This is a genomic window from Enterobacter cloacae complex sp. SYL001 (genome assembly GCF_049237025.1).
GTDB lineage: Bacteria > Pseudomonadota > Gammaproteobacteria > Enterobacterales > Enterobacteriaceae > Enterobacter > Enterobacter intestinihominis.
On record NZ_JBMKJI010000027.1, the window covers coordinates 1 to 57,449 of the forward strand.

The 57,449-nt window shown below is 44.8% G+C and carries 59 protein-coding genes (1 of these 59 running past the window's edge); 31 read left to right on the forward strand and 28 right to left on the reverse strand.

The annotated features are described in order from the left end of the window. Together trhH and ACOTZP_RS19585 are read left to right on the forward strand one after the other, a co-directional pair. On the forward strand, positions 1 to 1,246 hold a 1,246-nt coding region (trhH, locus tag ACOTZP_RS19580), incomplete at its 5' end, for an IncHI-type conjugal transfer protein TrhH (protein ID WP_421633770.1). 8 nt (positions 1,247 to 1,254) lie between these two features. Next, a complete protein-coding gene (locus ACOTZP_RS19585) occupies positions 1,255 to 5,205 on the forward strand; it encodes a conjugal transfer protein TraG N-terminal domain-containing protein (RefSeq protein WP_000386160.1) in 3,951 nt (1,316 codons plus the stop codon). A 122-nt stretch (positions 5,206 to 5,327) separates the two neighbouring features. Here ACOTZP_RS19585 and ACOTZP_RS19590 read toward each other — a convergent pair whose 3' ends face one another. From ACOTZP_RS19590 to ACOTZP_RS19605, 4 genes are all read right to left on the reverse strand, one after another. Beyond that, positions 5,328 to 5,834 carry a YrhA family protein gene (locus tag ACOTZP_RS19590; RefSeq protein ID WP_000654195.1) on the reverse strand — a complete coding sequence of 169 codons (507 nt, stop codon included), beginning with the start codon at positions 5,832 to 5,834 and terminating at the stop codon, positions 5,328 to 5,330. Between the two features lie 9 nt (positions 5,835 to 5,843). After that, entirely contained in the window at positions 5,844 to 6,905 is a 1,062-nt protein-coding gene (locus ACOTZP_RS19595; RefSeq protein WP_000902297.1) for an HNH endonuclease signature motif containing protein, read from the reverse strand. Between the two features lie 123 nt (positions 6,906 to 7,028). After that, the gene (locus ACOTZP_RS19600) at positions 7,029 to 7,586 is read right to left on the reverse strand and encodes an HAD domain-containing protein (protein ID WP_001371950.1); all 558 of its coding nucleotides are present in this window, start codon (positions 7,584 to 7,586) and stop codon (positions 7,029 to 7,031) included. A gap of 82 nt (positions 7,587 to 7,668) precedes the next feature. Next, entirely contained in the window at positions 7,669 to 8,208 is a 540-nt protein-coding gene (locus ACOTZP_RS19605) for a lytic transglycosylase domain-containing protein (RefSeq protein WP_000494968.1), read from the reverse strand. 147 nt (positions 8,209 to 8,355) lie between these two features. On the opposite strand from ACOTZP_RS19605, the gene ACOTZP_RS19610 reads away from it, so the two are divergent. The 3 genes from ACOTZP_RS19610 (at position 8,356) to ACOTZP_RS19620 (ending at position 9,978) form a co-directional block, all read left to right on the forward strand. Beyond that, positions 8,356 to 9,105 carry a thioredoxin fold domain-containing protein gene (locus tag ACOTZP_RS19610; protein WP_000720274.1) on the forward strand — a complete coding sequence of 250 codons (750 nt, stop codon included), beginning with the start codon at positions 8,356 to 8,358 and terminating at the stop codon, positions 9,103 to 9,105. Positions 9,106 to 9,129: 24 nt separating this feature from the next. Continuing rightward, positions 9,130 to 9,522, forward strand: coding sequence for a hypothetical protein (locus ACOTZP_RS19615; protein WP_000843243.1), 393 nt, complete (start codon positions 9,130 to 9,132; stop codon positions 9,520 to 9,522). Positions 9,523 to 9,717: 195 nt separating this feature from the next. After that, complete coding sequence (locus ACOTZP_RS19620; RefSeq protein ID WP_001439466.1) at positions 9,718 to 9,978, forward strand: hypothetical protein; 261 nt, start codon at positions 9,718 to 9,720, stop codon at positions 9,976 to 9,978. A 59-nt stretch (positions 9,979 to 10,037) separates the two neighbouring features. Here ACOTZP_RS19620 and ACOTZP_RS19625 read toward each other — a convergent pair whose 3' ends face one another. After that, positions 10,038 to 10,385, reverse strand: a complete 348-nt coding sequence (locus ACOTZP_RS19625; protein WP_121343843.1) for a hypothetical protein — start codon at positions 10,383 to 10,385, stop codon at positions 10,038 to 10,040. Between the two features lie 370 nt (positions 10,386 to 10,755). Between ACOTZP_RS19625 and ACOTZP_RS19630 the strand changes: the two genes are divergently transcribed. Beyond that, complete coding sequence (locus ACOTZP_RS19630) at positions 10,756 to 11,565, forward strand: DsbA family protein (RefSeq protein ID WP_000031378.1); 810 nt, start codon at positions 10,756 to 10,758, stop codon at positions 11,563 to 11,565. Positions 11,566 to 11,610: 45 nt separating this feature from the next. Here the strand turns inward: ACOTZP_RS19630 and umuC are convergent, their stop codons facing one another. Together umuC and umuD are read right to left on the reverse strand one after the other, a co-directional pair. Beyond that, positions 11,611 to 12,864 carry a translesion error-prone DNA polymerase V subunit UmuC gene (gene umuC / locus ACOTZP_RS19635; protein WP_001371894.1) on the reverse strand — a complete coding sequence of 418 codons (1,254 nt, stop codon included), beginning with the start codon at positions 12,862 to 12,864 and terminating at the stop codon, positions 11,611 to 11,613. Beyond that, a complete protein-coding gene (gene umuD, locus ACOTZP_RS19640) occupies positions 12,854 to 13,288 on the reverse strand; it encodes a translesion error-prone DNA polymerase V autoproteolytic subunit (RefSeq protein ID WP_000111290.1) in 435 nt (144 codons plus the stop codon). The genes umuC and umuD overlap by 11 nt, the downstream gene beginning before the upstream one ends. A gap of 193 nt (positions 13,289 to 13,481) precedes the next feature. Here umuD and ACOTZP_RS19645 point away from each other — a divergent pair, with 193 nt between their 5' ends. The 8 genes from ACOTZP_RS19645 (at position 13,482) to ACOTZP_RS19680 (ending at position 21,705) form a co-directional block, all read left to right on the forward strand. Beyond that, positions 13,482 to 14,090: a hypothetical protein gene (locus ACOTZP_RS19645; protein ID WP_000926374.1), complete on the forward strand. Its 609-nt coding sequence runs from the start codon at positions 13,482 to 13,484 to the stop codon at positions 14,088 to 14,090. Positions 14,091 to 14,243: 153 nt separating this feature from the next. Then, positions 14,244 to 14,597, forward strand: a complete 354-nt coding sequence (locus tag ACOTZP_RS19650) for a hypothetical protein (RefSeq protein ID WP_000769182.1) — start codon at positions 14,244 to 14,246, stop codon at positions 14,595 to 14,597. 222 nt (positions 14,598 to 14,819) lie between these two features. Continuing rightward, positions 14,820 to 18,155, forward strand: coding sequence for a hypothetical protein (locus tag ACOTZP_RS19655; RefSeq protein ID WP_000502666.1), 3,336 nt, complete (start codon positions 14,820 to 14,822; stop codon positions 18,153 to 18,155). 564 nt (positions 18,156 to 18,719) lie between these two features. After that, positions 18,720 to 19,235, forward strand: a complete 516-nt coding sequence (locus ACOTZP_RS19660; RefSeq protein ID WP_000228894.1) for a hypothetical protein — start codon at positions 18,720 to 18,722, stop codon at positions 19,233 to 19,235. 84 nt (positions 19,236 to 19,319) lie between these two features. Further along, entirely contained in the window at positions 19,320 to 19,811 is a 492-nt protein-coding gene (locus ACOTZP_RS19665; RefSeq protein WP_000636790.1) for a hypothetical protein, read from the forward strand. A 496-nt stretch (positions 19,812 to 20,307) separates the two neighbouring features. Beyond that, a complete protein-coding gene (locus ACOTZP_RS19670) occupies positions 20,308 to 21,222 on the forward strand; it encodes an IS5 family transposase (RefSeq protein WP_100185530.1) in 915 nt (304 codons plus the stop codon). After that, positions 21,204 to 21,419, forward strand: a complete 216-nt coding sequence (locus ACOTZP_RS19675; protein ID WP_122966916.1) for a hypothetical protein — start codon at positions 21,204 to 21,206, stop codon at positions 21,417 to 21,419. Before ACOTZP_RS19670 ends, ACOTZP_RS19675 begins: the two co-directional genes overlap by 19 nt. Continuing rightward, a complete protein-coding gene (locus ACOTZP_RS19680; RefSeq protein ID WP_233144839.1) occupies positions 21,322 to 21,705 on the forward strand; it encodes a hypothetical protein in 384 nt (127 codons plus the stop codon). The genes ACOTZP_RS19675 and ACOTZP_RS19680 overlap by 98 nt, the downstream gene beginning before the upstream one ends. Positions 21,706 to 21,755: 50 nt before the next feature. Here the strand turns inward: ACOTZP_RS19680 and ACOTZP_RS19685 are convergent, their stop codons facing one another. The 4 genes from ACOTZP_RS19685 to ACOTZP_RS19700 form a co-directional block, all read right to left on the reverse strand. Continuing rightward, on the reverse strand, positions 21,756 to 22,163 hold the full coding sequence (locus ACOTZP_RS19685) for a hypothetical protein (protein ID WP_001371904.1): 408 nt from the start codon (positions 22,161 to 22,163) through the stop codon (positions 21,756 to 21,758). A 457-nt stretch (positions 22,164 to 22,620) separates the two neighbouring features. Next, positions 22,621 to 23,292, reverse strand: coding sequence for a S1 family peptidase (locus ACOTZP_RS19690; protein WP_000285959.1), 672 nt, complete (start codon positions 23,290 to 23,292; stop codon positions 22,621 to 22,623). Between the two features lie 44 nt (positions 23,293 to 23,336). Continuing rightward, positions 23,337 to 23,642, reverse strand: coding sequence for a hypothetical protein (locus tag ACOTZP_RS19695; protein WP_001100610.1), 306 nt, complete (start codon positions 23,640 to 23,642; stop codon positions 23,337 to 23,339). A gap of 22 nt (positions 23,643 to 23,664) precedes the next feature. Further along, positions 23,665 to 23,982, reverse strand: a complete 318-nt coding sequence (locus ACOTZP_RS19700; RefSeq protein WP_000785965.1) for a hypothetical protein — start codon at positions 23,980 to 23,982, stop codon at positions 23,665 to 23,667. A gap of 221 nt (positions 23,983 to 24,203) precedes the next feature. On the opposite strand from ACOTZP_RS19700, the gene ACOTZP_RS19705 reads away from it, so the two are divergent. The 6 genes from ACOTZP_RS19705 to ACOTZP_RS19730 all read left to right on the forward strand — a co-directional run bounded on the left by ACOTZP_RS19705 (position 24,204) and on the right by ACOTZP_RS19730 (position 30,902). After that, positions 24,204 to 25,550: an ISNCY-like element ISLad2 family transposase gene (locus ACOTZP_RS19705; RefSeq protein WP_076611902.1), complete on the forward strand. Its 1,347-nt coding sequence runs from the start codon at positions 24,204 to 24,206 to the stop codon at positions 25,548 to 25,550. A gap of 58 nt (positions 25,551 to 25,608) precedes the next feature. After that, the gene (locus ACOTZP_RS19710; RefSeq protein ID WP_000589340.1) at positions 25,609 to 26,412 is read left to right on the forward strand and encodes a hypothetical protein; all 804 of its coding nucleotides are present in this window, start codon (positions 25,609 to 25,611) and stop codon (positions 26,410 to 26,412) included. A 13-nt stretch (positions 26,413 to 26,425) separates the two neighbouring features. Then, complete coding sequence (locus ACOTZP_RS19715; protein WP_000482601.1) at positions 26,426 to 27,787, forward strand: FRG domain-containing protein; 1,362 nt, start codon at positions 26,426 to 26,428, stop codon at positions 27,785 to 27,787. Positions 27,788 to 27,939: 152 nt separating this feature from the next. Next, a complete protein-coding gene (locus tag ACOTZP_RS19720; RefSeq protein ID WP_016239970.1) occupies positions 27,940 to 28,380 on the forward strand; it encodes a hypothetical protein in 441 nt (146 codons plus the stop codon). A gap of 17 nt (positions 28,381 to 28,397) precedes the next feature. Further along, complete coding sequence (locus ACOTZP_RS19725; protein ID WP_016239971.1) at positions 28,398 to 29,204, forward strand: hypothetical protein; 807 nt, start codon at positions 28,398 to 28,400, stop codon at positions 29,202 to 29,204. A 294-nt stretch (positions 29,205 to 29,498) separates the two neighbouring features. Continuing rightward, a complete protein-coding gene (locus ACOTZP_RS19730) occupies positions 29,499 to 30,902 on the forward strand; it encodes an ISNCY family transposase (RefSeq protein WP_044704760.1) in 1,404 nt (467 codons plus the stop codon). Positions 30,903 to 30,934: 32 nt separating this feature from the next. Here the strand turns inward: ACOTZP_RS19730 and arsH are convergent, their stop codons facing one another. After that, positions 30,935 to 31,639, reverse strand: coding sequence for an arsenical resistance protein ArsH (gene arsH / locus ACOTZP_RS19735; RefSeq protein WP_000130816.1), 705 nt, complete (start codon positions 31,637 to 31,639; stop codon positions 30,935 to 30,937). An 86-nt stretch (positions 31,640 to 31,725) separates the two neighbouring features. Between arsH and ACOTZP_RS19740 the strand changes: the two genes are divergently transcribed. From ACOTZP_RS19740 to arsC, 3 genes are read left to right on the forward strand one after another with little or no spacing between them, the layout of a single operon-like run. Beyond that, complete coding sequence (locus ACOTZP_RS19740) at positions 31,726 to 32,046, forward strand: transcriptional regulator (protein WP_000941305.1); 321 nt, start codon at positions 31,726 to 31,728, stop codon at positions 32,044 to 32,046. A 45-nt stretch (positions 32,047 to 32,091) separates the two neighbouring features. Next, on the forward strand, positions 32,092 to 33,381 hold the full coding sequence (locus ACOTZP_RS19745; RefSeq protein ID WP_000922628.1) for an arsenic transporter: 1,290 nt from the start codon (positions 32,092 to 32,094) through the stop codon (positions 33,379 to 33,381). 12 nt (positions 33,382 to 33,393) lie between these two features. After that, positions 33,394 to 33,819, forward strand: coding sequence for a glutaredoxin-dependent arsenate reductase (gene arsC, locus ACOTZP_RS19750; protein ID WP_000065802.1), 426 nt, complete (start codon positions 33,394 to 33,396; stop codon positions 33,817 to 33,819). A 59-nt stretch (positions 33,820 to 33,878) separates the two neighbouring features. Here the strand turns inward: arsC and ACOTZP_RS19755 are convergent, their stop codons facing one another. The 9 genes from ACOTZP_RS19755 to ACOTZP_RS19795 all read right to left on the reverse strand — a co-directional run bounded on the left by ACOTZP_RS19755 (position 33,879) and on the right by ACOTZP_RS19795 (position 42,666). Next, the gene (locus tag ACOTZP_RS19755; RefSeq protein WP_001066652.1) at positions 33,879 to 34,706 is read right to left on the reverse strand and encodes a universal stress protein; all 828 of its coding nucleotides are present in this window, start codon (positions 34,704 to 34,706) and stop codon (positions 33,879 to 33,881) included. Positions 34,707 to 34,724: 18 nt separating this feature from the next. Continuing rightward, positions 34,725 to 36,203: a SulP family inorganic anion transporter gene (locus tag ACOTZP_RS19760; RefSeq protein ID WP_000927306.1), complete on the reverse strand. Its 1,479-nt coding sequence runs from the start codon at positions 36,201 to 36,203 to the stop codon at positions 34,725 to 34,727. Between the two features lie 491 nt (positions 36,204 to 36,694). Continuing rightward, entirely contained in the window at positions 36,695 to 36,970 is a 276-nt protein-coding gene (locus ACOTZP_RS19765) for a hypothetical protein (RefSeq protein ID WP_000864986.1), read from the reverse strand. 140 nt (positions 36,971 to 37,110) lie between these two features. Next, complete coding sequence (locus tag ACOTZP_RS19770; RefSeq protein WP_001371914.1) at positions 37,111 to 37,308, reverse strand: hypothetical protein; 198 nt, start codon at positions 37,306 to 37,308, stop codon at positions 37,111 to 37,113. A 986-nt stretch (positions 37,309 to 38,294) separates the two neighbouring features. Continuing rightward, positions 38,295 to 38,552 (reverse strand): hypothetical protein, encoded by a 258-nt coding sequence (locus ACOTZP_RS19775; RefSeq protein ID WP_000637193.1) that lies wholly within the window; start codon positions 38,550 to 38,552, stop codon positions 38,295 to 38,297. Between the two features lie 308 nt (positions 38,553 to 38,860). Then, a protein-coding gene (locus ACOTZP_RS19780; RefSeq protein ID WP_095033700.1) for an IS1-like element IS1B family transposase occupies positions 38,861 to 39,558 on the reverse strand; the annotation gives its coding sequence in 2 pieces (ribosomal slippage) (positions 38,861 to 39,309 and positions 39,309 to 39,558; 699 coding nt in all). A gap of 155 nt (positions 39,559 to 39,713) precedes the next feature. Further along, entirely contained in the window at positions 39,714 to 40,760 is a 1,047-nt protein-coding gene (locus ACOTZP_RS19785) for a thioredoxin family protein (RefSeq protein ID WP_000196727.1), read from the reverse strand. 591 nt (positions 40,761 to 41,351) lie between these two features. Beyond that, positions 41,352 to 41,864: a hypothetical protein gene (locus tag ACOTZP_RS19790; RefSeq protein WP_001140952.1), complete on the reverse strand. Its 513-nt coding sequence runs from the start codon at positions 41,862 to 41,864 to the stop codon at positions 41,352 to 41,354. Position 41,865: 1 nt separating this feature from the next. Next, positions 41,866 to 42,666, reverse strand: a complete 801-nt coding sequence (locus ACOTZP_RS19795; protein WP_000004208.1) for a hypothetical protein — start codon at positions 42,664 to 42,666, stop codon at positions 41,866 to 41,868. A 759-nt stretch (positions 42,667 to 43,425) separates the two neighbouring features. On the opposite strand from ACOTZP_RS19795, the gene mobI reads away from it, so the two are divergent. From mobI to ACOTZP_RS19835, 8 genes are read left to right on the forward strand one after another with little or no spacing between them, the layout of a single operon-like run. Further along, on the forward strand, positions 43,426 to 43,911 hold the full coding sequence (gene mobI / locus ACOTZP_RS19800; RefSeq protein WP_000071885.1) for a conjugative transfer protein MobI(A/C): 486 nt from the start codon (positions 43,426 to 43,428) through the stop codon (positions 43,909 to 43,911). Beyond that, a complete protein-coding gene (locus tag ACOTZP_RS19805) occupies positions 43,908 to 44,645 on the forward strand; it encodes a hypothetical protein (RefSeq protein WP_000995978.1) in 738 nt (245 codons plus the stop codon). Before mobI ends, ACOTZP_RS19805 begins: the two co-directional genes overlap by 4 nt. 9 nt (positions 44,646 to 44,654) lie before the next feature. Next, complete coding sequence (gene mobH, locus ACOTZP_RS19810; RefSeq protein WP_001011152.1) at positions 44,655 to 47,801, forward strand: MobH family relaxase; 3,147 nt, start codon at positions 44,655 to 44,657, stop codon at positions 47,799 to 47,801. Further along, entirely contained in the window at positions 47,801 to 49,885 is a 2,085-nt protein-coding gene (traD, locus tag ACOTZP_RS19815; RefSeq protein ID WP_001284073.1) for a conjugative transfer system coupling protein TraD, read from the forward strand. Before mobH ends, traD begins: the two co-directional genes overlap by 1 nt. After that, positions 49,885 to 50,994 carry a hypothetical protein gene (locus tag ACOTZP_RS19820; protein ID WP_000343600.1) on the forward strand — a complete coding sequence of 370 codons (1,110 nt, stop codon included), beginning with the start codon at positions 49,885 to 49,887 and terminating at the stop codon, positions 50,992 to 50,994. Before traD ends, ACOTZP_RS19820 begins: the two co-directional genes overlap by 1 nt. After that, a complete protein-coding gene (locus tag ACOTZP_RS19825; RefSeq protein WP_000718549.1) occupies positions 50,981 to 51,643 on the forward strand; it encodes a DUF4400 domain-containing protein in 663 nt (220 codons plus the stop codon). Before ACOTZP_RS19820 ends, ACOTZP_RS19825 begins: the two co-directional genes overlap by 14 nt. A gap of 10 nt (positions 51,644 to 51,653) precedes the next feature. Further along, the gene (locus tag ACOTZP_RS19830; RefSeq protein ID WP_000952985.1) at positions 51,654 to 52,835 is read left to right on the forward strand and encodes a S49 family peptidase; all 1,182 of its coding nucleotides are present in this window, start codon (positions 51,654 to 51,656) and stop codon (positions 52,833 to 52,835) included. Between the two features lies 1 nt (position 52,836). Then, a complete protein-coding gene (locus tag ACOTZP_RS19835; protein WP_000338612.1) occupies positions 52,837 to 53,568 on the forward strand; it encodes a nuclease-related domain-containing protein in 732 nt (243 codons plus the stop codon). A gap of 286 nt (positions 53,569 to 53,854) precedes the next feature. Here ACOTZP_RS19835 and ACOTZP_RS19840 read toward each other — a convergent pair whose 3' ends face one another. The 7 genes from ACOTZP_RS19840 to ACOTZP_RS19870 form a co-directional block, all read right to left on the reverse strand. Beyond that, complete coding sequence (locus tag ACOTZP_RS19840) at positions 53,855 to 54,208, reverse strand: hypothetical protein (protein WP_000210769.1); 354 nt, start codon at positions 54,206 to 54,208, stop codon at positions 53,855 to 53,857. 65 nt (positions 54,209 to 54,273) lie between these two features. Continuing rightward, positions 54,274 to 54,558, reverse strand: coding sequence for a hypothetical protein (locus tag ACOTZP_RS19845; protein WP_001091367.1), 285 nt, complete (start codon positions 54,556 to 54,558; stop codon positions 54,274 to 54,276). Between the two features lie 356 nt (positions 54,559 to 54,914). Then, on the reverse strand, positions 54,915 to 55,214 hold the full coding sequence (locus ACOTZP_RS19850; protein WP_000442693.1) for a hypothetical protein: 300 nt from the start codon (positions 55,212 to 55,214) through the stop codon (positions 54,915 to 54,917). Between the two features lie 432 nt (positions 55,215 to 55,646). Further along, entirely contained in the window at positions 55,647 to 56,015 is a 369-nt protein-coding gene (locus ACOTZP_RS19855) for a hypothetical protein (protein ID WP_000537761.1), read from the reverse strand. 225 nt (positions 56,016 to 56,240) lie between these two features. Beyond that, positions 56,241 to 56,777, reverse strand: coding sequence for a hypothetical protein (locus tag ACOTZP_RS19860; RefSeq protein WP_000800251.1), 537 nt, complete (start codon positions 56,775 to 56,777; stop codon positions 56,241 to 56,243). 67 nt (positions 56,778 to 56,844) lie between these two features. Further along, complete coding sequence (locus ACOTZP_RS19865; protein WP_000286108.1) at positions 56,845 to 57,282, reverse strand: hypothetical protein; 438 nt, start codon at positions 57,280 to 57,282, stop codon at positions 56,845 to 56,847. Between the two features lie 44 nt (positions 57,283 to 57,326). After that, on the reverse strand, positions 57,327 to 57,449 hold the 3' end of the coding sequence (locus tag ACOTZP_RS19870) for a hypothetical protein (protein ID WP_000856246.1). The gene runs 174 nt beyond the window's last position; 123 of the gene's 297 nt are visible here — the last part of the coding sequence; its start codon lies beyond the right edge, outside the window; the stop codon is at positions 57,327 to 57,329.

Genomic DNA, 57,449 nt, shown 5'->3' on the forward strand with positions numbered 1-57,449 from the left:
AGTTGGCGGGTCAATGTCTTACCGAACAACAAACGTTAATACCAACCTTGTTTCCATGTCGTTTCCAAAAGCTTCTGTCGGTTGTAACGGTATTGACGTTTTTCTTGGGTCCTTCAGCATGATCAACGGGGACCAGCTTGTGCAGGTGGCCCGTGGTATTGCCCAGGGTGCGGCTATCTATGCTTTTAACGTTGCTGTTTCAGCTATTTGTGCTGACTGTGCTGCAACGATTAATGACATCCAAAACAAACTGCAAGCGCTAAATAAATTTGCGAAAGATTCATGCAATGCAACTTACTCTTTCCTTTCTGAAAACGTGGGTACGCCAAGCCAGTTCGCTAACTCAGTTAGCTCTGGACCAGCCTCAATTCTGGGATCGATTAATGGTCTTATTCCTGATTTTGGCTCATCGATGACAAAGTCACCTGAAGCTGTCACTTCTCAGGTTAAAGCAAAGGATCCCGAAGAGTTCGCTGAAAAATTCAGTGGTAACCTCTTCTATATGTCGTTCATGGATATTGATAAGGGAACGATGAACATCGGAGGGGTAACGGAGTTATCCGGTTATAAACTGGCAGAACAACTTATGTCTCTCGTAGGTACTGTCATTATCAACTGGGATAGCAAAGGCGAAAAAGCGGGAATGGAAGTCCGCCCGTCTACCATGACTGTCACGGATTACATCATGGGGCCACCAGCTGGCGGATCAATTAAAATGCTCAAGTGTTCTCCGGCACCAGATCCATCATCCCCACGAAAGGCTCAGTGCCTTGTCATGTCAGAAGTTAATGACGGTGGTTTTAAGGGATTGAAGGATACCATTTCTGATCTTCTTTTAAACGTACAGAAAAAAATCATCAACGACGTTCGTGTTTCAGATGATGAATTACGCATTATCTCCTATATCGGCATCCCGACCATTATCGACTCTTTGCAAACATTCGAAGCACCGGAAGGGTACGCATACATTCAGGACATCAGCACTATTGCTGCGACGAGCCTCGTAATCAACATGTTGCGCCAGGTTGAGGCCAAAATTTCAACCATGAGCATACCGAGTGAGTCGCTGTCGGGTAAAAGGGATGATCTCAACCGATTAACAGACAATCTCTCAAAACAGGTTAAAGCCGCCTATGAGCTATCGCACAGCCAGGTCGGTACCAGCTCGGACGTCATTTCAACCTGGGATAACCGTCGCCTGCAACGGAAGGCTTTCACTGAAAGTATTCGTGGCACACGTAACTGAGGTCTGACATGGATTACAACATATATACCCTGGGTGATATTGATTTTGTCTGGTCGGCTTTTACCGGTATTGCCCTGATCTTTTCTCAATATACTGGTGTAAAAGAGTTCCTGACCACGGCCGCCGTTGTAGCAGGTGTGAGCCTATTCTATAAAACGTGGCTATGGCTTCAGGCTCCGACCAAAAATGAATTACCGTTTTTCTCCTGGTTTTTGGGGTTGATCCTTTTCATGATGGCAATGGTTCGAGTGGATGTAACTATTGAATCTGTAAAGTCGGGAGAGGTCAGAAACGTCGACGGAATTCCAATTTTTATTGCTGCGATGGCAACCGTCACCACTAACTTAAGCCAGGGTTTGCTGAAGGATTATAAAACAGCGTTTGATCCGCTTTCTCCGGTGGACCTGTCTGCAACAACTCTGGACGATGACATCACCCTCGGTCCGATGATCCGATTCGTGAAGTTTTTGCAATGGGGCGGCGATAGCCAGGGCTACTGTTCCGCATTTCCTGAACCGGCCAGCGGGCTAGGGCCAATGAACGTATGTGCTACCGTTCAGTCTCTTGCATACAACTGCCTGAAGGCTACCCAAAACTCAAGCGCAAATATTGCCGGTAAAGAAACTATTTTTAACGATATTTTCTCAGCTAATCTGGCAGATAGCATGGACCGGATTAATCAGGCGATGAAAGGCGCACTGAAGAATGCCTCTGCCAGTATTGTTGGCGCTAACGGTTCAAAATCTGGTACGTGTGATGAGGTCTGGTCAACTGTGAAACAGGTTACCAGTACAGCTGAAGCTCGCCAGACTATTTCCCTTATAGGACAGACAAACGGCATCCTTACTCCAGACGAAGCAAATGGTGCACCTACCGGCGCAAGCTTTACTGATGTTATGGCGTCAGCAAATGGTATGTACGGTAAGGCTATTGGTTCGTATGACGCCACCCTGAACCTGTTCATTATGAATGAGCTCAGAAATGGCGCAAGCAAATATAAGACCCCACTCGGTCTGGCTTCCGATATGCAGTTGTTTGAGGCTTCTCTGAAGCGAACCAACACAATGGCTTCACAGGGCCAGTTGTGGTTACAACTGTCGGGAGCAGCAATCGCATTCCTTGAAATGTTTGCTTATATGGTTGCTCCATTTGCTTTGCTTATGCTGCTGGCGTTAGGTGGTAATGGTGTTGCCGCTGCGGCGAAATATTTGCAACTTATCCTCTTCGTGAATATGTGGCCGCTTACGGCAGTAATGGTCAACGCGTATGTGAAGAAAGTCGCGACGGCCGACTTGGATACCTGGAGCACCCTCAACAGCCAGAATAATGCCGTCACGTGGATGGGACTCCCAGGGCTTGCGGAAACATACAGTTCATACCTGTCTGTTGCTTCCGCCCTCTATGCTCTGATTCCGGTACTCACATTATTCCTGATGACACAGTCGATTCACCCGATGATGAATGCGGTTAAGGGAGTGACCCCCGATGCGCCGGTGGATACTGGTCATGTAACGCCCAAAGTATGGGATGGCCCTAACAGCGGTAAATCTTCATTTGGTGACGTGACACGAACCGCCTTAACCAGTACCGGTCAGGGATACAGCGATGGCGGCGCAGTTGATTCAAGTAATTTCCGTCTTGGAATGTGGAATGCTGGTTCAAGTATCGCTAACAGCCAGGGACAAGGATCAGCTGTAACCTCATCAGTTATGAGTGCGGCAAGTAATTCATTCCAGGCTGGTTACAGTCAGATGAGCGAAATTGGAAGGTCAGGACAGTCGAGCCAGCAGTTCTCAACCAACCTGCAAACAATGAAGCAGATCTCGGATAAGATTGGTGCCTCTGTAGCAGAAGGTATTGCAACGAAACATGGGGTGAGTGCGTCTCAGATGGCCAGCATTGCTTCAAATGTTATTCTCAACGCTGGGCTTAATGGAGGTGTTGGAACTGGCAATGGAGCCGGGCTGAAAGCGGCTGTAGCAGGGCAATTGAGTAGCGGTGCATCTAAGACCAATACAGGCAGTGACTCGCTTTCAAATGACCTTTCAAAAGCAATCACGAATCAGCTTAGCCAGGATTCTGCGTTAACTGACCAGTTCAGTAAAGCGGCGTCTCAGGTAAGCAGCGATCAGATATCCAATACTAATGCGTTTAAAGAAGCATCGTCGAAAATGAACCAGGCGACACAGACGATGGCGCAAAATATTTCTACATCGGTTTCGACTAACGCAAGCTCCAATAGTGGAATGAGCCTTGATTCTAAACAAAGCATTAACCTGGACAGGTTCTCCGATTCTATTCGCAACAAAAACTTCAGTGATGATGATGTAAGGAATTTTGCTCGTAAGAATGGGCTGGATGAGAATGCGTTTATGGAGAAATTCAACTCCTATAACGATACCTTCAAGGCCAGTAATCAGCTTGGATCGCAGCTTCAACGTACTGACGCGCTTGTGGCTGCAACCCGAGATTTCAGTGAGCAAAAAATTGCGATTGATACCGCCCGGGGAGAGACGGCCGAAAGTAATAAACAGGATCTCCGTGAAACCTCCAGCCTGCTTAAAAGTCTGGTTTCCGACTTCGGTGGTAATGCACAGCAGCTGCTACCTATCACCAATCAGCTCGACAGAATTTCAGGTGACGGGTCAGGAATTAATACTATCACTCAGGCACAGGATAGAACTCCTGACAGCGTAAATACGTCTGGCGTGATGAGTGCGTCACGCGTAGGGGAACTGGGTGGAAGTGTAGATTCGCAGGCTAAACTCGGTCTTTCCTCCAACGCTCAGGACGCGACACAGCATGTCCCTGGAAAAAGTGAAGCTGGCTTTACTCCGTATAACCTTGATAACGCGGGCAAAGGCGATATTCAGGGAATACATAACAACAACGTGGGCCGCACTTATTCTGATGAAGAAAGGAATGTGCTTAATTCTCTCGAAAAGAATGGACCTGTACTGAATAATCAGGGTGTAGAGAAAGTCGTCAATTCGGGTCAGGATGTCAGAAATGCAGAAGGCACATTTAACGATCTGGAAAAGGTTGGAGGTCGGGTGGTTGGTGATGGAATGGATCAACGAGCCACTGCTTTGAACAGTATGTATCAGAGCGGGCAAGTTCGTGGCTTATCTAATAACACTGATAACTACTTTAGTCGTGTTGCCAACAACCCGAACTTAAGCCGGGACGATAAGCGAGCTGAATTGGCACAGCAAGCTGTCTTTACCTATGGTGCCAGCACCATGGCTACCGGTGCCGAAAGAGAGCAGCTCAAAGCGGATACCCAGAAGATCCTTAATGAACTGGGTAACTATAACGTTAACTGGAGTATGAATGACGTTAAGAGCATCCATAGCAGTTTCAACACTCATAACAGAGCTGATGGTTCACTTGAGTCAGTCGTACGGGCAAACCTGGGAGAAGGTGGGTCGGGCGGTGGTCTCGTTGGTAACCGCACTCAGACCGTCACAGATCGCTTGGTTGGGGAAAAGATAGAGGCCAACACTGAGCGGGGCGCGATTTCTGGTGCGCTACTCGGGGGCCAGCAATTTGTTTCGGATACGCTAACCAGCGTTGGGGCGAAACCGGTAAATGAGATGCTTACGGGAGCGGGCATCCTTCAAACCCAGACATCGATAGCAAATGATGCCTCTAACCCTGCAAATATGCCTGATTCTCTCCAGGGTAAAGTCCTTAATCACATGCAGATGTCTGATGGCGTCGCAGCTGTAAGTGACCGGTATCAGAGTATTAGCAGCGACGGCGTTTCGACTTATGCGAATGCAGCGCAGAACTCTGAAAGGGCTATCCGGCAGCAATTGACGGATGACCCACGCTTTGGGCCTCAGAAAGCAGATGAATTCATTCAGTACATGAAGTCAGAGCTGAGCAACACAAATGAGCCTTACCAGTCACGTGTCGATAAAGCGGATCAGTGGCTTAATGAAAATAAAAAATAAGGGAGGTTGAATATAACCTCCTGAAATGACTATCAATAGATTGTAAATTACTGCTAAACAATTAAGGCCGCAAAGTATGTGTTTGCGGCCTTTTTTTCAGAAGTACCGCTCTTGCGGAACATTCAACTGACGGTTTGAATCAGTGAAGACAAAAATCTATCAAACTCTGTATGAGATTCAATAACATAATCAGTAGATGCTTTGTCTCTTATCTGAAAGCAGTCGTCTGCAAAACTATAAGCGAAAAGTGACATGCCATCTTCTCCGATTAACACCTTATCAGTGAGATTTGGGTCAACGTAGATTTCATTGTCTCGTGCTTCAAAGTTGCGTATGTAAATATTTGACCACAATAGATTTTCGTTCTCTGCCTGAACAAGGTTATAAAACGTAAGTCCGTTGTACTCAAAACCATCCATAGCATTAAACACTTGGGCATAATCAAGCCTGGTTTTAATGAGTTTCTGTATATCTATATAGGCGCTCTTTTTGTGATCTGCCCACTCCACTGGAGGCGGATTGCAGATTAAGTCTTTCAAGACTTCCGGGGCTACCGGGCTGGCTAAAGGGTAGTGATCTGCAACCATCAACCTCTTTAAGCTGCTGAGTAGTTGAGTTAAATCTTTCATGAGCGCCTCTTACTTTCCTACCGGGTAGATAACACCGTTCGGCGATGGCCATAGAACTTTGGTGCTTGAATTATACGGTAGATCCTTCGTAATGATGGATTGTGCTTTCGACAGTGCTGAATGGTATGGTGAATTCTGAATAAGTACCAGGTTGTCTATAGCGTTTGTGCCACCATCATCAAGAGGGATCTTGTGGTGAACCTGCCACCCAGAGGGGACCTTGCCTGTTGCAAGTTTCATCAAATCGTTAGGTTCAAACGTAGCCAGGGCATCTGGGTGGTCTGAAAGTGATTTAAGGAAGTTAGGGCGTACAGTATTGTTGAATTGTCCACGGAGAGCTAAATATTCAGCTCTGTCTCGGCGCATGTAGTTCAATTCGCTAACATTCATATCATCGAGCAAAACGTGTGCTTTTTTGTACTTGCCGAGATAACTTGTCAATTCATCCGCAGACCTTGGATTTCGGATAACCAGAAGTGAAGCCGCTGCAACCAGCATACCTGAAGTTGTTTCGTTCAATACCTGGTCATAGCCTTCAACAGCTTCGCCGCCAAGTTGTTCAGCCGTATGTCGAAATCCCTCCACATTTCCATTATAAAGCCCGCCAGCTGCGAGAAGACGACCAGCCGCTTTGGAATTAATGGTTTTTGTTGATTGGGCGTGCTGTGCTGGTGTCGTTGATCGAACGTAATACCCCGGGCGTTTCAACTGACGAGAGATGATATCGCGCAGACGGGTAAAGAGGGACAGGGGCAGGTCATTGCGTAGGTTGCCATTTGATATAACCCCCGGCCCGGCATTGCCGGTTATGTCTTTTCTAAGCAGAACGATCTTACCGTATCTGATGTCGTCAAGCGTATCGCGGTAAGCGAGCCAGGGGCGTTGATGGTGGAACTGGTGATACCGGCTGACAAACTGTGTATATCCCTGCGGTAAATTCCATTCCTGAATAATCCGGTTTGGCAGGGCGGTATCTTCGAGGTCATGTACCGCCGTGGCCGGATGTATGATGTGGGGAATATCCTCAAGGTATATGTCATCCAGTGACTTAGCCTGACAGTGATGCAGCATAATGTCCCTTTCTTGTCGAATTCATATGAGACATTATTGCGTATGGTATAAAACAATCAATCCTAAAGTGGATGGGCGTACGAGATCAGCAGTGACAGGGTAAAAGGAAAGTTACTTTGTTCATCAGCGTCCCATGAGCTGATGGTACCTTGCGTTAAGAGCTGCAAGGTCAGATTCGGTGAGGCCCGTGTAATAATCGGTTTTGTGCAAATGCGGATAACCGGCCGGAAATAATGATTCGTCGTCATCAAGGCAGATAAATGCTTTAACTCGATGTGAAAAGACAAAGTCCTCACACTCGGCAGCCCGCACACCAGTCTGTCCGTGTTTTAAATATACCGAACCGGTTGCACCTATGATTTTGTCTCTATAAGGCACCCGGAACAGAGATTTCAGATAACTTGTATTAGCGCACTCACGCCATGAGCTGGAGATAACAATCACCATGGCAGGGCAGTTATCCAGCAATTTCTCTAACAGTGGCATTCGCTCAAAGGTTTCATTTTTACACCTGTGGCAAACCCCATCGAAATCTAAGAAAAGCACGACATGCGAATCAGGGAGAGGGGCCCATAAACCAGCTGTTGTTTCTTCATGAACACATACTTCTTCATGATGAGGGTTTTTCTGGATCAAGAAAGAAGAGAGAATCTTAAATAAATTTCTTGCAGAAGAAGACAATATATTACTCCTGAGTCAGTGTGAAATATTTGTGGTGGTTTACCCAAGCCACTCGATGATCTTCTGTAATATCGGGTTGTATTTATTTAACAACAGGAGTCGGGTTTTGCTCCGGGACATTTTTAGCTATATGGCCATTGTATCGAGGAGGTTGCTGGGTCCATTGATAAAGCTCACCCATCCCGTTACGCTGCTGGATCCGGCGATTGTACTTTACCATGAAGTTAAATATGTACTTTGCACGTACCTTTGGGGTTTTGCTGTTGTAATCTGCAATCCCTTCAAACACATTGCCCTTGCGATCAACAATTTTTCTATAGAGCCACCATGTTCCAACCCAGAAACTTGCGCAAGCATCGTAAGCCAGAACCCGCCACGTTACCGTCGGGAAATGCTTTTTTATTTCAGGTAGATTGGATGAGTTGATCTGCATTGGGCCAATATCATAAGTGCCGTTAGTATTCCTGCTGAAAGTACCAACCTTACCGCCTTCATTGTCAAACAACGTAAAAACCAGTTCAGCATCAATTCCGAAGTAGCGGGCGGCATCCGTAATGCACTGAGTGTAAATCTCATCAGGAACGGGAATAGGTTTCACATCATCTGCTGGTGGTGTAAACACAACGATTTCTCCACTGAATCTACGTTTTATCTATTCTCCCATATATCTATCGACTTTCTTTCGGCTTTACCCGTTGATTTAAGCGTTTAAGCAAAATTCTGGAATTTTGGGGCGTGATAATATTAGTGCTCGATTTAAGGAGCGGAAATGAAAAAAATTATTAAGGCATCGGTATTACTTCTTTCATTAAGTACCGCCTTCACGATGAATGCCGAGCCGGTTAATACAATGGTACTGCCAGATGCAGCCCGGGATAAGCTCAAAGCCATTGGGCTTTCAATCGAGCACGTCGAACCCTCGCCAGTAAAAGATATTTTTACGGTGATTTCCAGGGAGGGGGTAAGTTACGTGAGCAAAGACGGAGATTACATTTTTACCGGAAGCTTATTCCACGTGAAAGGTAAAGATGTGGTAAACACCACTGAGCAGGCCATTTTAATGGGCGTCCGGGAATTCGCATCCAAAACAAAATCCATCGACTACAAATCACCAAACGAAAAATACCGGCTTGCTATCTTTACCGATATAACCTGTGGATACTGCCAAAAACTGCATCATGATCTGAAGTCTTATCTTGATGCCGGTATTTCGATTAAGTTTCTTGCATTCCCACGTGCAGGACTGAACTCGGTAGTAGCCGGGAACATGGCCAAAATCTGGTGTTCAGCAAAGCCAAACGAAGCTCTGGATGCAGCGATGAATCCGGTTTCAACTATCCCGGAAGGACGTCCTGATGAGGCTTGCTTAAACATTATCAAATCGCATTTCCAGGTGGCCTCAACAATCCCGCTGCAAGGTACTCCTACCATGGTGACACTAAGCGGCAAACCGCAGTTATTTACGGGGTGGCTGAGCCCGGAAAACCTGGTGACCCAAATGGGCGCTGCGCAAAAGTAACTTTTCCGACTGTAAGAGGTGTGTATGAAATCTACTTTACTGAGTACGTTAATGCTGGTTGCTGTAGGTGTACAGCCCGTTTTCGCTGCACAATGTCAGTACGGAGCCTGTGGAACGGAAAACGATCCCGGAATCGGATTTCTGATGTCATCGGTACAAATGGATAAAGGTGAACATCTAAAGGAACTCTCTGGTGTTGCGACCACAGGTGACACCATCTCTAAAAAGATGGAAAGCTACCTGGGAAATAAAAAGCTCAAGGTAAACACCGACAGTACCCGCAAGGGGCCGGGTAATACCACCATCAGGCCTACAGATGAGCTCGCCCCAACGAGGCAACTAAAAGTTATCCGGCCCGAACTGGTAAAAAATCCCGATTCGCAGCTCGTGGTAGCTTTCAATGAGCGCCTGGCCTGATTTATTGACTGAGAGCGTCCAGAAGGAAAAAAGATGTCGATACTCAGTAGCTTCGTCATCAGAGCAACGGGGATACCTGACAAAAAGTATCTCCGGGATCCCGTAATAAAACGTTGTTATAAACGTCTGAGTCGTAGGGTGCCTGCTCTAATGACGGGGTGGCTTCTGTGCATTCTGGGTTCAGGGTATGTCAGTATGGCACTGGAACAGCCTGATAGCACTGTATTACTCAGTCTGCTGCTGTTGTATGTTATGTCAGGCATTTTACTGATGCAGTTCCAGTATATGTATTCAGAGCGAAGCATAGGCTACAAGTTCTACCTGGAAGTGCTTATGAATGCAGCTGCCAGTACTCAACATAAAGAACAGTTACAGTATCTGTTCATTAATAAGCCCAATTCCATCACGATGGGCGATCTTTACCGACTTTATGATTTTAATGGGGGAGGGCGATAGCCACGTTAATGTGCGTGTCCAAAAGTCACTTTTGAACATTCTCTTCCCGCCGTCTGCTTTCAGTTCCAGGGGATCACTGCAACATAATTTCCGGAACGCAGCGGCGCATCAAATTTATCAGTAAAGGCGTCGATCATTGCTGAATAAGCAATGCTGTCTGACGGCACAGGTGCATTGCTTTGCATACTCACTTTCAGAACCTGCTTTGCTCCTTTCGCTGACGGGTATACCTCGACATCCAGCTGTCGCATATAGTGCATCTGCGACATCGTCTCAGTGCCTATTACCCCATCGACTGGCTTGTAGTCATAGTCAGTATGCAATTCGCCATGCTTGTCAGTTCTCGTTGTCTTTTTATCTACAACGTAGCCTGTCACCCCAGTAAGAAGCTGCTCGCTATACTGCATGTTCTCCTGTGAGCTGCTGATTCGGAACCTGAGCACATAATCTGGCTGGTGAGTGGAAATAATGACTCCTTTTTTTGCTAATCCATCAGCAAAACGGCCTGAAAACATTCTGGACTGAATACTTTCGTCCGGAGGGACTATCTGAAACCTTTTATTTGTAACAGGACGAGGCATTAGATCGTACGCATCTACCTGGTTTGCGAAATGATATCCGCATCCACTCAAAAGCATTGCGGTTGTGAGTATAAAGCCCTGCCTAATCATCCTTTAATCTCCAAAAAGCATTGTTTCACGAATAATTCCGATTTACCGGGCCAGTATAATCCATCGCAGGTTAATAACTAACAGGCTGAAAAGCATAAAGGTAGCTATGTCTAAAGAATTTTATTTAAAACCGATGGCCACGATTTTAATTTCTGCGGTTATTGCTACCGCTGCCTCGGCGTTAATCACGGCAACTTATTTTAAACCGAAGGTGCTCAGTGAGGAAGAAATTGGCAAAATTGCCGCTACTTACCTGGTAAAAAATCCCCATTATTTAGTGGAAGCAGGTAAGGCGCTGGAAAATCAGAACGTGAGTGCCTCAGTGGAACGAATAATTCCATATGCGCCAGCTCTGCTGGATACCAAGGAGACGCCAAACATCGGCCCTGATGACGCCGACGTCGCGGTAATCGAGTTCTTCGACTATCAGTGTATTTACTGCATGCGGGTTACACCTGTTGTTGAATCGGTAATGAATCAGAGCAAAGATGTAAAATTCTTCTTTAAAGAATTCCCGATTTTTGCCGGTTCAAAACCTGTATCTGCCATGGGGGCCGCTACGGGTCTGCACGTCTATCAGAATTTCGGTGCTGAAGCCTATCGTAAGTACCACAACAACCTGATGGCTGTGGCTCATACCTTCATGACCTCTCAACGCAAATTCGAACTCACTGACTTTAATACTGTGGTGGAAAAGTCAGGGTTTAACAGCACGTTTTCTGACAGGGAAAAAAACCGGTATGAAAACGTGATCTCCGGCAATATGCAGCTGGGCGAAGCGCTCGGGATCACCGGCACACCCGGTTTCATCATTATGAATATGAAAAAGCCGAATGCGGCGACTACCACATTTATCCCCGGGGCTATGGACGCAGCAACTTTGCAGGGCGCAATCGAAAAAGCTCGCGGGGCCTAAAGTTACTTTCACATTTGATGAGTACGGCCATGCCGGTCATGGCCGCTACGCTTTTACAACGAGTAATTCATCCCAGCGGGTCGTATATCTCGGTGATAGCATGGCCTGCTTCATACGAAAATCCTGTTGAATGCCTTCCCCCAGTAAAAACAGAGCTCCGCGCTTTTCTTTATTGAACCGGTCCATAACTTTCATCAGTGCCTGACTGCCAGGCCTGGCCGGGCGAGTATCAAACAGGCTGAGTTGCTCTGTGCCGTCAGTCATAGCGGAGAGCATTACCCCTGCTTTCGCATACGCTATCCCGGGTCTGTAAATGCGGTTCAGGATGGTCATGGCTGCATCAACCAGATCGCGGGTGTCCTGTGTAGCGGTAAGCGGCTCGATACCACAATTGCTGTAGCGGTTTTCACCTTGCGCATAATTGCTACTCTGAATGAAGACTGTGATTTGACGGGTCCACGAGCCATCCTTGCGCAGCTGCTCTGCCGCCCGGGCGGTAAAAAATGAAACTGCCTCATGTAGCTTGCCTATCTCATTAAGGCGCTGACCAAAACTTCTGGAAACGATAATCTGTTGCCTGACAGGAGGAGACTCGTGCAGCCGGAAACATGGTTCGCCATGCAGTTCCCGCCAGGTACGCTCGATTTCAACGCCAAAGCTTTTACGTAAAAAGCGAACGTCGCTATTATAAAAATCACCGGCAGTGATGATCCCGAAAGCCGACAGGCGTTCACTAATCTTTCGACCAATACCCCATATTTCTCTGGTACTGATCAGGCTCAGGAGCTTCCTGATCCTGGCCTGATCAGTCAAAACTACAACCCCGCCTGTAGCTGCCCATCGTTTGCTCGCATAGGTGCATAATTTAGCGAGGGTTTTGGTGCTTGAACAACCCACACCACAGGTAAGGGACAGATTATGAAGAAGTGTACTTCTGATCAACCGGCCGTAATCTTCATAATCTATTATCTTGTTCATGTTTTTCAATAACATGAAATTTTCATCTATGCTATATCGACTCGATTGAGGCGCGAAGCTTTCCAGCGTTTCATGGAAGCGATTTGAGTAGTCTTCATACAAAGTAAAGTTAGAGCTCCGGACTTCGATCCGGTGTTGCTGAATCAAATCCCTGCACTTAAAAATTGGGGTCCCACGCTTAATACCAACGCTTTTAGCCAGTTTATTCATTGCAATGACGGACGAATCGTTATTGCTGGCTATGATGAGCGGCTTTTTTGACAGCTTGGGATCCATCGCACACTCAAATGCCGCATAGGCTCCGTTAATATCAACGTGCATGTACATGGCTGAACTGATTCAGTGCAAAGGTGACGACGCCCCATATCTCAAGGGATTCAGGATTTACACGTATCGGCTTATAGGCTGGATTAGAAGGCATCAAAAGCAGCTCAGGATACGTGTGTAAGATCTTTACCGTAAACTCTCCATCCACCAGCGCAACGACGATAGAGCCGTGTCGTGCTGTTAAAGACCGATCCACAACCAGTATTGCTCCATCATTGATACCGGCATTGATCATACTGAGGCCCGCCGCCCTGACAAAGAAGGTTGAGGGGCGGTTGCGGACTACATATTCATGCAAATTTAATTCATTATCTTCATGCCCGGCGCACGGACTCATCACTCCACAGCTTAGTAAATCACTGAAAAAAGGTGCCATTTCGTAAGGCTTGTTGCTAATGTGCTCAAGGATAACAGACATAGCTACACTCGAATTCTTGTACTGTATGTATAAACAGTATTGCGAGTTGAAGAGAAAAGATCAAATCTCTCCGGTAACGCTATCAAGCCTGACGAAAAATTAAGCTTTATCATAAACATCAAAAACCATCTTTTACCGATAATGGCGAGCTGGCCTACGAAGAAGGTATACAAGCTAGGATGAAAGGATTCTGATGCTCCTCCCACCAAATTTTTTATCTCCTGAAGACCAGGCTGAGTACGATGCTTATATGGCAAGGTTCAGCGAGGTAAATCACTATTATGAGCATTGCACTGTCCCCGTGATTGACTGGTTTTTTAAACAAGCAACCGAGGCGCTGCATCATGGTCTATGGTTACCGGCCTGTACGAGCTTTCTGAATGGGATCGAAACATCACTCAGGGTTACGCTGAAGTTGAAATCAACTGTTAACGTTCAGCAGTCAGTTCCTGTACTGGTGGACTTAGATGGTACGTCAGTAATGAGTAACGCTTTAATGCGAAAGGCTAAGCAGGAAGGGATGCCGATAGAATTACTGTCATTTCCAGCCGAGAAGAATATGTTGGCAAAGATAGACGCTGGTAAAAAACCTGAAGCAGATATCGTCAGGCTTAGAAATAGTCTATGCCATGGCAACATTCTGGAGTTCATTATGAGTGTTAAAGTCGGTTCTCCAGATCCCATACGAATTTTTACTCCTGGTAACTGCTGTGGTTTAGCGCTTTTACTTTCGGCCTTATCGAAGAAATGGACGGTAGGCTTGCATCAATACTGGATCGACAACAATCTGACGTCCTGCTGAAACCTCATAAATCATGCCTACTAAAGTCACGTGCAAAAAAACGTTGTAGCATGATATGTTTAAAGTCAAAACAGTGGGTTCTATGTTTTGACGGCAAACATGATATAACTAATACTTCATAAGTAGATATCAATAGTCATAATGGAGTGAACTATGAAATTAAAAAATATTCTGCTGTGTGCGATGATGTCAGTCGCTTTTGGCTCCTCTGCTAATACTACACATAAAGTTGAAAACGAACCTATCCCAAACATTATTCTTGATGGTAAGGTTGATGATATTTGTAAAGATGCAAGCATCCGAACTGAACTTAATCATGATAAAGCAAAGGAACTGGTAACCACCAACCTGAAGCAGGCATTACCATTAAATACGGTACCGGATAAGTTGGATGAAGTTGCAGAAGCCTTTGTAAACCGCGACAAAGGCGCTTCAGAAACAGCAGACCATTGCCTTGTTAATGTACGTAATAAATACTGGGAAATGTATCCCTCTGAAGATAAGTAGCATTTATTATTAAAGGCTTCACTTAAGAAGCCTTTTTTAACCCTTTGCGAAACCTGCTTTAAAAGCAATGCGCTATTCATATCTAAGAATCTATTTAATTAATGAATAATAGTGGACGGATTCATTTCTAGTGAATGCCGAAGTTGGTGTTTTTTGAGTTATTAGACGGTAAGTGCAATCTGGTATGATTCACCTAACATACGAATCTGGAAGGAAAGGTATATGGGTGACCTGGTCAGCAAAAATAACATTGACCGTTTAGAGCGATTTCATTCTTTGCTGGCGGGTCAGTACTGGACGTCCACTGACAGCATCCCTGAAGAGGGTATTGTGGCAGGGGATACGCTGCTCATTACGTCTTTGCGTTACGTTGAAGATAAGCTGCACACAGTGATTCTACGCGCCCATCCCCGCGTTTACGGTCAGACTGTAGCTATTGTCACTGAAGACAGCAGCGGCAACCGTAGGGAACGTGGCAAAGAAATGCGAGAGCATCGCTTCCTGGTTAAGGATTTTCTGTCCAGTTTTGTATTTGAACCCGACCATAAGGTAATCCGGGATGCTGAACTCAGACAAGCTCAGGAAGAAGTGAATAGCCTACAGGCATCGCTTACAGCCCTCGTGAGCGATGCTCAGGGGCTCCGTGACCTTGCGATTGAGCAATTAGGTACAGATGACCGTGAAAACCCTGTGACGGGCCTTAGCGTTGCGTTAGTGCCCCCACAAGAGCAGCAGGCGGTAACCTCACTGGCGATTGGATCAGTTCAAAATGCTCTGTCCTCTGGTATTTCAGATACCCGCATTGAACAAATCAGAGAAGCGGCCTTAAAAGAAGGGCAGATCAGCACAGCCATCAGCAAAATCATCACACAACGAACGCAGGCAATCGCTAATGCCAGCAAAAGAATGCTGCCCTATTTCGAGGAAGTTGCAGCGGCAAGTCTGGCCACTACAGAAGAAGCCATGGAATATGTGAAGAAAATCCACGATGGCGTTGGCAGTCTGGAACTGTATACCGGCAAAGACGTTGAGGTAGTGAATATCGTGAAGGGTGAATCCGCTCCATCACACCTCCCGCTCCAGGTCGTTCAGGCAAAGCTGATGGTGGATGAAGAGCTGGCCGTATGGTGCGATCTCGATAGCTGGTTCGACTTCTCTGATATGGAAAAATTTCATGAAACTTTACGAACCAGCCCCGGGCTGGTGGAGCAGATTTTTCCGTCCGAACGTTCCATCGTATGTATGGCCACAACACGACGTTATATCGATTACCGCGATCCCTGGGAAAATCATGTCCGCAATGACAGGAACCGGGTTGTATTCCTTCTGGTCCGGGACGGTCAAAATATTCATCAGGTTTACTCTTCGGTAGAAAGCCATCTTGGGGCTTCGCAGCTATTCCCTTCCGCCAGCGAACAGGAAGCACATTTCCAGGGGATTGATGGCAGCACCATAAAGTTTGAGGACGTCAGTTATACCGACCGACTGAAGCAGCATGATCTTATGGCACTTCACTACCGTCGTTTCCTGATCCTTATCTGCGGCCTCGATCACCGGCTCAAACTATTTGGTGATTTCTATGATACCAATACCCCTTACAGTTTTCTGAGCCTTGAGTTCCAGGAACGGTACTTCCAATTTCTGCACGACAAAGACGGTTCTGGCCTTTTGGGTATGGCTGAGACACGGCCGTCTCTGCAAAGTTATCTTGAACAGGCAAACTCATGCCTTCAGTCCGGATCCCGGGTAATGTGCAACTGGGATTCGTTGATGAACCCAGTGACAGCACCAGGAGCAGTTCAGGAAGACAACAGCTACTCTGGCTATAAATGGCTTGGGAGAACCCATAAAAACTATGAGCCGGTTATTGCATTCCGTCAGGGAGACGATATCTGTGTCAACGCAACAGTAAACAGATACTCAACGGATCGAGATTTCAATTGTAAGGTGAATTTGTCTTTATTTAAGGAGTCCAGCAGGAATGATGCTGAACTGGGTTTCCTGTGCATGGATACCATTAAAGCGGAGGAGCTCGAATGGTACATTCACAGACGTAAATTCAGGTCTAATCACCTGTTTTACATTCGCTTCTTCAAGATGGCTTTAAATTATATTCGTGCCGAGCGTGAGGCAGAAGAACCTTACCGGCAGATGCTGAGCCAGGCTCTGGCCGATGGAAATATTGGCCAGCCTAATCTGAGATCAGAGTTGATAGATCGATGCATTGTAGCCTGGCGAGCTGATAACAGGGGGGCGACGCTGGAAGCTGCCATGAGTACAGAGAAGGGCTCCAAAGAGCTCCTGAACCAGCTCTATATGCTCGCTGATGTGGGGCTCAAACATCTTCCCGGGGTTCGTAATTTTATTAGCAGCAAAGGCTATGAGCTGGTCAGGTTATCGGTAAATGCTTCAGGGAAACTTGTTGCATATGCCGCACCAGCAAATTTTGAATGCGACAACCGGATGGAAGGGCATGCCTGGGTTCATCGAATGGTACTTGCTACATCCCGAAATGTCTTAAACGTCACTCATCAACGTTTTGCGAAAATGAAACACTTCTTACCAGCTGAAAACACCCTGTTCGAAGATGAACAGCTGGTGGCCACATGGTCGGGCAAAAAGACTGCTTTCAAAAGCTTCGAAGAGAAGCAGCGTTATTTTGATACATGCTCCCGTGGCGCTCAGGCTCTTAAGCAGTTTTTAAAGCTGAACGATCCGGTGATTTACACCAATCTGCTTGGCCAGTGGATTGAGGCCTATGAAAGTATCAATGAAACCAGTGAGTACGTACAGCAAGTAAGCCTAATGGCTCCTGTTGCGGTCAAGAGCGAAAAAGGTAAAGCCAGCCTCATCTATATTGGCACTAAAGACCTGGCCGACTGGTTTTATCAGAAAGCGCCGACACCCGAGTTGCAGGCGCTGTTCCTTGAGGAATACCTGTCCAAATTTGAAAATAAAGAGGTCAATAAAGAAAAGCTACTTTCACGCAGAAATACCGCTCTGTCTCTCAGTTTTTACACCATGGACAACGGGGAAGTACCAGATGAAATCCTCGTCACCAAATCAGTTGATAATGCCAGACGGTGGTATTCAGGAATGTTCACAAGCATGCCAACGATGTTAAATGACCAGTGGTCCTGCCATGTTGCGCATTTTTCCCGTAACGGAAAACTCTATTTGACGCCTGATCTGGTCACTGATGAAGGGGAACCTGGTTTTGATGAAATACTCGGGTATCCGCGCCCGGAGGGGCTGGTACCGGTAACCGTGTGTGAGTTTGAAATTGACCACTTTAACCGACGTGGCATTGATGCGAATGGTGATAAGGTGAATATTACACAGTGGGTCGATATTTATCAGGGTGAGCGTGAGGTTACGGAACTGCTGGGGCCTATTTCTGAAGAAGGGGTGAACATCAAAACCTACAGGATGGACACTCTTGAGCAGGCGATGAAAAACATCTCCCGGGGCTCGACGCGCCTCAGACCGTCAACGGAGAATAGCGAGTGGCAACAGCCAGCAGAAGGTGTGAGCCGCTATGTACTTCGGTCATGGTAAAACGCGGGGGCAGGTGCCATCAAAACATCAAACAAAAAGCCATTACAGGCTCAAAGACCCCTTATCGCTCAAATTTGAAAGAGATAAGGCTTTATGATGGCAACGAGGATTATCACCCATCTCGCCGGAGTAACTGGCATAAAAATTGTTTAATCTTTATGCCAGCGCTTCGGCATTTGCTGGCAAGGAGACAGTGTTGAAAGACCATATCGTACCCCCACGAAAAACTAGCGCGAGTTTATCTTATCAACTCAAACGTATTGGGCGCATGCTCCTTCTTTTACTGAGCTTGGCTTTTATAGTTTACGGATTCGTACTGGCTTTCCATCCGCCGCTAACAACCTGGCTACTTCAACCCGGTGGACACTTTGCCCCAGATGACCGATTCATACTGGTTAGTGTTAAGGTTCAGTTTACAACCGGAATAATGGGGCTAATTGTTTGGCGCTTATGGTAAAAGTGGCAAGCAATGATGGGAGAAGGATAACGTTGCTCAGCTCAATCCGGTTTACTGATTGCTTAAATAGAAGGCAGTCATGCCTACATCAGAAAGGAGAAGCATAGATGGTAGAAGCACGTTATCAAGGCAAGCCTGTTAGCAGTCTTCCTGAAGAAGCTTTTGCTGAAGGGTTATCGCGATCCGGTTTAAGCCCCGTTCTGCTACTGGCATCCCCGACCACAGTACCCGTTACCACGGATGAGCGCTGGTGGCTCGCAAAGGAAAACGTGTCAGGACATTACGGCAGGATTTTTTATGCTGCGGTGCGGGAGTTGGTCATAAGGTCGGATATCATCTCAGTAGTGAGAAGTATTGCAGATGAGAATTTCACGTCCGAACATATGGGGTACTTCGAGCGACTTACCTCTGATGAAAAAGAAGTCGTGTTTAGTGATTACCTGCGCACTCTCGCTGAAGGCGGTCTTACCTGCACTGAGAAGAATCTCGTCAAACTGACGCAAGATTTATACCCGATTGATGCAACTCCTGACAACATTAGAAAGCTATCCACGGACAGGGATGCACTGAACGAACTACACATCGATGGTATGGTACTTTTTATTACCGGCCCTGCGCTTTGATTATGGAGATAATACATGCGGTGTTATCCCTGTTAAGGGTTAAGGTAACATTCTTCTAGAATTACAGAAAAATAGAGGTCTAACATGATAGTAAATAAAAACAGGTTTATGCATAAAAACGGGAAAAGGTTTAAGTCCATCGGAAGGTATTTAAGATTTTGGCAAGCAGTAGCGTCCTCTGGTTTACCCATGGACATGGTAATACGGGAAAAACCATATCAACTTATGGTCGCTTTGATTGCTTTATATACGGCCATCCCTGTTGTTACAATAGTAATTTTATCTGGTCAGCAATCGCATAAGTTGGAACTAATTGCTGTGCATTTCAGTACAATTATCACGATGGTGTTTGTTTTGCGTCGAAAGATGGGGAAACGTTGGCTGGATTTATTTGAAGAAAAATTAGCCATTTATAAACCTAATGATAAACTCGCGCTTAGCGAATTACACGAAAGCATACGTGAGAAAAATGGGCTAGACTTGCAGGATTTACAAGATTGGTACTGGAAAGAGAAGATGACATATGAGTATCACAAAGAACGTAAAACAACTATAAGCTATCAAAAATTCAAGTAGCGTTTTAAAATGACAGGGGAGGGCTATTGTGATTTATTAAGTCGGCAAGGTTATTAGGTAGGGGTGTTCAATATGATAAATTCTTCGAGTGAGGTTATTTCAAGAGTTGTTCTGGGCCTTTGAGATAGCTAATTATCATTACAGACTTTATCGAAAGGTATGAATTATGAACATTACCGACAAAGAACTTAGCTCAAATACAGTGAGACAGTATGGATGGAACTTAGGAGAGTTCAATCACTCAACGCCTTTTACATCTCATTTTATTTATATCACCGACTATCATAAAGATAATACATGGATGATTTCACTTTCGCAGGAGGATTTTAATACAACCAAAATTTTAACATCGTTAAGTCTAGGGAAGGTGCGAACAAGTTCCTGATATGAGATCATCATATTCATCCGGAGCGCATCCCAGAGGGACATCATGAGCCATTAACTCACCTTCGCCGATAGTGAATTCAGCACTAAGCGCCGTCAGACCCGAAAAGAGATTTTCCTCTCCCGCATGGAGCAGATTCTGCCATGGCAGAATATGACCGCTGTCATCGAGCCGTTTTATCCCAAGGCGGGCAATGGCCGACGGCCCTATCCGCTGGAGACCATGCTGCGTATTCACTGCATGCAGCATTGGTACAACCTGAGCGACGGTGCCATGGAAGATGCCCTGTACGAAATCGCCTCCATGCGCCTGTTTGCCCGATTATCCCTGGATAGCGCCCTGCCGGATCGCACCACCATCATGAATTTCCGCCACCTGCTCGAGCAGCATCAACTGGCCCGTCAATTGTTCAAGACCATCAATCGCTGGCTGGCCGAAGCAGGCGTCATGATGACCCAAGGCACTTTGGTGGATGCCACCATCATTGAGGCACCCAGCTCTAGCAAGAACAAAGAGCAGCAACGCGATCCGGAGATGCATCAGACCAAGAAAGGCAATCAGTGGCACTTTGGCATGAAGGCCCACATTGGTGTCGATGCCAAGAGTGGCCTGACCCACAGCCTAGTCACCACCGCGGCCAACGAGCATGACCTCAATCAGCTGGGTAATCTGCTTCATGGAGAGGAGCAATTTGTCTCAGCCGATGCCGGCTACCAAGGAGCGCCACAGCGCGAGGAGCTGGCCGAGGTGGATGTGGACTGGCTGATCGCCGAGCGTCCCGGCAAGGTAAAAACCTTGAAGCAGCATCCGCGCAAGAACAAAACGGCCATCAACATCGAATACATGAAAGCCAGCATCCGTGCCAAGGTGGAGCACCCGTTTCGCATCATCAAGCGGCAGTTCGGCTTCGTGAAAGCCAGATACAAGGGGCTGCTGAAAAACGATAACCAACTGGCGATGTTATTCACCCTGGCCAACCTGTTTCGGGTGGACCAAATGATACGTCAGTGGGAGAGATCTCAGTAAAAACCGGAAATAACGCCAGAAATGGTGGAAAAAATAGCCTAAATAGGCTGATTCGATGTGTTTGCGGGAAAAAAATCGGCCCAGATCCGCGAAATTTTAATCAGCGAGTCAGCTTGGGAAGAAATGACCTGCTTATTCGCACCTTCCCTAGATGCCTGTGTATCCATGCTCGGAAAGATACTAAAAAAAATGTCTAACAAAAACGGTATCTCACAAACGGAAGAATCTGAATTCGCATTTCTTTTAACAAACTATATTAAACAGACTTTGACTTTTAGAGAATGGCAACGCAATGCTGACGGAAATCAACGACTGCACTTTCTTATTAATATCTACGGTGCAAAAGAAGACGGTGGCGAAGTGGTTTTAAGACCATTTATTGTAAATCCTGATGAATTAATGCTTACTCCAGCGGATGTCGTTGAATTTAATTCGCAGGTTATCAACGTTGATCGGCAGCGTCATCCTGAGTGGTTCCGTTAACTGGTCACAAGGGTTAAGAGCCTGAAAGGCTGCGATAGTGTATACGCAGCCTATTCTGTATAGCCGTCGCGTAATAATTGTTCTAAATGACTATCGACCGTTTCCTGATCACCAGGAATATATCGTGGCCATCCTGTTATATCGTTGACGCGTTTCACTATGTATGGATGAAACCCAAACTGCTCGGAAGTGATGTCAATATAATATTGCACTTCTTCGAAGTTCAATTCACACCAATAATGGCCAAAGCCACCACTCTCTGTAAATATACCGCCATCATCTGCACCGTTACCCCCACGAACAACAGCATCTAGACCTTTAGTTTTTGCTAAATAACATACAAGATAGCTTGCAAAAAGGCATGTGCCTTTCGTCTTCTTTGTGCCGCACTCCGTCAAAACTGAAAGTAGCTTTTCATGCGCCACTCGTGCAATGCCTGATACCAATTCCGGGGACATGTCTGCTCCAATGAAATTATTAGATCGACTTAAACAGGTAATATGTAATTAGGCATTACGATAAGTCGTGCCCTATTGGTTGGTACATCGTAAGAAAAGTAACTTTTCTAATCCCAGCCTGCACTCCGGGAATGCTTCTAACCTGAATAAATCACGGGGGCAGTGCTGGATACTTGTCAACTGTATTTGGATTCACAGGCTAACTATTTTTATACAGTTTAAGTGAATAAAACTTACTTAAAGCAGCGAACCACGCCGAAAGTGTAATGAGGAATACCGCCAATTCATCAGAACCATTTTTGATAGCACTGAGTAGAGCGATTAGTCCAAGGAACACCGAAAGAAAGACTAGTATTGCGGGTAAAAGTTTATACATGATAGACGTTCCTTTTAAAGGTTCAGATAGGTAGACCAACGCAGATAACGTCGGAATTGCCTGTTGTAAGATTACGCTCATTTAATTATTTTTATAACCTATGAATCCGCGTATAATTTCATTTGTAGTAATCTTCGTAATATATATCTGATAGACATTGATCTTTTTAATGTCTTGTTGACTCACAACACCATATAAGCAACTCTTAGATTGGTTTAACACAGCGCTTCCACTAACTCCATTTTGATAAAAAGCAGTCAAACCATCAGAACCAACTATTCCTTTATAATAGTAGGTTGAGTCGGGGGAAGCATACGTATTTGAAAGCGTATTATACATTCCCGATAGAACCCAAACAGACTCACCTGGAGCTAGAACATTATCACATACTGGAAGCTTCCAATTAGGTGGGGCTTTGACAATAGTATTTTTTTCTACTTTTAAAAGAGCGAGGTCCCGGTTCTTAGGATCATCAATATTGATAACTGTTGCTGGTTGGCTCCCATTCCTTGTTATTATACTTAGACTATAATCCTTGCTTGCATCAAGCCATAAATGTGAAGCTGTAAGAATATGTTGTTCATCGATCCAAGTACCTGAGCCGGAGATTGTCTTATTTCCAGACTTGATTTGAATTTTTACAGCTGAGTCCGAAAGCTCAAAATCATTGTGGTGCATACTTTGTTTATGAGGATTATCGGTGGAACAAGCAGAAATCAGTAAGGCTGAAAGAGCTAAAACCTTTCTATACATAGTCAGTTTCCTTCGAATAAGGCGAGTTTGGTTTCTAGAATATTTTATCCAGCGAGGAATTCTTCTAACGTGCTATCTTGGTACTGGGGATATATCTGCTTCATCATGCCAAAAGCAGCAACCGCTACGCTTTCTAAGTCGGAATAGAATTTAGGCTCCGTATTAAGATCATCACCATTCTTCAGAACGCCCTCGAAGCAGCTATAATCATTTCCGAACTCTTGAACAATAATCCAGCGCCCATCACGGAAACCTACGAGCATAACCGCTGAATTAGGATAGTCGCCAGCAGGCGTTAGCCAATCAAAGTGATAGTGCTTTATCGTATCATATTTCAGATGTACATTCATTATTCCTCCGTTGGCGATTACATTATTTGAGTTTTTTCATGGACTCTAAAGAAGCGAGGTAGGAATTATAGCGATCACCAAATTTTTCTTTCGCACGCTTAACGCGCATTTTCTCCGCGAGCTCAGTCTTGTTTTCTGCCTGGTAGGTCCTATTATTTTGCGTCTTTACTTCGGCCCCTGGGCCTGCTGCGTACGTTTTGTTTTTCTCGCTAATACACGCTCGGCATTTACTCTTGAGGCCAAACTTGCCCTTGAGCTCTTTTCCAAACTGTTCAAAGGGTTTAACTTGCTGACATGATTTGCATTTTTTAAAGCCCGGGGGGAGGTAGGTGTCAGCCATGAGCTGCTCCAGTAGGTATTGATTATAGGTGATTTTAACTTAAAGACGACGTCACTTTCAAATAAATCGACTACTTAACGCTGATCTTACATAATCCTGATTATGCGCACTTAAGTTGTTAGAACCATTTAGTAATGTCACTTTTTATCCAGATAGAAACGTCACCTTAGAGTAAGCTAAACTGAATGCAATTCTAAGGGGCTCAACGCATGTTGGTGACCATGTCAGATAAAGAGATCCACCGCCTACCGGTGATACAGGCAGTTTGTGAAAAGCGTCTACGCCGTCGTGATGCAGCATCACAGCTTGGCATTTCAGAACGTCAGGCGCAACGACTTATCAATCGTTACCGAGTTTCTGGTGCTGAAGGACTTGTCAGCCGCAAACGCGGCCAGCCCAGCAACCGCCGGTTGACCGAATCTCTCAAACTACGAGTACTCACGCTGATACGTGAAAACTACAGTGACTTTGGGCCCACACTGGCCGCAGAAAAACTCAGAGAGCGCCATAATATCCGGCTTTCAATCGAGACCGTCCGCAACTGGATGACGTCTGACGGACTCTGGGTCCCGCATGCTCGCCGTAAGTCACGGGTTTATCAACCCCGACATCGGCGTGATTGTCTGGGTGAACTTATCCAGATCGACGGCTCCCACCATGACTGGTTTGAAGGCCGTGCGCCAAAATGCTGCCTGCTGGTCTTTATCGATGATGCCACCGGGCGTCTGATGCATTTGCGGTTCAGCGAGTCAGAAACAGCCTTTGACTACATGCTGGCAACCCGGGAATACATCGAGCAGCATGGGAAGCCGGTATCGCTGTACAGTGACAAACACGCAATATTTCGCGTCAGTGGTCCGGAGAAACGCAATACCACCGTTACCCAGTTCGGACGTGTGCTTTATGACCTGGCAATCGAGCTTATTTGTGCCAACAGCTCTGAAGCTAAAGGCCGCGTGGAACGTGCGAATCAGACACTTCAGGATCGGCTGATCAAAGAAATGCGTCTGGAAGGTATAACCGGCATTGAGGCCGCAAATGCCTGGCTTGCCACTTTCATCGCTGACTTTAACAGCCGGTTTTCACGACCGGCTAAGTTCCCCAAAGATTTGCATCGTCCGGTGCAGGAAAGCCCCGATGAATTAAGAGACATCTTTGCCTGGCATGATGTTCGTACCGTGTCGAAATCACTGACCTTCCAGTACGATAAGATCCTTTATCTCATGGACACCACAGAAGAAAATAGCCGTCTTGCCGGTGAAAAAATTAAAGTACTGGATTATCCCGATGGCACCCTCGCCTTCCTCTATGGGCACCGGAGCCTTAAGTGCCAGGCATTTGATAAGCTGGCCTGTGTCGACCAGGGGCAGATTGTTGATAACAAACGTCTCGGGACTGTACTCCGACTGGCTCAGGTAAAACAGGATGAGCGGGAAAGCGAAGGCAAACGGGAACGAAGCAAAAAATCGCCCAGCCGTAAGGCTCAGGTGCGCATCCAGGAACAGCTCCGGGCTATCAATCCCGTTCTGGCAGACCCGAGCTTGTTTGTGGCAAGTTCAAAGCGATAGAATCGACCATCAGTGCTGCAAAGTACCGGAACAGTGAGTCCCCAAAAGGATACTTGAGATGATTAAATTCCCGACTACAAAGCGCGTTGATTTGTATAAAACTGCTGTCAGCTCTGAGCAATTACATCTAGATCTGGTTGCGGCTCAGGAGTTCATGTTCGATGCCTGGGAAAATGATGACCTGGAAGTTGTGCTGAAACTCATCAGAAAAGCTATCAAGAAATCCCCGCTCTGTGCTGACGCATACTCATTCTACTGCGAGATATCTCAAGAACCTCCTGAGTCAAAAATCGGGAAGCTGGAGACTGCTTTGTACGCAGCCAGCATTGCACTTGGCGAGGATTTTCAGGAGTTCGCAGGACGTTTCTGGGGATTTGTCGAAACACGTCCATATATGAGAGCAAAAGCAGCTTTGGCTGAGGCCTTATGGGAGTCTGGTAATTTTTATCCGGCTATGGCTCATAGCCGCGAAATGCTGAAGCTCAACCCGAACGATAACCAGGGGATTCGTCATTTATTAGCGAACTATTACCTTGAGCTTGAAATGGTGGATGATCTGGCCTTGCTACTGGACGATTATCCTGGGGATATGCGTTCGTTTTTTCAGTATACACGCGCCCTACTCGCCTACCGACAGTCATCCCCGGATGCCGATGATATCGCTAAAGCTGCGATTGATTCTAATAGACACATCCCCGGCTTGTTATCGAAGTGCAGATTACAGATCAAGTCTAACAGTGGATATATCACGTTAGGTGGAATGGATGAAGCCATTTATTATGTGAATCATAATATAAAGCCTTGGATTCGCACCTCTGGCGCAATTGATTGGATTGTAAATAATTCATTAAGTAAAATATAAGGATTTAGTTTTAATGTTTAATCTAATTATGGGCGGAGAACCTGACTATTTTGAACATTGGCCCATGTATGAACGGGTTAGTGGGAGTTGTGATTTTCCTATATCACGTATGTTAGAAGGCACCTCTGATGACATCCGGTTGAAGTTAACGCCTTTGAATGATAAAGCATTATCTTATATTGAGAAATTACCTACGCTTTTTATGTCAGAACTTTATTCCCGAGACAATGTTGAATACATTACTTTGCGACTTGGTGTAATTTCAAATCTACGAACAGTTAACAAAAATGTTGAGTTTGATTTCAGAATCACTCACTCACAAGATGATGTCGTAGTGATAAACAAAGAGTTATATCAAACAGCTTTAGAATTAGGTGCATATGGGCTGAAACGGACTCACTGGGGAATAAAAGCACGTGATTTAAATCAAACATTAGCACTTCTAAATATAACGACAAGAAGTACACCACTTCCTCCTACTGAAGCACTTCCTGATGAAGTTGATAACTACCCAATAATAGATAATGTTCAAAGTTTCATGGCGCGTGTTTTAGAACAAGATCATGAAGAAGATGCAGAAATATTTTATCGTGGACATTCTGATGTATCTTACGAGTTGGCTCCATCAGTTTTCAGGAAAAACAAAAAAGGTAACTTCAAGCATTTGCACAGTGAATCAAATTTAGTCCGTGAAGCCCTAACAGCAAGGCCAACTGAGTTTGTTGATGATAAAACAATGCTAGACAAGTTAGTAAGGATGCAACACTACGGACTACCAACTCGTTTGTTGGATATAACATCAAATCCACTAATCGCTCTGTATTTCGCTTGTTGCGACATTAGTAATAATGAAAATACAAATGAGGTTGATGGACATGTTATTATTTTCAAAACAAAAAGGGATCGTATAAAATTCTTTGACTCTGATACAGTAAGTTGCATATCAAATATATCAATGCTAAGTCAAACACTGAAAGATCAGCTGGATTGTAAAATGGACAAGGAGGCTTTCAATAAAACTGAAGCTTGTCAAAAACTCATACATTACATTAAAGATGAAAAACCTTATTTTAAAGATGTAATTATACCATCAGATTTGGAAAGGTTAATTTTCGTTAAAGGAAGAAATAATAATGAAAGGATGTCATCACAGTCAGGTGCATTCTTATTATTTGGGAATAATGCTGTTTATCCCGATTTAGTTTCAAACCCTGATGATGCTATGCAAGAGTTTAAAGTAGAAAAAATAGTGATCAGAAACAAAGCTAGAATACTTAAGGAACTCGCAAGGTTAAACATTACAGATGCGACAGTTTATCAAGGCATGGAAAGGACAATGAAACTAATTGCGGCCAAATTTTCCGCAGGAGATTGATCTTCATGTGGTTTTTTGACACACTAGCCTGTCGCTACTGGCATTGGTCCCTTGTATGCTAAGCATATGAACTCTGGTGTGTGTTGGACAGGAGCAATTAACCAGTCGTATAGTAAAATTTGAATGTAAAAATATAAAACAAGGAGTTGAGAATGAACCCCATTACTTTGAGTGAAATGAGTGATGAAGATGAAGAGGTAAAAATCATTTCTTCATATGAACCTCAAGATGATGAGATTGCGATCGTTTTTGATAGTTCAAAAATTACTGGAGGTAATGCACTGGATTTTTTCCAGTTCACCAAGCAATCACATTCTAATGTTAAAGTGTACGGAGATTCTAATGGTGTTTCGTACCTGCAATTAAACAGTATAACGTTAGCGTTAGGCACTTTCTTTGCCACATCAGTAATGATACCTTTTTTAGTAAATCTTGTTTCAAATTATATTCAGAAAAAAATTGATAACTTTGGAACTAGAGATATAGACGTTAAAGTCTCTATAATTAAAAAAAATAAATCAGGAAAACATGTGAAATACACTGTTTCTGGAAAAGTAGACGATGTTTTAAAAGTAATTAACAAAATCAAATAAAAATCTATATAGATATTATGAATATTCACGAAAAGTTAAAGCGTTGGATGTGTATTACTCAAGAAGATAGTGCTATTCTTGATTATCTTAATGCTGAGTTAAAAAAAGCTCAATCCTTGAGCTTGAATAATGAATCAAACAGATTGTTTTTATACAAAACAATTTTACTAGCCCATTTAAAATATATTCAAGTCATTAATTTACTTACAAGAGGTGATTTTTATGAAGCATGGGTAGAACTTGAAAGGATAGAAATAGATTTAATACATATTAAAGAAAATAATGAGTTTCTGCCTGAGGTTAATTTCTATGGTGTTAACTTCTTAGCGAGAATGGTATGTAATTGGCAGGCGTTATTCCCATATAAAATCTTCGGTAGTTCTCGTGAAATAATAAAAGAAGTGAAATGTTCAGTATGTAATACAACCCGTAGTTTTATTAATGATTGTGGTCATGTTAAAAATAAACTTTATAATGGAGTTCTTTGCTTTGATGAAGTGATCGATTTTGAATTAATTACTTATGACATAGTTAGTAATCCCGTTAACAAATGTAGTGTTTTTTTCTCCAATGATGGTGATCATTATAACTATTCAACTTTAATTAGTGTTGTCAAATACATACAATCCCCACATCAAATTTTCAATATTACGACCTGGAGATTTAAGGCGAAAGAACATGATGGAGTATTATCGCCAGAAAATATTTGTCCATGTGGAGATTCTTTAAAAAAATATGCAGATTGTTGTTTGCCACGTAATGGTATTTATAAAAAACATATAGATATTTGGTTTCCCTTCCCGTTGAATGTAGAACCTATTTAGAACCAGATATTCAATAACTAAAGATCCCGTTGACACAGATATTTCCATATTAAGATGTTTTCGTTATATTTTTATTCCAGTCTTTCATATTTAACTTTTGCTTTATTAATTGGTTGAGTGGGATAACGCAGCAGTCACATTAATATGATTACATAGGCTGAAAGTGCCCTTTCTATCTTGCACAAAGAGGTGACATTTTAAACTTGCTTTGACATAAGTTGTAGTAGCAAAGTTGTAATGTCCGATAATGGCTAAGTTAAGATGTCCGGCGTGTATAATCAAGTAAGGATTACCATGACGGCTCTCGCAGCGGAGTTTTTCACATTGGATGAAGTTAACCGACTCAAAATCATTCAGGATGTCATCGACCGGCGTCTGACAACACAAATGGCAGCTCAGCGGCTTGGTATCTCCGACCGTCAGTGCCGTCGTCTGCTTGCGCGTTATCGTGAAGATGGTCCGATTGGCATGACCAGCCGCCGTCGTGGTAAATCCAGTAACAACCAGTTGCCTCAGGGACTGGCCGCATACGCGCTGAACATTATTCGCGAACGCTATAACGATTTCGGTCCGACGCTGGCCTGTGAAAAACTGTCTGAGGTGCACGGTGTTCATCTTTCCAAAGAAACCGTCCGTAAGCTGATGACTCAGGCCAGTCTGTGGGTCCCACGTAAGCAACGTGCGCCAAAAATTCAGCAACCTCGTTACCGCCGTGCCTGTGCCGGTGAACTCATACAAATCGACGGCTGCGACCACCACTGGTTTGAAAATCGGGGACCTAAGTGTACGGCACTGGTTTACGTTGATGACGCAACCAGTCGTTTAATGCAGCTTCTTTTCGTGAAATCTGAGTCTACTTTCACCTATTTTGAAGCGACCCGGGGCTATATTGAAAAACATGGCAAACCGCTTGCGCTGTACAGCGACAAAGCCAGCGTATTCAGGATCAACAATAAAAATGCAACCGGCGGCGACGGCGATACCCAGTTTGGCCGTGCGATGCATGAACTGAACATTCAGACCATTTGTGCAGAAACCAGTGCTGCCAAAGGCCGCGTTGAACGGGCGCACCTGACGCTTCAGGACCGACTGGTCAAGGAGCTCAGGCTCCAGGGCATCAGTTCCATGGAAGCTGCGAACGCATTTGCCGAAGAGTTCATGAACGATTACAACCGTCGTTTCGCAAAAGCGCCTCGCCAGGCGTTTGATGTTCATCGGGAACTGGATGTCGATGACGATCTTGATATGGTATTTAACTGGCATGAAGCTCGTAAAGTGTCGAAATCACTCACAGTGCAATACGACAAAGTCCTTTATCTGATTGAAGACAGCGAATTCAGTCGTCGGGCGATTGGTAAATACATCGATGTCTGGCATTACCCGGATGGACATAAAGAGCTCCGGCTTAATGGCGTATCACTTCCCTACTCCACCTATGACAAGCTTTCTGAAATCGATCAGGGGGCCATTGTGGATAACAAACGTCTGGGGCGGGCCCTGGAAATGGCGCAGCTGGTCCAGGCCGAGCGGGATAATAACCGGTCGCAATCCGTACCATCCGGAGACGGCCCTTCTCGCAGGCGTAAAGCTCCCACGACGAAGAAATCCCAGCGTTCCCTGGATCAGGACGATATGTTCAATGCCCTGGTGAAACTTCAGTCACGCTCTGAAGAGATATTTGGGAAGAAACCGATTTAAAGCCCGGTAATCCATCCGGGCATGCCTGGCTGTCAGATTTTGGCCTGATTGACCCGTGCCGCGAGCTCCTGATGACTCTCTTTCCTTTCGCTGTAGCGGTCGGACAGGTAGGCTGTGTGCCCTTTCAGGAGTAACGTCATTTTGAACAACTCTTCGGTAACGTCGACAATCCTGTCATACCAGGGTGAGGGTTTCATGCGCCCTTCATCATCAAATTCCTGCCATGCCTTTGGCACTGACGACTGATTGGGGATGGTGAACATCCGCATCCAGCGGCCAAGTATCCGCATCTGATTGACCGTGTTAAACGACTGTGAACCACCACAAACCTGCATGACGGCCAGCGTTTTACCCTGGGAAGGACGAACAGCACCTTCACTCAGGGGTATCCAGTCAATCTGGGCCTTCATCACCGAGCTCATGGCGCCATGTCTTTCCGGAGAACTCCAGACCATTCCGTCACACCACCTGACCAGCTCGCGGAGTTCAAGCACTTTGGGGTGACTTTCGGGCGCATCATCGGGTAACGGCAGACCGGATGGGTTAAATATTTTCACCTCAGCCCCCATCTTTGCCAGCAACCGCCCGGCCTCTTCCGCTGCAAAACGACTGTAGGACCGCTCTCGTACTGAACCGTACAGGATGAGAATTCGCGGCATGGTTTCGTTGTTGCCCGTAAGTTTGCTGGCAAGCGCATCATCAAAATAAGCCGGTTCGATTGCTGGTAAGTCGGTCATAAAAAATCTCCATTTCATAAGCTATGCTTTAAAAGTTATCACATATGAAATACCATATGTATTGTTATTTTTTTACGAGGTTAAGCATGCTACAGCCTGTTCAGCTTTTTAAACTGCTCGCCGACGAGACCCGTTCAACTATCGTGATGCTTCTCAGGGAGTCCGGTGAAATGTGCGTCTGTGACATCTGTGCGGCAACCGCAGAGTCTCAGCCAAAAATTTCTCGCCATATGGCCCTTTTACGTGAAGCCGAGCTGGTCATCGACCGTCGCGAAGGAAAATGGGTGCATTACCGACTGTCGCCACACATGCCAGCATGGGCTGCGGGTATTATTGATACAGCCTGGAACTGTGAACGAGAAAACATACGCAACAAGCTCAGTAGCGTGGCATCTGTCTCCTGCTGATGGCGATATATATATCCGAATAAACAAATGTGAATGGAGTTTCTGATGTTACTGGCTGGTGCTATCTTTTTATTCACGCTCGTCCTGGTTATCTGGCAACCCAGAGGGCTGGGGATTGGCTGGAGTGCCTCACTGGGCGCAATTCTGGCATTGCTGACTGGCGTCGTTCATCTGGGGGATATTCCGGTGGTCTGGCAGATAGTGTGGAATGCGACCGCCACCTTTATCGCCGTGATCATCATCAGTCTTCTGCTCGACGAATCCGGCTTCTTTGAATGGGCCGCGCTGCACGTTGCCCGTTGGGGGAATGGCCGGGGGCGGCTGCTCTTCACCTGGATCGTCCTGCTTGGTGCGATGGTTGCGGCACTGTTTGCCAACGACGGTGCGGCACTGATCCTGACACCTATCGTTATCGCGATGCTGCTGGCGCTGGGATTCAGCCGGGGAGCAACCTTAGCGTTTATCATGGCCGCAGGGTTTATCGCTGACACGGCAAGCCTGCCACTGATTGTCTCAAACCTGGTGAATATCGTCTCGGCGGATTTCTTTAAGCTTGGTTTCTCAGAATATGCCGCCGTGATGGTCCCGGTTAACCTGGCCGCGATTGCGGCTACGCTGGTGATGCTGCATCTGTTTTTCCGTAAGGACATTCCCGCCGTTTACGACGTTTCTCTGTTGAAAGAACCGAAAGACGCTATACGTGATGTGAATACCTTTAAAACCGGCTGGCTGGTTCTGGTGTTGCTTCTGGTGGGATTCTTCGGACTGGAGCCGCTGGGCGTACCGGTCAGTTTGGTCGCAGCCGCTGGTGCATTGCTTCTGTTTGCTGTTGCGAAAAAAGGGCATGCCATTAACACCGGTAAGGTGCTGCGTGGTGCGCCCTGGCAAATCGTTATCTTCTCGCTGGGGATGTACCTGGTGGTCTACGGCTTACGAAATGCCGGTCTGACCCACTATCTCTCTTCCTTGCTGAATCAGCTGGCAGAGCAGGGATTGTGGGCGGCAACGCTGGGTACGGGCTTCCTGACGGCCTTCCTGTCATCAGTGATGAACAATATGCCGACCGTGCTGGTCGGGGCGCTGTCGATTGATGGCAGCACAGCGACCGGTGTTATCAAAGAAGCGATGATTTACGCCAACGTCATCGGCAGCGACCTGGGGCCAAAAATTACCCCTATCGGCAGTCTGGCAACGTTACTGTGGCTGCACGTTCTGTCGCAGAAAAATATCAAAATTACCTGGGGATATTACTTCCGGGTGGGCATTGTCATGACAATCCCCGTGCTGTTTGTCACGCTTGCAGCACTGGCGCTTCGTCTGTCTTTCACTTTGTAATGAGATACTGATATGAGCAACATTACCATTTATCACAACCCGGCCTGCGGCACGTCACGCAATACCCTTGAAATGATCCGCAACAGCGGTACAGAGCCGACCGTTATTCATTATCTTGAAACCCCACCATCACGAGCTGAGCTGGTAAAACTCATTGCGGATATGGGGATCACGGTACGAGCGCTGCTGCGTAAGAATGTCGAACCTTTTGAAGCGTTAGGGCTGGCGGAAGACCGCTTTACTGACGAGCAGTTAATCGATTTTATGTTGCAGCACCCTGTTCTGATCAATCGCCCTATCGTGGTAACGCCGCTGGGTACCCGGCTATGCCGCCCTTCTGAAGTCGTGCTGGATATTCTTCCCGATGCGCAGAAAAGCGCGTTCACGAAAGAGGACGGTGAGAAGGTAGTTGATGAAAAAGGTAACCGGCTGAACTAAACGTGTTCTTGTGACGAAGGGCGAGAGAACTCGCCCTTTTTTATTTAAGATAATCAGTGCTAACGGAGGATAAGAAGCGGTTGTTGCGTCTTTTGCAGCATTTCGGAGGTATGACTACCGATAAAGAACTGCCGCAACCTGGAATGACCGTAGGCCCCCATCACTATCAGATCGACAGCATTTTCCTCGGCGTAACGAATAAGCGCGTCCCCGACTGATTGCCCGGTAAGATGTGTTGTGCTGTTTTCTATATCCGCGTCACGTAAAATTTGCTGTGCGGTCAGCAGCTCTTCCTTCTTACCGTTTACCATGACAAGGTGGCACTCCAGCCCCCTGAGTAAGGGACTCATCGTCAGACGTTCCAGGTTACTCCTGCTTTCTTCACTGCCATCATAAGCCAGCATGACTCTGGAAGGCACTGAGTAGTTCTCCGGAACAACCAGTAGGGGTTTCTTTTGCAGACGAATAACGCTTTCCAGATGAGAGCCTACCGGATGCTGGCTACCCCGACGCCCCAGCACCATGAGACGAAGGTCGCTCAGCTCTGCCAGAACTTCATCCGGTGTACCGTGTTTTTGCATCAAAAGCACATCCGGGCTTCCCTGTTTTTGAAGCAGTTCAGCACAACTTTCCAGTATTGCTTTCCCCTGGGCCATCAGCAGGCGATTACGTTGCCCTTCAATTTCTACCAGCTCATCGGTCAGCAATTGCTGACTGTCTATGCCGAGAGTGCCGGTCAGGTCTGACACTACCGGGGTGCTGTCTTTTTCGATAACGTGCAACAGTGCTAGCTGTGATTGCAAAGTGCGGGCTGCCCACGCCGCATATTCACACACTGACCGCGTTGAAAGTGAACCGTCCACACAGGCTGTAACAGTATTATTCATAGTTTTCCCTCCAGTCTGTTAATGACCGCCCATCAGTTTTTCGACTTCTTCAGGTTTATCGTGAACACCAAACCGGTCAACGATGGTGCGGGTGGCTTCATTCATCCCACGTATTTCAACCCCGGCGCCCTCTCTACGGAACTTAATGACCACCTTATCCAGGGCGCTGACGGACGTGATGTCCCAGAAATGGGCATGTGAAACGTCTATCACCACATTCTCAATCGCTTCACGGAAATCAAAGTGGCTCGTAAAGCGGTCTGCTGATGCAAAGAATACCTGGCCGGTGACGGTATACGTCCGGCTCGTCCCCTCCAGAACTGAGGTTACACGCATGAACCGGGATACTTTAGTGGCAAAATTGAGCGAAGCAATCAGTACACCGGTCAGCACACCGAAGGCCAGATTATGTGTTGCCACCACAACCGCGACGGTGGCAAGCATGACCACGCTGGTTGAAAGGGGGTGTGTCCGCAGGTTGGCAATGGAGCGCCAGGAGAATGTCCCGATGGAAACCATAATCATCACCGCGACCAGCGCTGCCATCGGAATTTGGGAGACCCAGTTGCGCAGGAACACAATCAGGCAAAGCAGCACCACGCCCGCCGTGAGGGTTGAAAGTCGTCCGCGTCCACCGGATTTTACGTTGATAACAGATTGCCCAATCATCGCGCAGCCTGCCATTCCTCCGATAAAGGATGTGCAGATGTTCGCGATGCCCTGAGCTTTGCACTCCCTGTTTTTGTCGCTTGGCGTGTCGGTCATGTCATCCACGATAGTGGCGGTCATCATCGACTCAAGCAGGCCAACCACCGCAAGCCCCGCAGAATATGGCAGGATGATGAGCAGCGTCTGAAGATTTAAAGGCACGTCCGGGAGCAGGAAGACCGGCAGACTGTCGGGAAGTTTCCCCATATCCCCGACGGTTCGCACATCCAGATGCAGCCACATGGCAATCCCAGTCAGCACCACGATGCACACAAGCGGTGAAGGAATGGTTTTGTTGATATAAGGGAAGAGATAGATGATCCCCAGCCCTGCCGCAGTCATGGCATAAACATGCCATGTCACATTGGTCAGCTCAGGCAACTGGGCCATAAAAATCAGTATTGCCAGTGCATTAACAAACCCCGTGACCACTGAGCGTGAAACAAAACGCATCAGCCCGCCAAGCTTCAGATATCCGGCTATCAGCTGGAATACCCCGGTCAGTATGGAGGCAGCCAGTAAATACTGTAAGCCATGATCTTTCACCAGCGTCACCATCAGGAGAGCCATTGCACCGGTGGAGGACGAAATCATCGCCGGACGTCCGCCAAAGAAGGCCATAACGAGAGGAATACAGAACGCCGAGTAGAGGCCCACCTGGGGATCAACACCGGCGATAATGGAAAAGGCGATCGCTTCTGGAATGAGTGCGAGCGCGACAACAATACCGGCCAGAACGTCACCACGGACGTTACCCAGCCAGTCCTTACGCGTCGAGGACAGCAACATAGTAATTTCTCAGTTTTTAGATACAGTCAGCCCTGGAGGGCTACATTTTTACGTACGGTAAAGCACATCCGCAGACGGGATGTTATTGAGTGCGTGCTGAGGCTTGCTCAGTACGACAGAGGAAGGAAAAACTCAGGGTGGCGTAATACGCATAGCGGTTGTCAGATTCTCCATAGCGGATGTGTATATATTGTCGGCTCTGTTGTCAGGAAGAACTTACAGAACACGTCGCGTTTGAACATGAAACACTTCAAAGCAGCCCAATACTACAAATAAAGCGAATACGGGGTCAACCCAACAAGGTACTCAAACGAAGAGGTTAAGATGCGATTTTTATCCAGGAATTCAATATTATCAAAGGACATTTGAACTTTGCCCCACCCCGGACATCTCTACTTAGCTTTGACATAAGTTATTGATTCATATGTGGTTATTTTTTAACATTTACGTTTCACGTACTGATAGATTGCCTTTGAAGCCAACGCTGACCGTCATTCATCTTGATCAGGAATTTGGGCATCTTCTAAAAACACCTTTGTACGGTAATCATCTTTCCAGCCTAACCAAACTGAATCTTCACCACCGGAAGAAACAACTTTACGGTTTCCTGTGAGATTATCAGCCTGTTCTAAGCATATTGACTGCATATCAATGAGCAAATCAGCTTCTGCGACTTCCGTGCCGCCGATCGTTTCATAGCCGGAAATCAGAACAATTGCCTCAGGGTCTCTTTCGTTCAGCATGGCGATCAACTCTTTCACTTTCATTTTAAGATACCAGTAGTTTATTTGTGTGCATTGCTGATGGATTTTATAGTGCTGCCGACCTTTTTCAAGGTGCTTCCGTTGCTTCCAACGATCATGCTAACGACCTTGTTGTCTGACCTGGTATTGCCGTGGTCATCCTTTTAGAGAAATGCTCCAAAGATCAACATGGCGGCATAGGTTTTCCAGCTTGACCAATCAATCGTGGAACCAAGCAACAGATAGAATGCCAGGGCTACCAGCCCCAGCTTTACTACTAGCGCGATTATTATGGTGAAGATAGACTCATCGCGTTCGCCTTTAAGTATTTTATACCGCGTAATTAAACTGTCGTTTTTCATGTAGCATCCGTTATAGTTATTAAAGTCCTGCATTAGAAGTTGTTATTTGCCGAAGTTACCTTGTATGAGTTAACTGTGGATCCAAAAATACAAAATATAAGCTGTGCCAATTGAAAGGATTAGAAAAGCACAGTTACTAATAAAATCTACTAATGCTTGTAGCTTCTTTATTCTCACAATTGCTGGACCGTGTTCAGTAGAGGTACTACTCAGCCCTTTTGTTCTGGCACTCTCTGCTTTTCTGAAAAAATTGTAATGCAATCCTGACCGCAAGCAAAACCATGCCAAACCAGTCGTTATTACGATATTTATGTAGAAAGCATATTGAATCATTTGTTCAGTTTCGAAGCTTTCCATTGAAAACCCTTTGTTGAAATGTTGAATAAAATTATTTTTAGTAAATGTAAGCAATAAATAGAACGAATATTAATAGTGAAAGATGCAATGCCAACATCTGCTTATGATGCCTTATGAGGATTTCTTCCTTCGCATTCATTAAATCGTACATCTCATCAATATTTTTATTGCTGGTATATTCGAGACGTTCATCACGAAGTAATTTGAACTTTACCAATACGACAAGTGATTTAATAATAAAGCTCGTAAGCATAACAGTTATAGACAAAAATAAAAAATAGGCCAAATTCATATATCACTCCATGGAGATTAATAGAAAAATTTATAATAAGTAATCTCATAGAGCATTACTTGAATCTTCTTCCCATACTAAGGACTCACCGAGAAACTTAGTTAAAGATGATTTGGCATACTGTGGTTCGGAAAAAAAACGTGGGAACCAGCCGTCAAAGCTTTGGGTACCATTGTGACGATTTTCAGGCGAGACTGATAAGCGGTACCCGTCTTCGTAAGGTGAAATGCTAAATGTGTATCCATCATCTGTCTTTGAGATCAGCGTTTTGCATGTCATATGACTGTTTGCTCACAAAGTTACTTTTCTAAGATATCGAAAAGTGTGGATTAGATCATCATTCAGATAGTCTTTTCATCACAAACTTTCCTGCCCACATTATCACAATTATAAAGGTAATAAAACCGATCTGCTCCCAACGTAAATTGGTTTGCTGTTCGGAATCATCCAAATGAATTGCATAAATGTAACATCCGAAGGTAAGCGTGAGTGGAACAACAAGCATCCCTACCTTTTTAGTAATATTTCCAATAAACCACCAATAAAGAACCCAGGAAATAATAGAAGAATAAAAAATTGCTTCTGAAACTATCATATGTAACCTCTTGAATTAGTCGATGCTGTGGGTAAATAAACCCGGACCGTCAAATGATGCAATTGCAAAATATTTAGTAACCATGAATCCTTCGGTTATCTATTTCAGCCATGTATGCAGTAGGCTTTTTTAAGAGATAGATTGGTGAAACGACATTCGTTTTGACTTTATAAGCCAGAATGAAAACACCTGCGGAGCTTGCCATAAGTACCGCAAGAAGAATAGATACCGTTAACTCCTTTGGTGTTTGTATCACCGAAAGAAGAAACAATGCGCTTATGGCTGCAAAAATCGGTAATGACTCCAACTTATTGATAGTGTTTTATGTTCAGATAATGCCCGATGACTTTGTCATGCAGCTCCACCGATTTTGAGAACGACAGCGACTTCCGTCCCAGCCGTGCCAGGTGCTGCCTCAGATTCAGGTTATGCCGCTCAATTCGCTGCGTATATCGCTTGCTGATTACGTGCAGCTTTCCCTTCAGGCGGGATTCATACAGCGGCCAGCCATCCGTCATCCATATCACCACGTCAAAGGGTGACAGCAGGCTCATAAGACGCCCCAGCGTCGCCATAGTGCGTTCACCGAATACGTGCGCAACAACCGTCTTCCGGAGCCTGTCATACGCGTAAAACAGCCAGCGCTGGCGCGATTTAGCCCCGACGTATCCCCACTGTTCGTCCATTTCCGCGCAGACGATGACGTCACTGCCCGGCTGTATGCGCGAGGTTACCGACTGCGGCCTGAGTTTTTTAAATGGCGGAAAATCGTGTTGAGGCCAACGCCCATAATGCGGGCGGTTGCCCGGCATCCAACGCCATTCATGGCCATATCAATGATTTTCTGGTGCGTACCGGGTTGAGAAGCGGTGTAAGTGAACTGCAGTTGCCATGTTTTACGGCAGTGAGAGCAGAGATAGCGCTGATGTCCGGCAGTGCTTTTGCCGTTACGCACCACCCCGTCAGTAGCTGAACAGGAGGGACAGCTGATAGAAACAGAAGCCACTGGAGCACCTCAAAAACACCATCATACACTAAATCAGTAAGTTGGCAGCATCACCGAAAATGTTACGCATTGCGTTGTCTGCATTTGCAGTCGGGGCTAAAATTGCAGCACAAACAGAAAGAGACAAAAGTAACTTTTTGAAGTTGAAAACGGCATTACTGCGCATAAGTGCCTCCAAAACTGCCGCCAGCATTGAGATAATTGACCGGATCGGCCGTAGGCATGTCATAGCCTTCGAGTTTTTGGTCCATTATTTTTTGAAGTAGGAATGGGTCTGATTCCATTTCGGATTTATTAACGGTAATAACGCCATCATCGCCGATGGTATATTGCCTTTTAATATCTAGAGTTGACTGGAACGAAGCGTCATCGATCAGATTCATGCCCTTCGCGGCAAGTATAATAGTGTTCTTTAATTCATCAGCGGAGATCATGCCTTCACTAATGCGCTGAGCTGATGTCCCATCCTTTGAAACCAGGAAAATTGTAGGTACCTCTCGAATTTTAAATTGATCAATAATTTGTGCGTTGGGGATGTTAAAATCCTGAAAAAGGCCATTATGCAATGGCCTTCCATCCATACTGATTGGAAGAATATCTACCGAATAATAGTTCTGCATAAATTGAAGTATTTGGCTTTCTTCGTGGCAAAACTGGCAAGTACTCTGGAAAAAGAAAAATAAACCTGACTTAGTAAAGATATCTTTCATTACCGTTTGCTGATTTTTTTCAACAACAGTGCGGTGAGCATCCAGTGCCACCTTTTCCACTGGTTGCCTGCGTTTTTCAGACATCATCGGGTTTTTAAGAAAATAATCTTTTGATTTGTCAGAAAAACGCGTACTGATATCCAGCATTAACCTTTGCGCCGTGTAATAACGTGATAGATTTTCTGCGGTAGGGTTATCCATTGCCTGCGTTAACAGTCGAGGCATATTCTCTTTTAGCCATTTTGAATTTAAATCTACCATTTCCTCTTTTGAAGGCGAGCTAGCAGCACCGGTTGGTGGCAAAACCTCTTCTTCTTCAGCTTCGCTTTTTTTAGCAGGATCGTCATACCAGAAGAAACCCTTCTTATAAGCCTGGCCAGATACAAAGGGCGTATCTTTTATTAGGGGTTGCTCAGGGCTGGCGTGGGCACCAGTAATTACCAAAGACATAAGCAAAACCATCTTTGAAGGCGCTAATGCAATACGAGTCATAGACCGTTCTCCTTTTCTGATGCGGTTATGATGGCATACAAAAAAAAGGTTAGAGCTCGTATAGCATGGTCGTTTTTATGTTGAAAAGGACGGAAAAGGAGTGCTGACTAAGAAGATAGTCTCGGTGATGGAAAGATCATCCATCTTGCACGTTGTCAAAAATCCGGTGTAACAAAAACATGGTTTTATCGAATATCTAAAAGCAAATATTGCTTTGAAAACAGGTGTATTTAGAGCTGAAAAAAATCATCACAAGTAATGCTGTTTCTATATTTCAAAAAAGGAATAGCTAAGGATCAAAGAAGCGAACTTAGACAAGAATATAAAATATATTAATTGAAAGCGATTAAGAAGTCGTCATGCATAGAAGGTTTTGAGAACCTAAGTAGTTTTACGTTTTCAACAGAAAAAAAGGTGCACATTTTTGGAACGAAGAAAAACTGAATAAAGAAAAATCAAATTATATCTTTACTTGTCAAGAGTTGATATTTAAGTTGTAACTAATATTTGATTGTAAAGCAAACAACAGAATTTGACTTAAGTCAATATTTAGATTCAGACAAGGCAAGTTTCGCGATATCTTTTTTAAATTTAATCTAATTCTTCTTGAGAATACCTCTCTATGGCTGAAGCAGTTGAAGATAATCTGCAACGTGGACAATGAGCATCATTTGTCACTGGCACAATGTATGGGCGTTTACATTTTTCGCAGGCACCTAGTTCTTCAATTTCTTTCATAGAAGTAAGGATTTCTATTATTTTATTAACTTCCGGTGCGCATACAAAGTATCCCAGATTATGAAGGACACTCATTATTCGGTTGAAGTCAATTTGCCGAAAACTCGCTTCCGGATTTATTGGATCAAAACCAAAATAGTTAACTGCGACATCAATAACAGCAGAAAAGGCTCGGCGGTTATCTGTGCGTTTGCTCCAGCCCCGGATACCTTTTTTGAGTTTTGTTTTTGCACCAGGCTCAAAATCGATATTTTCAGCAACATGATTACCGTACAAAATTCGTATTGTATTTTTATTTGCCCCAAGCGACATAGTTCTTGCTGCTCGCAATAGAGCATTAGCTTTTGTTTGATCGACCTTTGCCATATCAATAATCCTTTAACATAACTTTATTTGTTAAAGTGTTGAACACATCCTGACGGTGACTGGTGAACATAGTGTCATAACGTAATAGTTCCATCAAATCATCACTAACTTTTCCTAACCGGATGTCAGCAGACAATTCATAAGCCCAGGCAAAAACTTTCGTTTTAAGTGAAACACTCTCTTCAATATGCCCTTGTGAGAAAGCAATTGTACGTGGGAAAAGAACGACATCGTTAATTGTTTTTAACGATGAATAACCAATGTCTTTAATAGCATCAGCTGTAGTTGGTTTTAAACCAAAGAAAATACTTACAAACTCTGGTGCGAGCATTGAGATAAAGAACACCTGCATAAAGTAGTCATTCTGTATATCAACACATTTAGAACGCAACTCATGAATCTTCTTGGGATTATAGATATCCACTGTACCATTCAGAAAAGTCACTTTTTCACCGGCATCGTAAATACCATAGTCAATATCATTTGTATCATATTCACGAATTACATTGGAATCACCGTCCAAGACCGCAGAAAAAAACCTCTCCCATGTAATTTCCTTTCCGAGTGTACGCGGAACCAAAAAACTACCTGGACGTGTTTCCACTTCAAAAGCTAAATCAGCGGCTGTACTAAATCCTTTCCCAAATAGGCGACGCTGGAGAAGAGGAGTCCCAGTTTGATATGCAGAAGATCCATGCACAGGCAATAACATTAAAAATGCACGGTAACTACGAATAAGCGAAATCTCAGTGCGGAAAAGTTTACCGAGTAAGCTACGAGTTAAATTATCAGATTCTGACATGTGCTGATTGTCCTTGCGCCATTACAATTGTTCAAATCTTCAACATGGATTTTTTGTTAGGTGTTCGGTAGGGTGAAAAGTAACTTTTAGTATTTTCTTAAGGCTTGAATAAGCCTTAAATCTATCCCTTCAACCACACCGCTTACTTGTAACACTTTTTAACCAAACTAACCAGAATTTTATCAAAAATTCCTGCGCATGCTAACGAAATGTGAAGCGATTAAAAAAAAACCTAAATCCAGCCCCTCCCAACGTTGGATTAGAATAACGACGTCTTTCACTGACCGTCATAAACTGACATTTTTACTTTTCATCAACCTCATGCTTACATAGGATCACTAAACAAAGAAAAGTGACCCTATGAATGCCTCACATAGGGTCACTTATGTTTGAAAAGTGACCCTATGTAATGTCGTCATAGGGTCACTTTTTATAAAAGTGTCACTTCGGACAAAGTTCCATAGGGTCATTTTTTTTGGAAAAGTGGCACTAGATATATGTATAACTTTAATAGAGCAATGCACATTATCAAAAGCAATAATCCACAATGGTCATTCTGTCAAAAGTAACTTTAGGGGGTAGCGATGGAAGTGAGGCTAAACTCGCTGTTACTGTTTCTGAAGGCCCCTCCCGAATGGGGGAAACAGCGAGTGCATTACATCTGTTCAATTCCCTCATCAAAGAGCATTCAAAAATCTTCTGTTCGTGAAAAAAAACGGAAATTTCCTCCGGTATAGTAATTTCACATCAGGAGGCGTCATGAGTAATTCAAATCTTATAAGTTCTATAGAGCTAACACGTAAAAATTTACGTGCTCAGATTGAAGGTTTGCGTGTTGAGGCTGAAGATCTCATTACAAAATACTGGATCAAGTGGAAGGAACGAAACCACCAAGAGATTAACCTTACCCGACATAGCAAAGTTCCAAAGAGGGAGTACCTGGGTTCTTACGCACCAAAAGTTGAGCTAATTGGTAATGCCAGAAAAGTAACGATCACTTGGCATCAGTTCAGCCCTTATAAAACAAGAGCGCCTAGCCACATGTCAAAACGGGTGCAACCAATGAAAAGTGGAAAATATTCTAAGAACTGTTTTGTAAACCATGCCAGCTGGGAATACGAAATGATTTCTGAAACGGAAGCATTGCTGGAGCCTTACAGAGAAATGCTTGAGCTCTATCATTCAGCATATATCGAACTTGGACGAAAAATCCGTCAATACTCAAAAACTAAGGTGGCACAATGAACGACGCAATTATCACGGACAATGAGCGTATTAACATTGAACCAAAAGATGTAATGGTAAAAGGTTCAAATAAAAAGCAAGGCGTAAACGCTCAAACTTCTACTCAACGTAGACCAGAGCACCAGGGTATGGCCAAAGTTATTATTAACCCCGGCACCCCAGACTTTAACCGGTTTTTAACTGCCAGAAATGGAGCAGTCATCAGAGGTTTTGATGATGTGAGTATCGCTATTTCCTCTCTCTTTAAAACGGTTGATGCAGTTAAACATCCTGACCTTGTTCAGGCTATTCAGGATTGGTTCAACGAGCTGCATGAAGAAAACAATAAGATGAAAGAAAATCTTGTTGCTTATATTAAGTCAATTGAGTTCGACAAGAATGACTCATTCATGTCATCAACTCAGTTTGTACCTTTCAGTTTTGAACCAGTACAACTCAACTTCAATAACCACAACACCATGAGGTTTTACAAGTACATCTTCGAGATGAACCAGCTCATGAACACAATGTATGAGTACAACTCATTGGGTTTACTGGCTGTAAGCGACTATCCGGTTATGTCTCACAACATTATAAAGAGTATTAATTTATATGTTGAGAATGTGAAAAAGACTCTGAATGTTTCTCGCCGTAAGGATGGGCCATACAGTCCAGCAGAGTTCATCACCAAAGTAATGCAATATAAAAGTGTGCAGGCATACATTGCAGCCGAACTGTCAGGCAAACGTCGATAAGGTATGATGATGAATTTCAGGGCGCTGTATTTATGTATTAAACGGATTTTGGGGATATTCTCATCTCAGGAGAATGATGCAACCTCTGTAATGATTGAGGATATATCAAGCCTCTCTCCTTTTGCGCAGATTCTAGGAGATCAGAAGTACACTGTTCCTGATCATCCAAATCCAGAAGTCCTGAAATTCATCGAGTATCCAACTCGTCCGACGGGCATACAGACATTTAATGAACAGTCAATCCTGTCTCTGTATCGGGAAAAGCTGCACTCAATTTCAATGATGTTAGCTATCAGCGATAGCGACATCAGGGACGATGCATATACATTTACTAATTTAGTTTTAAAGCCCTTGGTTGAATATGTTCGCTGGATACATCTTTTGCCAGCTTCCGAAAATCATCATCATAATGGTATTGGTGGGTTACTTTCTCACAGCCTGGAAGTGGCCATACTCTCTTTAAAAAATGCGCATCACTCAGAACTGAGACCAATCGGATATCAAGATGAAGAAGTAGTCCGTAGAAAAGTATATCTCTATGCTGCGTTTATCTGTGGTTTAGTCCATGATGCCGGAAAGGTTTACGATCTCGACATTGTAAGCCTGAATTTAGCTAGTCCGATCATTTGGACGCCAAGCTCACAAAGTCTTCTTGACTGGGCACGTGAAAATGACGTGGTTGAATACGAAATCCACTGGCGAAAGCGTATTCATAATCAACATAATATCTGGTCCAGCGTTTTCCTTGAGCGAATCCTAAACCCGGTATGTCTTGCATTTTTGGATCGGGTAAATAAAGAACGTGTTTATTCAAAAATGATCACCGCCCTAAACGTTTATACTGATGGGAATGACTTTTTGTCTAAATGCGTGAGGACCGCTGATTTCTATTCTACTGGTACAGACCTTAATGTTTTACGTGACCCTATCATGGGTCTGCGTTCTAATGATGCAGCAGCAAGGGCCATTAGTACCATCAAGCACAACTTTACCAGTATCAATATCAACAATTACAATGCTAAGCCTATGCACATCATTATCGTAAATGGTGAGGTATACCTTAACGAGAACGCATTCCTTGATTTTGTTCTCAATGATTTCGAATTACATAAATATAACTTCCCTCAGGGAGAGGCTGGTAAGACCGTATTGGTAGAATCCCTAGTTCAACGTGGTTACGTCGAGCCCTATGATGATGAGCGTGTCGTTCACTACTTCATTCCGGGTATCTATTCGGAAAACGAAATATCAAACATCTTTAGAAATGGGATAGGGAAACTAGAATTCTATAACCTTCTTAAGCTAAGGTGGATTGGTTTAATCTTTGATTCTTATAAAATCCCTGACTCAGTGCCGGGTCTTTTTAGCGTTAATGCCAATAAAGACTTTATTTACATTGACGAGCAAAAAACAGTTACTGAATACAGAAGACCAGTGCCCGGTCGGGACGTTATAACTAAAATTACTGATACTGTTGAGACGGCTGTTCTTAAGGTTAATGATTTAGGCCGCTCCTCTGCCTCTATTGATGTTGATATACATTCTAAGAAAAATGAAGGCTCATCCGACGATTTTGAGAAGAAAGCCGAAAGTGATAATGAAATTGATAATGACACGCAGATAGTTAAATCTGAGGGTGAGGAAGCAGCTGATCCTGTCATTCCTGATATAGAAGAAAGTGAAGATGAATCGGCAAAGGACACGGAATCCCATGTCCTGGTCAACCAACTTCATGAACTCCTTTTAAGCGCTCCACTTTCCAATGACTATATAGTGTGTGTTGATGCTGTCCCCTACCTCAACATAGATACCACTATGGCATTGCTGCCGGGATTAGATGAAAAAGCATTCAGTGAAGAGCCCTATTTCCAACTGACATTCAGAGAAGGCTCTCTCGATGGAATGTGGATAGTAAGGGACATTGACGATCTGCGTTTAGTCCAGCTCGGCGATAACTGCGCCGGGTTCCAGCTCACCTATCATGAGCCAAGAAGGCCAACAACTTTAAAGTCACTTTTCAATACTTCTATGTATCAGGCATTAGTGATTAATGATGAGTCTTCTGTTGAAAACTCTGCCCCACGTCCAAAGCAAACGCTTGAGCTGCCTCCCCCACGTGTAAATGCAGTCGAAGAACATTCTGGCGACGTGGAATATCATGGAACCGATAGTGCATCCGCGACTGGTCCGCTGAAAACTGAGGCTGTGGAATATGAACATTATCAACATCTTTTTGAGAAAGAAGATGAAGAGCATGAGATCATTGATTATACCGATTTCTCACAGCTTAGTGTTTCTCGGCCAGAAGTCGGTAGTTGTGCAACAAGCTCTTCGGTCCATAATGAAAAGCTTCTCTCCGAGCCGTCAGAATTACCAGAACTTAACCGAGAACAGAACGCTGATCCCCAGGGTACGAATGAACGCTCTATGGATGTTTCTGTAGGACAAGAAAACTCAGAACCAGATACTGAGGGTAACTGCCCACCACCAGCTGAAGTTGTGTATTCCCAGACCGAAGCAGCCGCAACCAGTGTGATGGCAAGTGAAGAGCCCGCCTTACCTCCTGTACTTGAAGAATCAAATGGAGAGCATGCGCCCACAGACGCTAAGGGGCATCATCTTTCGCCAGCACTGGCCAGACTGTTCGCCCCAACAGCACCGGTAGAAAAACAAAATCCCAAGCGCAACCGGAATAAATCATCGGACAAAGCAGAAGTACAAAAACCAGCATCACCTGTTTCTGGTCACAATCTGAACAGTAAAGTCTTTGCATCTACTGAATCAGACCAAAATGGTGAATTCTCGCTTATAAGCGAAGGTGACGTTACAGAGCTTGAATTTGTAGAAATTGCGTTAGTACTGCATCAAATTCTGTCCAAAATGGAGGTGGCGTTTAAAAGAAAGCGCAAAAACAGATTTATGGTAAGTACTCCTAATACTCTCTATCTGACCCAATCTTGCGTGGAAAAATTTGGGTCGCAGTTAGAGGCTCAAGATCTTTTCAATAAGCTTCCTCAGTACCTCGTTAATTCTGGTGCTGTGATCAATACAAAATGCCATGCATTTAACATGCCTACTTTGCTGGCCGCATCAGACCGGGCGAAAGTGGACATTGAACGAATTATCAATAACCTGAAAGAGGCTGGGAACCTATAATGTCAGATTCGAAGAGGACTAACCTCCATGCACAAGAGAATTTTTATCGGCCTATTCTTGAGTATCGTAGTGCCTCAATACTTTTGATTTGTTCGGTTTCTATGCTTTATATGGGACTTTCTTCAGACGGACTGGACATCGCCCCAATAGTTCTGTTCACCTCAATATTGCTTTTTTTGCTGTGCCTTTATCGTTGCAAAACAGCAGCGCCATTTTTGATGGCTCATTGGCGTGTATTCAAGCGACATTTCATGTTCGTTAGTCTTGATTCACTGCGTGTAATTAACAAAAGTAACTTTTTCTCCAATGAGCGAAAGTATCGTCAACTGGTTCAGGATTATCAAAATAAAAATAAGGATATACCCGAGCGAAAGTCCTATTTTTGTGATGGGTTTGAGTGGGGTCCGGAACATGCGGATCGGGCATATCAAATAGCTAACCTCTCCAGTGATAAACGTGAGATCGAGTTGCCATTCGTCTTCAACCCAATTAAGAGACATTTTGACGCAATGGCTCGTAAGATGGGCGGCAGCAATGCAATTTTTGCTGTGGAACGTAGGGAACCCATATTTGTAACTGAAGACAATTGGTTTGGTCATACTCTGATAACCGGAAACGTGGGTACCGGGAAAACGGTGCTACAGCGTTTACTAAGCATTAGCATGCTTCATCTTGGTCATGTTGTTGTTGTCATAGATCCAAAGAACGATGCAGAGTGGCGAGAATCTCTAATGGAAGAGGCTAAGACCCTCGGTCTTCCTTTCTATAAATTTCATCCTGGCCAGCCAGCATCTTCGGTCTGTATTGATGTCTGCAACACCTATACTAATGTTTCTGACCTAACATCTCGTCTTTTGAGCTTGGTGACAGTTCCCGGTGAGGTTAACCCATTCGTTCAGTATGCCAAGGCTCTCGTTTCCAATGTGATTTCCGGGCTTTCTTACATAGAGAAAAAGCCTTCTATTTATCTGATTCACAAGAACATGAAAAGCCACATGTCTATTGTGAATCTTACAGTCAAGGTAATGGAGTCATGTTACGCGAGATATTATGGTTACGATGTCTGGACCGAAAAAGTTAAGTACGTCGCTAACGATACCTTGCCGGTACGTTTCAAGCGTCTCGCTGAATGGTTTACGGCTCATTTCATGAATTACGAGGGGTCCGAACAAATAGACTGGTTAGATACTGTTTCCCAGCTTATTGATTACTCAATGTCCGACCCAGAGCATATGGCTAAAATGACCGCAGGTATTATGCCTGTTTTCGATATGCTCATTGAAAAACCTTTAAATGAGCTTTTATCTCCTAACCCGAACTCAGTATCATCAAGAGAAATTGTAACAAGCGAAGGGATGTTCAGCACTGGCGGGGTGCTATACATTTCGCTTGATGGCCTTTCAAACCCCGATACAGCAGCTGCTATTTCTCAATTAATAATGTCAGATCTGACCTCCTGTGCCGGTAGTCGCTACAACGCTCAAGATGGTGATATGTCAGCTAATTCCAGGATAAGTATTTTTGTTGATGAGGCACACTCAGCCATTAACAACCCTATGATTAACCTTCTGGCGCAGGGTCGTGCAGCGAAAATTGCACTGTTTATTTGCACCCAAACCATCTCCGACTTTATTGCTGCGGCAAGTGTTGAAACTGCCAATCGAATTACGGGGCTCTGCAACAATTATATAAGCTTGCGAGTCAACGATACTCCTACTCAGACGCTTGTTGTAGAGAACTTTGGTAAGAGTGCGATAAGCACAAATATGGTCACTTATACGACCGGTTCAGAAACATCTTTGCCGCATAATAACTTCTCAGGTTCAATCTCAGAAAGAAAGCAGACAACTTTAGAAGAGAGTATTCCAAAGGATCTCTTGGGTCAGGTCCCTATGTTTCACATAGTTGCCAGGCTTCAAGATGGCAGGAAGGTTGTAGGCCAAATCCCTATTGCTGTTGCTGAGAAACAAATGAAGCCAAACACAACTCTGTCGGAAATGCTTTTCAAGAAGGCCGGAAAAGTTACTTTGCGTCAAAATCTCGATATCAAAAATCTTAATAAATTTCTAAGGAAGTTGCATTGATGGATGAAAAAATTGTCCTGACGCGCCAGCAAATTTTAAGCTCTGCACTAAAAGTCAGCAAATGTCGCTCGCTCGTAAAAAGGCGCTTTCAGTCTTTGGGTTTAAAGTACGCAGATTCTCAGGAAGTTCGAGATCGGCTAACTATGATAGAAAAAAACGCGTTTCATCATTTGGGAAAATTTTGTCAGAGCAACGATATCGATTCCCTATTCTCCATGGCAAATACCCTGTCTGAGCTTTTCCTTTTAAAGGGAGAGTTGATCACGACTGATCCCTTTGGGGACCGTGAAACCAGCTACTGGTCGGTACCACAAGGATCATGCCATGAATGGATTCAATCACTGACCACCAGCGAAGGTCCTGAACGTAAATTCGTTAGTTTCCGTATTTCTTTCGATAACAATGACGTACGGTGTGATCTTGTAAAAAAGAATGCCCGTATGCTTGGTTGTTATCTTTTGCCTTATTTCGTCGATTTAACACGCACGGTGGGCGCATTCATTAATTTGCCAGGTAGTGTCTCTTTTAAACAAGTACAGCGCATCAAACCCCAGATTCATCCAGAAACAACACATAGTCATATAGTTACTATTGAGGACTCTCCCTTTCTTTCTCGGTTAAAATTTAAAATCATTACTGCCATAGATCAGCTTCCTGACCCTAATGGCCTTTATACAAACACCTTTAACAGCATTATTGACCGTGCACTGCTGACTCATCTCAAAACCGAACAGGAAAAAATAGATAGTCCAAGAGTCTGCAAAAATGTGATTTCGGCTTTTGCCGACTCAACTCTTTCTCTGCCGGTGTTTAACATCGGCCTAAACGAGCAGTACAGATACTGGACGCCGTGGGGCATCAACTTTATAGAATTTTCCCGCCAGGCCGCAAAAGCAAGGACCGCTGTATTTGTTCCTGATGTGGGACAGATCGAGTGGAAAAGCGCAGAGCATAAAGAACTGGCGGAGTTAAGCCTCATCGACCAAATCATACCTAAACAGTACCACTGGCTCCTGGGTATCCCGACGATGTGGCGTAACAACTATTGCAATCACGATCAGAGGCTAGCTCTTTTTCGTGAATGGAGGGAAAGCAATGGCTGCGGATAATACAAGCAGGGCAGCAGTGCTCAGAACAATGCTTTTTTTTGGCATGGTCATTTATTTTGGTTACAGCTTGGCTTTCCAGAATACTGAGGAGCTCAAATATCAGATTACTCAGGAGGTTAATGCAAGCCGGTCCATCATATCAAATGACCGTTGGAAGTCTGTCATTGCAAATAGTGAAGCGACTTTAAATTGGTTGGTACATGACTATAAGTTAATTGACTATCTGAATACTATTCTGATCCCTGACACCAAAAAACCAGCCAGAGGTATTAACATTGTTGCTGAAAAATTTACCTCTATTAATTACACTATGGCCAAAAACATACCCCTCTTACTTTATCAGTCCATTTTCCGGTGGAACTTAATCCTGGGGTGGCTAATCGTTTTTCTGCCCTATCTATTTGCCATGCTAGCAGATGGAATGTACCAGTGGAAATTGAAGAGGTACGTATTTGGTAAGGTTACAGTTCAGTTTTATCGTATTTGGTTTCGAGCATTTTGGGTGATCAGTGCTTTAACGATGGTCTACCTGGTCATGCCAAATATGTCACTATTTAACAATATCGCTCAACTTTTCCCACCAGTCGCTTTATTGATACTGGGAATTGCATTGAATCGCTTGTGGTCTAACTTTCAAAAACTCATGTAAAGGTGGTCAGATGTTAAGCAGTAAAAAAAGGAAGTCCCCTACAAATATCAAAGAATCGCTCAATGATAACGCTGACCGTTTTTATAAGATGTTTCGCATTCATACCACGGCAAAAGTTGCTATGTCGCTAATTGCCATGACCGCTGTAGGGTTTTCTTTCTACAATCTTTACGAACAATGGCAGGACGCTGAAGGGAAGAAAGACCATATAGCTGTAATACGGATTTCTGGCGAGATGGGTACCGGCTCGGAAACGGGCGATGGAACAGTGATCGCAACAGCTCTTGCCAAAGCTTACAATAATCCCCATGCCAAAGCAGTTATTATCGAGGCAGAGTCAGGTGGTGGTGGTCCCTCTGACGCCATCATTATTTACCGCCAGATAAACGCGCTTAAAAACCACCAGCCACAGATTGAACGCGTATCAGATGCCGGTGGCTCTCTTTCATCTGTAGCCGCTGACAAGAGTAACAAAACCGGGAGCACAGAACGTGGCGATGAAGCACGGTCGAAGCAAAACTCCCTCGAAGTACTCTCCAGCGGTACCGGTCGTTTTTTCTCTGATATCGCAGACTCATATAAACCAATCATCGTTAGTGTGAAAGGCATATGCGCATCCGCATGCTATTACGCGGTATCGCCCGCTGATGCAATTTATGCCGACAGTAATGCCCTGATCGGTTCTATCGGTGTGCGTATGGACCACTGGAATCTGTCAGAGATCATGAGCACAGTAGGCGTCAAGAATGAGCCCCTTACGGCCGGTGAGTTCAAAGATGCTCTTGACCCCTTCCACCCATTGTCCGATTCAACGAGGGAGTTCATGCAGAAGGAGATCCTGAACACGATGCATGAAAAATTTATAACTGATGTTGAACTTGGACGGGGTAAAAAGCTTCTCTCGCGTCATGATGCCGATGCTGTTTCTCTCTATTCAGGCCGTGTATGGCCAACACCTCAGGCAGTTAAGTACGGCCTGGTGGATGGAGATCTTACGTCAGTAGAGATCCGTACACGTCTTTCAAAAATGTACTCCACTGACACGTTCAAAAACTACAATGAGCCTCATCGTAATCTCCGTTCTGCACTCGGCATGCTGATGAGCCTGTCTTCAAATATTGAGAGCCTTACCGGTACCACTACCCGCTTAGTAGAATCTGTTAATGCCACCAGCTACCCCTCTGTGAGGTAACATGGATGCTTTCAATCTGCTGTGGAGCATTACGGGGGTAGCTTTCATTATCCTTATTTTCGTCGTGTTGCTGTGTCTGTTGGGATTTATGACCTCTGCCATAGCGGAACGGCGGACTGCAAAGGCAATTGAATCTGGGCTTCCTGAAGAAGCTCAGGGGCTACTTAGTGATCTCACCTTTCAGTTGTCGGCTCATAGCACTACGCAGGTTGATCACATTCTCGTAGCCCCACATGGTATATACGTCATAGAGCAGAAAAACTACGTAGGCAAGCTCTACGGTACTCTGGAGGAAAGCCACTGGCGGAAATGGACTCAGTCCCGAACCCTCAAGTTGCAGAACCCGTTTAAGCAAAACCAGGGGCACATCAGGGCTATTCAGTCTGCTCTTAAGGCTAGAGAACTGGAATGTATCAATGTCGTCATCATAAACGGACGTTGTAAGTTTGATGGCATCAAGCCGGAATGGTTATGTATGGGGATGGACGATTTTATCCATAAAGTCAAACAACGACGAGGGCTACGGTTGTTCACACCGGAGTCTGTTCAGCACATCTGTTCGGTGTTGAAGTCAACAAGGAAGTCGCCAGGGCTCTATACGGACCTTACTCATATTCATAACATAACGACAAAGTACAAAGCCCCGATGAAATTCGAGCAACGAGTAACATACATTCTGCTCAACTTTATCCATTATCTGTGGGCAAGTCTGTTCACTAAGCAGAAGCCTTAGCGCTCTATCATTGGTAAGGCTGTAAAATGTCTGCAAAAGGCCCCATCGGTAAATTGTTGGGGCTTTTTCTTTGCGTAGTTCTGATACGGTTTATCCTGTGGAGCATTATGGCCACCAGCCAGCTGGTGACTGGCCAACGCTTTGTATGACGTAGCCTACTCAGGGCAGGCTATTTTAGAGGGACCGATTTTTATCCGGGCTAATTTAGAAAGAGATAATTTGAACTTAGGCGGGCTGACCACCAGCAGAGAGGTAAATCACTAGCCGGTGATATTGACAGAAGTCGTCAGGGGTTTAACGCCGGAATATTTTGCCAGGCCTCCTGCAAGGTCTGCAAGACTTCTACAAGTGATAGTGACGGCCACAGGACTGTTTCCGTCATTATCACTCCAGGTGGCTCGCACTCTACTGGTACCAGAATTAAAACAACACGAGTTCCTTTTACCTGGTAGGCAAGGTTTACTGCCGGTTGGCGGTAGGAGGCCAGTACACCCTCACCATATTGAGCAGGGTTACTTGCCCAGTTCCGCACCATTGCATACACCTGAGGCATATACCGACTATCCAGATCCCCTTTGGGCCGTCTGAACGGCACGATTTCTTCTGAGCGGTAGGTGGTCGTTGTTGTATTGGTTGTCATCTTTGTCACCTCCCCTGTTCGTCCATTTAGAGTTTTAAGCTGCTTTACACATCACACTCAACTGATTATTTAAGCTGGTCATCGTCTCTGGCCAGCATAGCCCAACCATTCGCCTGGTTTTCGCGGGAGTAAGGATTCATTTCAAAATAACTATCTACCGCGTCGCTGTCCGCAACAGAACTGTTGTTAGCTCTCTTTGAACCCTGAACCACTACAGCATCAACCTCTGCGGCTTTCCCGTTGCGCTGTACCAGGATTTTAACCGTATTGGGCTTACGTCTTGCGAGCAGTTTGTTGGCGATAAAAAGCACAACAATCCAGGCCAAAAGCACGTATAAAAATGTATTCATAATGCCCTCCTTTGTATGTGATTATTATACCTGCTTCCATTGCAGGCCAAACAGGTTCGGTGCATGAAAAATAGACTTCTCTCCGGCGTATAGCAATCTACTTACTGATCTGTTTTCGTATCAAACTGTATGGCATAACCGAGGGGCGTACGTGGTGAGTCAGAAAGTTACTTTTCCGTAATAGTTAATTTCAGATCCTTCTTCCAGTTACGCTTCAGTATAAAACCGATACCCTCTAATTCAGCATCCTTCACGTTTAATACGCTTCACTTTAAGGCAGGGCTTTTCGGTTGAAATGAATTCTTTTTCCGGTTGCTGGACATGGGTTTCATCCTGATAGTTAAAGTTGCAGGCTATCAGTCACCACCACCACCTCCGTCACCTCCTCCACCGCCACCATCACAACCACCAGCTATGCTATTTTCACCATTACAATCACCTCCGAGGGGGTTCAAATGGCTGCTCCCCTGTAGATGGTGTCCTTGCCAGATCGAACCCGAACCAGCGCCTCCTGAGCGTCTTTGCTTGCCCTGAGGCAATTGTGCAGGCTCACCAGCACCGGCGGTACCAAAAATGTCCCGGGCAATTTTATAAAGAAGGTAAAAAGGTACGCCCAGCATCATAAAAAAGATTACTGAAAATATTACACGTTCCATTGATGATCTCCTGTCTTGTGAGAGACCAGTTATATCAGGGTGATTCAGTATTTCCGTTTAGAAAAGAGTACTAATTTGGCCCTGTTCGCTCTTAATTTGCCATCCGGGAAAAAGTCATAGGGATAGGCCTGCCAGAGTCAATAACTTCCAGTGATCTGGAGGAGACCCCGGCTCTCTGAGCCCTCATGGATGGTACGGCTTTACCCCTTGTAAACAGATTCACGTTCCGCAGGACAAACATCGACTACTGACGTCTCATATTTGCTGACGCTAATCCGACGTCTCATTGCCGTCTGCTTGTTTTCTTTAAAGGGTGTATTAGACGAATATCAAATCGGAATGGTAGGGGATGTGTGGGCACCATGCCCGGCCCTCTTTGAGCATCTGAGAGATTGGAGACCTAGCCGGGTAAGATAGCTACTTTCTTACGGGTTACCCTTCAAATCCAAAGACGAAACGGACGCTGCCGTTCTCCACGTGGAGACGCTTTACTTCTTCGACAAATTCCTGGATCACCTCTCCGGCGTTATCGGGTGGTATGGCTGACAAAATTTCTTCCGAAGTCAGCCATGAGTATGAATGTTCACCGAATAAATCATCATCTTCGGACGGTATATCATCAGGTAATCCGCGTAATGCGTGGATAAAAACTGCTGATGTGCTCGCCCTTTCACGATCTACATCAAATCCGAGCCAGGCAAAGTGGAGATATGATCGGTCCCCTTTATAATTGCTTGATAAATTAATCCATTTACCAGGCTTTTCTTCCCTTTGAAATCGCCAGCAGATATCAACGCCCATTAAGAAACTCCATTACTATCGTTCGTATGAGATAACTATCATTTCAGAATACTATGACTTCTTCCCGTATAGAACTAATCGCTCACGCCATTTAGCTACTTACTTTTTTTACGTACGCTTGCAGCGCAGTACCTTGAGAGAAGTAAGTAAGACTGGGCGAAGCCAACCGGTTCCGCCACCTCGCTCACCGGCTTTTAGGCGTAAGCACTGAAGTCAGCCTCCATGCTAACTGGCGAGCCTGCGAAAGTCAGACTCGTTGTTATAAAGCGGCATATCGTAAGCAGTGTCTGAAATGAACATTCGGATCTGCTCAAGCGTCATGCCACAATGAAAACGGGTTACGCTCACATTGGCCCGGGGGAAGTCAGCACAAAATGCATTCAAAACATTCTCATGGACAATACCAATGTTGATTAACGCAGCTGGCCCGTTGTCACGGAAAGATACGACACGGAATCCCCCATACCAGCCTGACTGGGAGAAAAATGAAAATGCACTCGTTGCCAGACCATTAGACAGGTCATAGCGCAATTTCCCGCTCAGAGACTGGCTGTCTCTGCTGTACACGCGATTAATGAAAATGCCGGGACCAACTTCTACCGGCTGCTTGTTGCTTGCTAAACACGGAAAGCCCACCAGCGAAACCTCCCTTTCTCCTAACCAGTTTACCTGATACCCGGCAGTGAGAAAGTCAGTCAGTTCTACGCCAGAAAGAGCATTAATGGCCGCAATATCGGTATCCAAAATATTTACGTTTTTCATATTCATCTCATCTATATTCTAAAGTGCGTTTTTTGTCTATCAGCCCGAGGATTGAAAATTTGAATATTTAATGTGACAGAAAAATACCTGTCACCTTTTCAAAAACTGCCTGCAATTGAATATCGAGAGAGTCCATTTTAAAATCCACCAGCTCAGCTTTATTATCGCAAACCGAATAAAAATAGGAGTCAAATGCGTCTGTATCTTCATCTTTAAAAATACGGAAGGAATTAATTTTATTATGCCCTTCAAATTCGGCATGAATACCATAGCGAACCGAGCCGTCATCGAACTGAACAACCCGTCGTACAGAATTAATCCGGACGTACTGTTTTAAGGCCCTCGCGAAATCGGCATTTAACGCCAACGCTCGTAAGATTGAATCAGCGGTTTCATTCTGCTTTTTACGATCATATTCAAACATCCCACAGCCGGTGTTACGAAAGACCGGCTGAAGAGCATTAACCAGGTTGAAGGAATCCACGTTTCTGTCGTTTCTGTACATGAGATATCTCCTGCCCCTCCGCTATACGAAGGGGCTTGATAGGGTTACTGCCAGGCTGCGATCACTTCTTCGCACTGGAAATGAGATAAGCACTGCTGGAGTAAAAGGGCCAGCACCGCTGTGTTAGGGACGCGATTGTTACACCACGCGTTGAATAGCAGCTGCCA

What these genes read in the sequence shown, in the direction of transcription:
- ACOTZP_RS19760 (WP_000927306.1), bottom strand. Translation starts at nt 36,203, where the DNA reads ATGTTGCTGTCCTCGACGCGTAAGGACTGGCTGGGTAACGTCCGTGGT.
- ACOTZP_RS19865 (WP_000286108.1), bottom strand. Translation starts at nt 57,282, where the DNA reads ATGTACAGAAACGACAGAAACGTGGATTCCTTCAACCTGGTTAATGCT.
- ACOTZP_RS19695 (WP_001100610.1), bottom strand. Translation starts at nt 23,642, where the DNA reads ATGAATGTACATCTGAAATATGATACGATAAAGCACTATCACTTTGAT.
- ACOTZP_RS19845 (WP_001091367.1), bottom strand. Translation starts at nt 54,558, where the DNA reads ATGAATACATTTTTATACGTGCTTTTGGCCTGGATTGTTGTGCTTTTT.
- ACOTZP_RS19715 (WP_000482601.1), top strand. Translation starts at nt 26,426, where the DNA reads ATGTTTAATCTAATTATGGGCGGAGAACCTGACTATTTTGAACATTGG.
- umuC (WP_001371894.1), bottom strand. Translation starts at nt 12,864, where the DNA reads ATGCACGTTGATATTAACGGAGCCTATGCGGCATTTGAGTGTGCGATG.
- ACOTZP_RS19615 (WP_000843243.1), top strand. Translation starts at nt 9,130, where the DNA reads ATGAAATCTACTTTACTGAGTACGTTAATGCTGGTTGCTGTAGGTGTA.
- ACOTZP_RS19700 (WP_000785965.1), bottom strand. Translation starts at nt 23,982, where the DNA reads ATGGCTGACACCTACCTCCCCCCGGGCTTTAAAAAATGCAAATCATGT.
- ACOTZP_RS19765 (WP_000864986.1), bottom strand. Translation starts at nt 36,970, where the DNA reads ATGAAAGTGAAAGAGTTGATCGCCATGCTGAACGAAAGAGACCCTGAG.
- ACOTZP_RS19645 (WP_000926374.1), top strand. Translation starts at nt 13,482, where the DNA reads ATGCTCCTCCCACCAAATTTTTTATCTCCTGAAGACCAGGCTGAGTAC.
- ACOTZP_RS19655 (WP_000502666.1), top strand. Translation starts at nt 14,820, where the DNA reads ATGGGTGACCTGGTCAGCAAAAATAACATTGACCGTTTAGAGCGATTT.
- ACOTZP_RS19795 (WP_000004208.1), bottom strand. Translation starts at nt 42,666, where the DNA reads ATGTCAGAATCTGATAATTTAACTCGTAGCTTACTCGGTAAACTTTTC.
- ACOTZP_RS19790 (WP_001140952.1), bottom strand. Translation starts at nt 41,864, where the DNA reads ATGGCAAAGGTCGATCAAACAAAAGCTAATGCTCTATTGCGAGCAGCA.
- mobI (WP_000071885.1), top strand. Translation starts at nt 43,426, where the DNA reads ATGAGTAATTCAAATCTTATAAGTTCTATAGAGCTAACACGTAAAAAT.
- ACOTZP_RS19725 (WP_016239971.1), top strand. Translation starts at nt 28,398, where the DNA reads ATGAATATTCACGAAAAGTTAAAGCGTTGGATGTGTATTACTCAAGAA.
- ACOTZP_RS19630 (WP_000031378.1), top strand. Translation starts at nt 10,756, where the DNA reads ATGTCTAAAGAATTTTATTTAAAACCGATGGCCACGATTTTAATTTCT.
- ACOTZP_RS19650 (WP_000769182.1), top strand. Translation starts at nt 14,244, where the DNA reads ATGAAATTAAAAAATATTCTGCTGTGTGCGATGATGTCAGTCGCTTTT.
- ACOTZP_RS19850 (WP_000442693.1), bottom strand. Translation starts at nt 55,214, where the DNA reads ATGGAACGTGTAATATTTTCAGTAATCTTTTTTATGATGCTGGGCGTA.
- ACOTZP_RS19730 (WP_044704760.1), top strand. Translation starts at nt 29,499, where the DNA reads ATGACGGCTCTCGCAGCGGAGTTTTTCACATTGGATGAAGTTAACCGA.
- ACOTZP_RS19585 (WP_000386160.1), top strand. Translation starts at nt 1,255, where the DNA reads ATGGATTACAACATATATACCCTGGGTGATATTGATTTTGTCTGGTCG.
- ACOTZP_RS19805 (WP_000995978.1), top strand. Translation starts at nt 43,908, where the DNA reads ATGAACGACGCAATTATCACGGACAATGAGCGTATTAACATTGAACCA.
- ACOTZP_RS19855 (WP_000537761.1), bottom strand. Translation starts at nt 56,015, where the DNA reads ATGGGCGTTGATATCTGCTGGCGATTTCAAAGGGAAGAAAAGCCTGGT.
- arsH (WP_000130816.1), bottom strand. Translation starts at nt 31,639, where the DNA reads ATGACCGACTTACCAGCAATCGAACCGGCTTATTTTGATGATGCGCTT.
- ACOTZP_RS19785 (WP_000196727.1), bottom strand. Translation starts at nt 40,760, where the DNA reads ATGACTCGTATTGCATTAGCGCCTTCAAAGATGGTTTTGCTTATGTCT.
- ACOTZP_RS19825 (WP_000718549.1), top strand. Translation starts at nt 50,981, where the DNA reads ATGGCTGCGGATAATACAAGCAGGGCAGCAGTGCTCAGAACAATGCTT.
- ACOTZP_RS19590 (WP_000654195.1), bottom strand. Translation starts at nt 5,834, where the DNA reads ATGAAAGATTTAACTCAACTACTCAGCAGCTTAAAGAGGTTGATGGTT.
- ACOTZP_RS19860 (WP_000800251.1), bottom strand. Translation starts at nt 56,777, where the DNA reads ATGAAAAACGTAAATATTTTGGATACCGATATTGCGGCCATTAATGCT.
- ACOTZP_RS19775 (WP_000637193.1), bottom strand. Translation starts at nt 38,552, where the DNA reads ATGATAGTTTCAGAAGCAATTTTTTATTCTTCTATTATTTCCTGGGTT.
- ACOTZP_RS19720 (WP_016239970.1), top strand. Translation starts at nt 27,940, where the DNA reads ATGAACCCCATTACTTTGAGTGAAATGAGTGATGAAGATGAAGAGGTA.
- traD (WP_001284073.1), top strand. Translation starts at nt 47,801, where the DNA reads ATGTCAGATTCGAAGAGGACTAACCTCCATGCACAAGAGAATTTTTAT.
- ACOTZP_RS19625 (WP_121343843.1), bottom strand. Translation starts at nt 10,385, where the DNA reads ATGCAGTATAGCGAGCAGCTTCTTACTGGGGTGACAGGCTACGTTGTA.
- umuD (WP_000111290.1), bottom strand. Translation starts at nt 13,288, where the DNA reads ATGTCTGTTATCCTTGAGCACATTAGCAACAAGCCTTACGAAATGGCA.
- ACOTZP_RS19705 (WP_076611902.1), top strand. Translation starts at nt 24,204, where the DNA reads ATGTCAGATAAAGAGATCCACCGCCTACCGGTGATACAGGCAGTTTGT.
- ACOTZP_RS19690 (WP_000285959.1), bottom strand. Translation starts at nt 23,292, where the DNA reads ATGTATAGAAAGGTTTTAGCTCTTTCAGCCTTACTGATTTCTGCTTGT.
- ACOTZP_RS19755 (WP_001066652.1), bottom strand. Translation starts at nt 34,706, where the DNA reads ATGAATAATACTGTTACAGCCTGTGTGGACGGTTCACTTTCAACGCGG.
- ACOTZP_RS19820 (WP_000343600.1), top strand. Translation starts at nt 49,885, where the DNA reads ATGGATGAAAAAATTGTCCTGACGCGCCAGCAAATTTTAAGCTCTGCA.
- ACOTZP_RS19665 (WP_000636790.1), top strand. Translation starts at nt 19,320, where the DNA reads ATGATAGTAAATAAAAACAGGTTTATGCATAAAAACGGGAAAAGGTTT.
- arsC (WP_000065802.1), top strand. Translation starts at nt 33,394, where the DNA reads ATGAGCAACATTACCATTTATCACAACCCGGCCTGCGGCACGTCACGC.
- ACOTZP_RS19685 (WP_001371904.1), bottom strand. Translation starts at nt 22,163, where the DNA reads ATGTCCCCGGAATTGGTATCAGGCATTGCACGAGTGGCGCATGAAAAG.
- ACOTZP_RS19710 (WP_000589340.1), top strand. Translation starts at nt 25,609, where the DNA reads ATGATTAAATTCCCGACTACAAAGCGCGTTGATTTGTATAAAACTGCT.
- ACOTZP_RS19595 (WP_000902297.1), bottom strand. Translation starts at nt 6,905, where the DNA reads ATGCTGCATCACTGTCAGGCTAAGTCACTGGATGACATATACCTTGAG.
- ACOTZP_RS19835 (WP_000338612.1), top strand. Translation starts at nt 52,837, where the DNA reads ATGGATGCTTTCAATCTGCTGTGGAGCATTACGGGGGTAGCTTTCATT.
- ACOTZP_RS19660 (WP_000228894.1), top strand. Translation starts at nt 18,720, where the DNA reads ATGGTAGAAGCACGTTATCAAGGCAAGCCTGTTAGCAGTCTTCCTGAA.
- mobH (WP_001011152.1), top strand. Translation starts at nt 44,655, where the DNA reads ATGAATTTCAGGGCGCTGTATTTATGTATTAAACGGATTTTGGGGATA.
- ACOTZP_RS19610 (WP_000720274.1), top strand. Translation starts at nt 8,356, where the DNA reads ATGAAAAAAATTATTAAGGCATCGGTATTACTTCTTTCATTAAGTACC.
- ACOTZP_RS19740 (WP_000941305.1), top strand. Translation starts at nt 31,726, where the DNA reads ATGCTACAGCCTGTTCAGCTTTTTAAACTGCTCGCCGACGAGACCCGT.
- ACOTZP_RS19745 (WP_000922628.1), top strand. Translation starts at nt 32,092, where the DNA reads ATGTTACTGGCTGGTGCTATCTTTTTATTCACGCTCGTCCTGGTTATC.
- ACOTZP_RS19620 (WP_001439466.1), top strand. Translation starts at nt 9,718, where the DNA reads ATGGCACTGGAACAGCCTGATAGCACTGTATTACTCAGTCTGCTGCTG.
- ACOTZP_RS19770 (WP_001371914.1), bottom strand. Translation starts at nt 37,308, where the DNA reads ATGAAAAACGACAGTTTAATTACGCGGTATAAAATACTTAAAGGCGAA.
- ACOTZP_RS19830 (WP_000952985.1), top strand. Translation starts at nt 51,654, where the DNA reads ATGTTAAGCAGTAAAAAAAGGAAGTCCCCTACAAATATCAAAGAATCG.
- ACOTZP_RS19840 (WP_000210769.1), bottom strand. Translation starts at nt 54,208, where the DNA reads ATGACAACCAATACAACAACGACCACCTACCGCTCAGAAGAAATCGTG.